The sequence below is a fragment of the Rhizobacter sp. Root1238 genome (genome assembly GCF_001425825.1).
Lineage (GTDB): Bacteria > Pseudomonadota > Gammaproteobacteria > Burkholderiales > Burkholderiaceae_C > Rhizobacter.
The window spans coordinates 1-54,245 of record NZ_LMDM01000010.1; the positions used below are offsets into that span (position 1 = coordinate 1).

The window sequence follows — 54,245 nt, forward strand, 5'->3', positions numbered from 1 at the left end:
CAATCGTTCAAAACCCGCGGAAACTCGCGCTCGCCGCGGTGCACCGGTGTTCGCAGAGAAGCTGTCGGCTCCAGAAATTGAATTGATCAGCACATCCCTAGTCTGGAGTGCAACACCCGCCCCGCATCAATGCGTGGTTGAGAGTTGACGTTGAGAGTCGGCGGCGAGTATGGCTGCCGATGGGCCAAGGCGGAAAGGGACGTTGATGACGATTGATATCGGAGTAACTGGTTCGTCTACGCTGCGGCTGCTGGTGTATCAGGCCCTGAAGCACTACACCGAAGAGGCATTGCTACCCATGCTCGAAGATGGCAGCAGCATCGTGAGGACCGCGGTGGCTCGCGAGTTGCAATTGCGCGGAGGTGAGTCCACGTTTGCACGCGCGAGCATGCTGCTGCAATCGCCAAAGGTCGCGGATCGAGAGATCGCCGTATTTCTTCTCGGCCAACTGGGCTCGCCGCACTTTCCTTTCCGACAGCAGTCCCTTCCGCTCGTGGAAGCTCGCTTGGTTGAAGACCAAGAGGAAGCCGTTCGCGAAGCTGCTGCCGCTGCGCTTGGACATCAAGCCAGTGCTGCTTCCGTTCCCATATTGTTGCGGGCGGCGACAGACCCGAGCGCGGCGGTTCGTGCCGCGGTCGCCGCGAGTCTTGGGCAGTTCCGTGCGGAAACTCGGGTCGCCAGGATGTTGGATGGGCTTGCCCAAGACTCCGATGAGGCAGTTCGTGACTGGGCGCTCCACAGTTTGTCCGAATAGGGGCTACCGATCGATTCGAAACGTCTGCGACGCGAGGCAGTGCCTGCCAAGCAGCACCGCGAATGGCCTGGCCACCACAACCTACACCTGGGACGCTGTCGAACAGCTCACGCAGGTGAGCGAGCAAGACGGCTCCTGGGTCGGCTTCGCGATCTCCCTGCTGGCGGCTCGGAATTTATATTGCTCACAATCTAATTGCCTGATCGACGATACAGTCTCGCCCATGGTCACCACCCACCGCCCTCGTCGAACCGGTTCCGCCAAGGCGCCGGCACCGGCCCTGCCGGCCCACGTCGACTGGCTGCAGCTCGACAACCAGGTCTGCTTCGCGCTGTATTCCACCTCGCTCGCGATGACCAAGCTGTACAAGCCGCTGCTGGCGCCGCTCGGCCTCACCTACCCGCAGTACCTGGCGTTCCTGGTGCTGTGGGAGCGCGACGGTCTGACGGTGGGCGAGCTCGGCGAGCGGCTGTTCCTCGACTCCGGCACGTTGACGCCGCTGCTCAAGCGCATGGAAGCCGCCGGCTGGCTGCAGCGCCAGCGCGCCGCCGACGACGAGCGCCGCGTGATCGTCAGCCTGACGCCAGAAGGCCGCGCGCTGCGCCAGAAGGCGCGCAGCGTGCCGTCGCAGCTGGCCCAGGCCAGCGGCTGCAGCGTCGGCGAACTGACCGACCTGACCCAACGCCTGCAGCAGCTGCGCCAGCAGCTGCTCGATGACGCGCCCGATGCGGCGCATGCGTGAACGCTGTATCCCGATCCACTTTCCCCCCCCCACCCAACCCTGAAGAGGAAGACACCATGAAGCTCGAAAAGACCCTGTACACCGCCCATGCCACCTCCACCGGCGGCCGCGAAGGCACGTCGAAGTCGTCCGACGGCGTGCTCGACCTGCGCCTGACCACGCCGAAGGAACTGGGCGGCAACGGCGCCGTCGGCACCAACCCGGAACAGCTGTTCGCAGCCGGCTACTCGGCCTGCTTCATCGGCGCGATGAAGGTCGCCGCCGGCCAGCACAAGGTGGCGCTGCCGGCCGACACGTCGATCGCCGCGAGCGTCGGCATTGGCCCGATCCCGCAAGGCTTCGGCATCGAGGTCGCGATGACCATCACGGTGCCGGGCGTCGAGCGCGCGGTCGCGCAGAAGATCGTCGACACGGCGCACCAGATCTGCCCGTATTCGAACGCGACGCGCGGCAACGTGGAAGTGACGCTGACGCTGGCCTGAGCCTCGTCGCCACAGCGCGCCCCACGCCTTCGTAAAGAACGGCCCCTCGCGGGCCGTTTTTTTATTGGGCGCTTCAGGCGTAGGGCGTGCCGGCCATCGCGGCGTTCAGGCCGAGGGTTCCCTTGTCGACGAGGGCGAGGAAGAGCGCCGTTGCCTGCGCCGCATCCCGTGTCTCGCGGAAGCTCCGGTGCGCCTGCACCAGCGCCGCGGTCCAGACTGCCAGCAGCAGGCCGCCGGCCAGGTGCGCGGCGGGGTCGGCGGCGTCCCGCCCCGCGGAGTCGGCCAGCGCTTCGGTGACGACCTGCGCGATCTCGTCGCGGATCGCCCGTGCCCGGGCCTTCAGCGTGTCGCTGCCCTCGATGGTCGCGACGAAGCCCCGGCTGTCCACCGAAAACTCGACGTACGGGCTGCGCGCGTCGACCAGCCGATGCGCCAGCCGGCGCAGCGCCTCGACCGGCGTGACGCCCGGATCGCGCTGCCGCAACGCATCGCGCAGCGCCTCGCGGACCTCTTCGTCGCGGTCGAAGAACATGTCTTCCTTGCGCGGGAAGTGGTTGAACACCGTCATCCGCCCGACGTCGGCGGCGGCGGCAATCTCGTCCACCGTCACCCGGTCGAAGCCGCGCTCCAGGAACAGGCGCGTCGCGGCGTTGGAGATGAGCTGCCGCGTGGCCAGGCGCTTGCGGGATCGCAGGTCGGTCGGGATTGACATGGCTTCATTGTACTGAGTACATTTACTGTACTCAGTACATTTTTGGATGAAGTACATGGACAAGTCGGTGGATGTGGTGGTGGTCGGCGCCGGGCCCGTCGGGCTGCTGACGGCGATTGAGCTGCGCCTGGGTGGCGCGCGCGTGCTGGTGCTGGAGCGGCTGGCCGCCCCGAGCTCGGCGATCAAGGCGATGACGGTCGGGCCGCTCGGCAGCGAGGCGCTGGCGCGTCGCGGCATGGCCGTGGCCCTCGACGCGGCCGAGGCGCGCAGCGTTGCGGCGATGCAGGCATTCGCCGCACTGCCCGGCGTGGCGGCGCGCGGGCCGGGGTCGAAGTTCAGCGGTCATTTCGCCGGCCTGGCGCTGATCCGCAAGGACGCGCAAAAGGAGCCGCAACGCCGTGCCCGGCCGGTCGACCAGCAGCGTGTCGAGGCGATGCTCGCCGACCGTGCCGATGCGCTCGGCATCGACGTGCGCCGCGGCTGCGAGGTCATCGGCGTCGAGCAGCAACCCGACGGCGTCGACGTGCGCTGGGTTTGTGCAACCGGCACAGGCGCGCTGCGCTGCGGCTGGCTCGTCGGTTGCGATGGCGGGCGCAGCCGCATCCGCAAGATGGCCGGCTTCGCATTCCCCGGCACGGCGCCGACCTCGACGCTCTACCAGGCGGTCGTCGAGATCGACCACCCCGACCGCCTGCTGCCCGTCGGCTGGCATCGCACCCCGGGCGGCGTGTTCTCGTACGGGCCGGCGCCAGGCCGCCTGTTCATGCTCGACTTCAGCGGCCCGCCCGAAGACCGCGAGGCCCCCGTCACGCGCGACGAAATCGAAGCGGTGTTGCGCCGCATCAGCGGCCAGGACGTGCGCGTCAACGCGCTCGGCAGCGGCAGCCGCTGGGCCGACAACACGCGGCTTGCCGACTCCTACCGCCGCGGCCGGGTGCTGCTGGCCGGCGATGCGGCGCACGTCCATTCGCCGTTCGGCGGTCAGGGGCTGAGCCTCGGGCTCGTCGATGCGGCGAACCTCGGCTGGAAGCTCGCGGCCGTGGTTCGCGGCGAGATGCCCGACAGCCTGCTCGACACCTACACCGCCGAGCGCCGGCCCGCGGCCGAAGCGGTGCTGGCGAACACGCTGGCGCAGGTCGCGATCCTGCGGCCCGATCCGCAGGCGGGTGCGATGCGGGACCTGGTCGCGAAGCTGATGGACTTCGACAACGTCAACCGCGTCATCGGCGAGATGATGAGCGGCCTGTCGACCCGCTACGAGCTCGGATCCGCGCGCGACGAGGTCGGCCGCTTGATCGGCGATGCGTCGCTGGTCGCACCGATGCAGGAGGGCCACGGCGTGCTGCTCGACGCGTCGCCCGAGCGCGAGGCGTCTCGACTCGTCGAGGCGCTGACGCAGCGGGTGCGCTGCGTTGCGGTCGACACCGGACCGTCGATGCTGGTCCGCCCCGATGCCTGCGTGGCCTGGGCCGGCGACGGGCGCGGCACCGACGGCCTGGACGACGCGCTGCATCGCTGGTTCAGCCTGTCGCCAGAACGCGCGCTCTAGTCGGCGAGCAGCTGCAGCAGCAGCTCGATGCGCGCCTGGTACGGCGAGCGCTCGCCGCCAGCCGGCAGCACATCGTCCGGCTGCGCGAACACCGGGCCGCCGGCCACGCGGCTGCAACGCAGCACCCGCACGCCGGCCGACCGGGCGCGCAGCAGCGCCGCTTCCAGCACATGGTGCACGGTGCCGTGGCCGGTGCCGGCGACCACGATGCCGCGCGTGCCCCGCTCGACCAAGGCATCGACCAGCGTGCCGTCGACACCCGCATGGCTCAGCACGATGTCGACGCGCGGCCACGCCGGCCCGTCGACCAGCCGGCCCACCAACGCGGCGGCCAGCGGCTCGCCGGCCGGCCACGGGCGGAACAGCCGCAGCCGCCCTTCCTCGATGCGGCCGACCGGGCCGGCATCGCCCGAATCGAAGGCTTCGACCCGGTAGGTGTGGACCTTGCGCACATCGGCCGCGCCGTGCACCACGCCGCCGAGCACCGCGAGCACGCCGCGCGCGCCGGGATGCTGCGCGACCGTCACCGCATCGAGCAGGTTCTGCGGCCCGTCGGGCTGCAGCGAGGTGGCCGGCCGCATCGCCGCGGTCAGCACCACCGGCTTGCCCGGCGCGAGCACGCGCTGCAGCAGCCACGCGGTCTCCTCCAGCGTGTCGGTGCCGTGCGTGATGACGACGCCAGCCACCTCCGGCCGCGCCAAGTGGTGGGCGAGCCGTCGCAGCAGTGAGCGCCACACGTCGGCGTCCATGTCCTTGCTGTCGACCTGGGCCACCTGCTCGGGCTCGAGCGGCACCGCGGCCAGCGCCGGCACCGCCTTCACCAGCTGCACGACGCCGAGCTGCGCCGCGGTGTAGCCGATGTTGTCGCCGGGCGCGGCCGAGGTGCCGGCGATGGTGCCGCCGGTGCCAAGCACGACGATGGTCTGGTCAGTTCTTTGCATTTTTCACGAAGCTGGATAAAAATACAGTCACTGGATGGATGTTCAGTCCGCGGCCGCCGTGCCGCGCGAATCCGCAACCCGAGGCCCCGCGATGAACGAAACCCCGAAGCTCACCGACCGCCAGCAGCAGATCCTCGACCTGGTGCAGAGCGCGATCGAGCGCACCGGCGCACCGCCGACCCGCGCCGAGATCGCGAACGAGCTGGGCTTCAAGTCGGCCAACGCCGCCGAGGAACACCTGCAGGCGCTGGCCCGCAAGGGCGTCATCGAGCTGGTGGGGGGCACCTCGCGAGGCATCCGTCTGCAGTCTGACACATTGCGTGCGCTGAACCAGAGCCGCGGCAAGCAGTTCAGCCTGCCGCTGCCCAGCCTGTCGCAGCTCACGCTGCCGCTGGTCGGGCGCGTCGCGGCCGGCAGCCCGATCCTCGCGCAGGAGCACATCGACCAGACCTACCTGATGGAAGCCAGCCTGTTCGCCCGCCGGCCCGACTTCCTGCTGAAGGTGCGCGGCATGAGCATGCGCGACGCCGGCATCATGGACGGCGACCTGCTCGCGGTGCAGAAGGCCAAGGACGCGAAGAACGGCCAGATCGTCGTCGCGCGGCTCGGCGACGAGGTCACCGTGAAGCGCTTCAAGCGCACCCGCACCAGCATCGAGCTGCTGCCGGAGAACCCCGATTTCGAGCCGATCGTCGTGCCGTTCGGCGACGTCGATTTCGAACTCGAAGGGCTGGCGGTCGGGTTGATCCGCAACAACATGCTGGTGTGATGGAGGCTGCCGTGGTGATCAAGGCTCCCAAGGCGGCCAGTGCCGCCGAATGCAAGTCGCTCGAACAACTGCCCAACATCGGCCCGGCGCTGGCCGCCGATTTGCGGCTGATCGGCATCGAGGCGCCGCAAGACCTGCGCGGCAAGGATGCCTTCGTGCTGTACCAGCGGCTGTGCGCGATCACCGGCGAGCGCCACGACCCCTGCGTGCTCGACACCTTCATGGCCGCCACCGATTTCATGGGCGGCGCACCGGCCGCGCCGTGGTGGGCCTACACGGCACAACGCAAGGCCCTGTTCGGCCAGGTGTGACCTGACGCCGTGGGAGAAGACCTGATGGACGTCCACAAGGCACAAGCCAACCCACAAGCACTGCTGGTGATCGACCTGCAGGCCGGCGCGTTCGACGGCGTAAAGTGCGACCCGATCGACTCCGGCGATCGCCTGCTCGGCCGCGCCGCCGAGTTGCTGGACGCGGCACGCGCGGCCGGCCTGCCGGTGCTGCATGTGCAGCACGGTGAACCGCAGGGCGTGCTGGTGAAGGGCACGCCGCAATGGCAGCTGCATCCCGCCGTCGCACCGCTGCCCGGTGAGGCTTGCGTCGAGAAGCAGGCCTGGAGCGCGTTCGAGAACACCGCGCTCGATGCGCTGCTGCGCGGATCCGGCGTCCGCCACCTGCTGGTGTGCGGGCTGCAGAGCGAGGTCTGCGTCACGCACACCTCGCAGGCCGCGCTCGCGCTCGGCTACGAGGTCACGCTGGCCAGCGACGCCCACGGTACCTGGCCCGACGCCACATCGAGCGCCGACGAGATCATCGCGCGCCAGAACGCCGCACTGGCAGCGCAGGGCGCGCAGTTGCAGGGCACGCGCGAGATCGTGGCGCTGCTGTCGCGCTGATCCTTGCGACGCTCCGGCCGGCCCACCCGGCCCACCCGACTCGGCGCCCCGGACCTCAGGGCTGCGGCTGCAGCACCAGCGTGTGCTCCGCCACGCCGCCCCACACCGGCACATCCTCGACGCGGGCCCAGCGGTCGACCCAGTTCCGGTACAGCGGCGAGAACACGATGCCCGATTGCCCGCTCGACTGCATGAAGCGCGAGCGGCCCTTGTCGCCGAGGTCGTACAGCGCACGCAGCGACGGGCCGTGATCGTCCAGGTACAGCTCGCCGGTCGTCGCATCGGGCCGCAACCCGACCCGCGAGACGTTGACCGTGTAGGTGTCGCCGCCGACCGGCGCACGCAGCTCGAACCAGCGGGCGAGCGCCTTCACCTTGCTGAACGGCCGGTGCTCGGCCCGCGCCTGGTGCGCCCGGCCCCATTGCCAGGCCGAGACCTCGGCGCCTTGCGACTGCTGCAACTCGTCGAGCGTCCGCGTGAACGCCGCGTCCACCTGCTGCGCGCAGGTCTCGACCGCCGGCGTCGTCTTGTCGTCGCACCACCAGCCGTCCTGGCGCTCCAGCACGCCCTCCAGCGCCTCGCGGAAGCTGCGGCTGCCGAGCTGCCGCTCGTACAGCGCGGCGCCGAGTTCGTCGCTGAACACCGCCTGCGTCAGCTGCCGGATCCAGGCCGACAGGATCAGCGGCGCGGCACGGTCGGCCGCCATCGTGCCGTCGAACGACGCCAGCTCGCGCTGCGCGGCCGTCGCCAGCGGGTGGGTCGACACCGCGCGTTTCAGCACCGGCAGCAGCTTCAGCGCCGCCAGCGACAGCTGGTCGCGCTGGATCGTCCGCAGGCTGGCGATCGAATGCTTCGGCGTCGCGGCCAGCAGCTGTTCGATGCGCTGGTGGCGGTACGGCACCGCCCATTCGCTGGTCAGGAAATGCGGGTAGTCCGGCCCGACGATGCGCTGGTTCGCCGTCGCGATCCAGCCGCGGGCCGGATCGACCTCGCGCGGCGTTTCGCCGGCCGGCACGCTGCCGATCCAGTCGTAGCGCGCATCCCAGCCCGGCGCCGGCACCAGGCCCTTCAGGTCATGGGCCGGTCCGCGCACCGGCACGCGCCCGGCGGCCACCATCGCGATGCGGCCCTGCACGTCGGCCACCACCATGCTCTGCATCGGCGCGACGTACCCAGCCGATGCCGCGATGAACTCGTCGACCGAGCGGGCTGCATTGAAACCGATGCCCGCATCGACCGAATCGGCATCCGGGTCGAGCGCCGTCCAGCGCATCGCGAGTGCATAGGTGGGCGCGTTCGGTGCGCCGGTGAGGCCCTCGGTCGGGCCGCCGGCATCGGAGATCACCGGCCCGTGGCGGGTGCTGCGCACCGTCATCGTCACGTCGGCGTGCCCCTTGACCTTGATCACCTCGGTGCTGCGCTCGAACGCCGCCCAGCCGTCGGGCGTCTGGTACTGGGTGTCGTCGTCGGGGCGGATGCGTTCCAGGTAGAGGTCCTGCACATCGGGCGCGGTGTTGGTGAAGCCCCACGCGATGCGGTCGCTCTGGCCAAGCACAACGATCGGCAGCCCCGGCATCGTCGCGCCGGCCACCTGGAAGCCGGGCGCGTCGAGCCGCGCCAGGTACCACAGCGACGGCGCGCTGAGCTTCAGGTGCGGATCGTTCGCGAGCAGCGGCAGCCCGCTGTCGGTGTGCGAGCCGGCAACCACCCAGTTGTTGGAGCCGACGCCTTCGACGCCGGACTCGGGCGCCGTCAGCAGTGCCTGGCGGCCGAGCGTGCCGTCCACCTTCAGCCCGCGGAACAGCGCCGCATAGTCGGCCGTCGACAGCGGCTTCTCGCCGGGGTACGGCGGCAGCAGCTCATTGATGCGCTCGACCGGCATCTTCAGCGACAAGCGCATCCGCAGCAGCTCGGTCGACCAGTTGCCGCCGAGGTCCCAGGCCATCATCGTCGCCCAGGCCAGGCTGTCGACCGGCGTCCAGCGCTGCGGCTGCAGCCCGAGCAGCACGAACTCCGGCGGCCGCGCCTTCAGCGAACCGGCCAGGTAGGCATTGATGCCGGCGCTGTAGGCCTCCAGCGCATACCGCGTGGCCGGGCTGGCCCGCTGCCACTGCGCCTGCGCGGCCCGGCGCACGCCGAGCGCGCGCAGGAAGCGGTCCGTGTCGAGGGCCGGCTCGCCGAAGGCCTCGGCCAGCTGGCCGGCCCCGATGCGGCGGTGCGTCTCGATCTGCCACAGCCGGTCCTGCGCATGGGCGAAGCCGAGACCGAACATCGCATCCTCGCGCGACGCCGCGTGGATGGTCGGCACGCCTTGCGCGTCGCGCTCGATGCGCACCTCCGCCCGCAGGCCTTCGACGCGCTGCTCCCCGTCGACCTGCGGCAGCGTGCTGCGGGCATAGGCCCACAACAGCGCCGCCGCCAGACCCAGGGCGATCGCCAGGCCCAGGGCGCCACGTTTCAGCCATGTCATCGCTCGTTCCCCTCGTCAGTTCCCGCTCAGCGTAGCCCGGCCCGATGAACGGCGGGCAGAAGCACCTCATTTCGTGCGATCTGCGTCAGCCGCCGCTGTACAGAATGCCCGTGCACCTACACCTGCGCGTGCGCCGGCCGAAAGCCATGCACGTGAAGCCCCAGGCCATCGACATGAAAACCGCACGCTCCTCGTTCGACCTCGACATCGCCACCCTCCAGAGCATCCCCGGGATGCCGCAGGAGCGCCTGGCCCGCGTTGCGGCGCGGCGTGTCTTCGTCGAGATGAAGCAGTGCTTCATGCAATCGGCCGCCGGATTGCAAGGGGCGTCGGCGGCACTGCTGAAGCGCCAGCTGCGCATCGCCGGCGACATCGGCGAGCTGCTCGAACTGAGCGAGACGCTGCTCGCCGTGCTGCCGCCCGAGGACCGCAAGGCGGTGCGCCGCCAGCTCGACGCCGCGTTCCCGATGGCCGGCCGCGACACCGAATTCGTCCCGCTGTAGCCGAAGCGCGGGGCCGAGCGCGGGCTGCCTCAACGCGGCCCGCATTCCCTTGGAAGATCGGAGGGTGTATTCACCCGCCGAGGGGTCCCAGATAGTCGCTCTTGCCCAGCTCGACCCCGTTGTGGCGCAGCAGCGCGTAGATCATGTTGGTGTGGAAGTAGAAGTTGGGCAGCACGAAGGTGCGCAGATAGACCTCGCCCTTCAGCGTCAGCGGACCGTCGCGGCGCGGAACCGTCACATCCCTGTCGTCGCTGCCGACGATCTTCTCGGCGGGGATCGACTCGAGGAAGGCCACCGTCTTCGCGATGCGTTCGCGCAGCTCGGGCAGCGTCGTCTCCACGTCGTCGAACTTCGGTGACTCGATGCCGGCCAGCCGGGCCGCGCCGAACTTCGCCGCGTCGCTGGTCATCTGCACCTGCCGCGTGAACGGCAGCATGTCGGGCGACAGGCGCGTGCCGAGCAGCACGCCGATGTCGAACTTCTTCGCCTGCGCATGGGCTTCCGCCTTGTCCAGCCACTTGCCGATGTGGCCGAGGGTGCGCAGGAAGATCGGCACGCTGGCCGAGTACATGGTGAGGGGCATGGCGGTCTCCGGATCGTCGGGTAGGGAAAGGGGTGTGGGGGCGGATGCTAGCCTTCCTGGCCACATCCTGCCGGCGTGGGGTGGCGACTTCCCGCCGAGCATGCACAATCAAAGCCGTGAACATCATCATCCTCGACGACTACCAAGATGCGGTCCGCAAGCTCAAGTGCGCCCAGCGCCTGGAGCAACTGAATGCCAAGGTGTTCACCAACACCGTCAAGGGCATCGGCCAGCTGGCGGTGCGCCTGCGCGACGCCGAAGTGCTGGTGCTGATCCGCGAACGCACCCAGTTCCCGCGCCAGCTGCTCGAAAAGCTGCCGAAGCTGAAGCTGATCTCGCAGACCGGCCGCGTCGGCTCGCACATCGACCTCGAGACCTGCACGCGGCTGGGCATCGCGGTGGCCGAAGGCGTCGGCTCGCCGGTCGCGCCGGCCGAGCTGACCTGGGCGCTGATCATGGCGGCGATGCGCCGGCTGCCGCAGTACATCGGCAACCTGAAGCACGGCGCGTGGCAGCAGTCGGGCCTCAAATCGGCGTCGATGCCGCCGAACTTCGGGCTCGGCATGGTGCTGAAAGGCAAGACGCTCGGCCTGTGGGGCTACGGCAAGATCGGGCAGATGGTGGCCGGCTACGGCCGGGCCTTCGGCATGAACGTCGTCGTCTGGGGCAGCGAAGGCTCGCGCGAGCGGGCGCGGGCCGACGGGCACCAGGCCGCCGATTCGCGCGAGGCCTTCTTCGAGAGCTGCGACGTGCTGTCGCTGCACCTGCGGCTGGTCGACGAGACCCGCGGCATCGTCAGCACCGACGACCTGGCCCGCATGAAGCCGACCGCGCTGCTGGTCAACACCTCGCGCGCCGAGCTGGTCGAGGAAGGCGCGCTGGTGTCGGCGCTGAACCGCGGCCGCCCCGGCATGGCGGCGGTCGACGTGTTCGAGAGCGAGCCGATCCTGCAGGGCCACCCGCTGCTGCGGCTCGAGAACGCGGTCTGCACGCCGCACATCGGCTACGTGGAGCAGGACAGCTACGAGCTCTACTTCAGCGCGGCCTTCGACAACGTCGTGAACTTCATCAACGGCACGCCGACGAAACTGGTGAACCCCGAAGCGATGCGGGTCATCCGTTGAGCGAAGCGTCGCCCACGCTGCGCCAGCCGGGCTCGCTCGGCGAGCTGTTCCGCGTCTTCAATCGCCTCGCGCTGCAAGGTTTCGGCGGCGTGCTGGCGGTTGCGCAGCACGAACTGGTGGAGCGCGAGCGCTGGCTCGGCCGCGACGAGTTCGTCGAGATCCTGTCGGTCGCCCAGGTGCTGCCCGGGCCCAACATCGTGAACCTGTCGCTGATGATCGGCGACCGCTTCTTCGGGCTGCGCGGCGCGTTCACCGCGCTGGCCGGCATGTTGCTCGCGCCGCTCGTCATCGTGCTGCTGCTGGCCGCGCTGTATGCAAGGGCCGCGCAGCACCCGATGGTCAGCGGCGCGTTGCGCGGCATGGGCGCGGTGTCGGCCGGGCTGATCATCGCGACCGGGCTGAAGCTCGCGACCAGCCTGAAGCGCAACGAGATGGGCCTGCCGCTCAGCCTGGCGATCGGTGCCTGCACCTTCGTGATGGTCGCGCTGATGCGCTGGCCGCTGCTCTGGGTGCTGGCGGGGCTGGGCTCGCTGGGGATCGCGGCCGCCTGGTGGAGGCTGCGCCGATGAGCACCGCACGGCCGTTCCGAAGGTGCTCGCTCCCCCTCGGGGGGACTGCCCGCAGGGCAAAGGGGGCGAGTTGAACGAGCTCGGGCTGCACGGGCTGGGCGCCGGCGATCTGTTCGCGTTGTTCGGCCATTTCCTGATGCTGAGCCTGCTGGCCGTCGGCGGCGCGATCACGACCGCGCCCGACATGCACCGTTACGTGGTCGGCGAGCGGCACTGGCTGAGCGACGACCTGTTCACCGCGTCGGTCGCGCTGGCGCAGGCGGCGCCGGGACCGAACGTGCTGTTCGTCGCGGTGCTCGGCTTCAACGCGGCCGGCCTCGCGGGCGCTGCGGCCACGCTGCTGGGCATCATGCTGCCGTCGACCACGCTCGCGCTGTGGGCCACGCGCTGGAGCCATTCGCGTCGCGACACGCTGGGCGTGCGGGCGTTCAAGACCGGCCTCGCGCCGCTGACGCTCGGCCTGCTGCTGGCCACCGGCTGGATCCTGGCCGATCCGGTGCGCGACCGGCCGGCGGCGATCGTGCTGATCGGCGTGACGGTCGCGGTGATGCTGAAGACGCGCCTGAGCCCGCTGTGGCTGGTGGCACTCGGCGCCATCGTCGGCGCCCTCGGCTGGGTCTGAGGCTCCGGCGGGATCAGGTCAGCGCTTCGGCCACCAGGGCCGGCAGGTCGGCCAGGTCGTGCAGCAGTTCCGGCGACAGCCCGTCGGGCAGTTCGTCGAGCGCCGCGCCGCGCCACATCACCTCGGTGCTGCCGTTCGCGCCGCGCTGCACCACCACCCGCAACAGCAGGTCGGGCGACGCGTCGGAGCTGGTCATCAGCACCGGCGTGCCGCCTTGCGTCGACTCGAACACGATCACCAGGCGCTGGCGCTCGTTGTCTTCGCCGACGCTCTGCTGCAGCCGCACCAGCACCGGCATGCCATGCCGCTCGGCGCAGGCTTCGATGCGCTGCACCGTCTCGGTCACGCCGAACCGGCTGACGCTCGCACGCGTGAGACGCTCTTCGGCACCGAAGGCGCGGGTACCACCCAGGGCCGCGACGATCATCGCAATGCCACCGGTCATCCAGAAACGAAATGGGCTCTTCATCGGGGGTCTCCCTCGGGTCACCGACAGACGATAGGGTTCGAACAGCGGTCCTTCAAGGGTCTGAATGTCACTCAACGTCGCTCCACAGTTAACGACGGTGTCGCGACCGTCACACCGTGCTCAGCACGAACGCAGAGTGTGATCCGAAGCGGTGACGCTTTGGTGAACGGCCCGGGGCCAATAGGGGTATCCAACGAACATTCATGCGGCACTGCAGCACGCTGCAGGCCGCGAATTCACTTGGTTCCGAAGATCTTGTCGCCGGCGTCGCCGAGGCCGGGAATGATGTAGCCCAGCTCGTTCAGGTGGCTGTCGATCGACGCTGTCCAGCAGCGCACGTCGGGGTGGGCTTGCTGCAGTGCGGCAACGCCTTCCGGCGCGGCCACCAGCACCAGCGCGCGGATGTCGGTGCAGCCGCGGCGCTTCAGCAGGTCGATGGTCGCGATCATCGAGCCGGCGGTGGCGAGCATCGGGTCGACGATCAGCGCGGTGCGCTCGTCGAGGTGGCCGACGAACTTCTCGAAGTAGTGCTCCGGCTGCAGCGTCTCGTGGTTGCGCGACAGCCCGACCACGCTGACCTTCGCGCTCGGGATCATGTCGAGCACGCCATCGAGCATGCCGAGGCCGGCCCGCAGGATCGGCACCACCGTGACCTTGCGGCCGCTGATCTGGTCGATCTCGACCGGGCCGCTCCAGCATTCGATGGTCGTCCGGGTCAAAGGCCAGTCGGCCGTGGCCTCGTAGGCGAGCAGCCGCGCGAGCTCGTGGGTCAGCTCGCGGAACTTCTTGGTCGAGATGTCGGCCTCGCGCAGCAGCCCGATCTTGTGGCGGACGAGCGGGTGGTTGACGGCAATGGTCGGCATGGCGTGCTCCGGTGGGCGATGTCAGTCGGGCTGCTTCATCCGCTGGCGCAGCGCCTCGTACAGGCAGATGCCGCTGGCCACCGAGACGTTCAGGCTCTCGACCGCGCCGCGCATCGGCAGCCGCACCAGCACGTCGCAGGTCTTGCCGGTCAGCTGGCGCATGCCGCTGCCTTCGGCGCCGAGCACCAGCGCAACCGGCCGGGCCAGGTCGATGTCGTACAGCGACTGCTGCGCGTCGTCCGAGGTGCCGACGATCAGGATGTCGCGCTCCTTCAGTTCATTCAAGGTCCGCGCCAGGTTGGTGACCATGAAGTACGGCACCGTGTCGGCCGCGCCGCTGGCCACCTTGGACACGGTGGCGTTGATGCCCACCGCATGGTCCTTCGGCGCGATCACCGCATGCGCACCGGCGCCGTCGGCCACGCGCAGGCAGGCACCGAGGTTGTGCGGGTCGGTGATGCCGTCGAGCACCAGCAGCAGCGGCTGCTCTTCGACGGCGTCGAGCGTGTCGTCCAGCGAATGGCTCATCGCCATCGCCTCGACCCGCGCGACCACGCCCTGGTGGCGGTGCGTGCCGCACATCTTCTGCAGGCGGTCGTCGTCGCTGTCGACCAGCTTGGCGCCGGCCTCGTTCGCCCGCTCGACGAACTGCCGCATGCGCTGGTCGCGGCGGCTCGCGTCGACGTGGATCTCGAGGATGGATTTCGGCGCGGTCTTCAGCCGCACGGTGACGGCATGGAAGCCGAACAGGATCTTGTTGCTCATAGCCGGCGATGGTACGTCGTCGCCGGCCGGCCGATCCGGGCTACGTCAGGTGGCGCTGCACCAGGCCGACCAGTTCGGCGTAGTCGAAAGGCTTGGCCAGGTAGGCGTCGAAACCGGACTGCAGGATGCGCTCCTCGTCGCCCTTCATCGCCAACGCCGTCAGCGCGATGATCTTCAGCCCCGCCGTCGCCGGGCTGGCGCGCAGCAGCCGCGTCGCCTCGATGCCGTCCATCCCGGGCATCTGGATGTCCATCAGCACCAGCTCGGGCAGGTGTTCACGGGCCAGCCGCACGCCCTCCTCGCCGCCTTCGGCGCAGATCACCTCGTGCCCGCCCTTCTGCAGCACCAGCTGCGCGAGCTTGCGGTTCTGTGCGTTGTCTTCGACGACCAGGATGCGTGCCATGGAGTGTCCTCGCCTTGTTCGTTGCCAGGCCGTTCATGCCTGTCGCGGCCGGCCCTTGGCCAGCGCCCGCCTCACCTCGGCCAGCAGGCTGGCCGGCTGGAAATCGGATTTTTCCATCACCTGCTGCACGCGCCCGCTCAGCAGCGCCCGGTCCTGCACCGTCAGCAGCTTGGCAGTCAGCACGATGATCGGGATGTCGGCGGTGTCGCTGCGCCCGCGCAGCGCCTCGATCACGTCGAAGCCCGACAGCTGCGGCATCATCAGGTCGAGCACGATCAGCGCCGGCCGCTGCTGGTGCACCACCTCCAGCGCCTCGCGGCCGCTGTAGGCCAGCATCGGCACGAGGCCGGCCGACTGCAGGTGCTTGCCGACCAGCGTGACGGCCTTCGGGTCGTCGTCGACCACCAGCACCCGCGCCGCCGGCAACTTCCCGTCCAGCCCGACCGCCGCCAGCGCGGCCAGCAGGTCGTCCTTCGACACCGGCTTGGTCAGCACCTGCGACGCGCCGAGCGCGAAGCCGCGCCGCGCCTCGGCGGTGATCGACACGATGACGACCGGGATGTGCCCGGTCTGCGGCTGCTCCTTCAGCTGGGACAGCAGGTCCCAGCCGTCGCGGCCGGGCAGGATGATGTCGAGCACCAGCGCGGCCGGCATCAGCGCCGCGGCCCGCGTCAGTCCTTCTTCGGCGCTGCGCGCGACCTCGACGCGGTAGCCGTCGGATTCGAGCTGCGCGCGCATCAGGGTCGCGGTGCGCGGGTCGTCCTCGACCACCAGGATCAGCGGCGCATCGGGACCGGCCTCGCGCAGCCTGCCGTGCGCCGCCGGCAGCCCCACCGGCTCGGGCAGCGGCGGCTCGCGCTGCGTCTCGTCGCCGGCCGGCCGCCACGGCAGCCAGACCACGAAGGTGGTGCCGACATGCGGCGTGCTGCGCAGCATCAGGCCGCCGCCGTGCAGCTCGACCAGCCGCTTGACCATCGTCAGCCCGAGGCCGGTGCCCTCGTACTCGCGCGACAGCGACGAGTCAATCTGCACGAACGGCTGGAACAGCCGCCCGATGCCGTCGGGCGCGATGCCGATGCCGGAATCCTCGACGCGGATCTCAAGGAACGACGGCAGCGTGCGCTCGGATGGCCGGAAGACCCGCGTGTCCTGCGCCTCGAGCACGCCGTCGACGTCGGCGCGCGCCACCCGCTTCATCGCGAGCGTGACCACGCCGCCTTCGGGCGTGAACTTGATCGCGTTGGACAGCAGGTTGAAGACGATCTGCTTGGACTTGCGCAGGTCCAGCTGCAGGCTGCCGAGGTCCGGCGCGCACACCGCATTCAGCCGCAGGCGACGCGTGGCCGCCTTCTCGCGCATCAGCGAGGCCGCGCTGGTCATGATGTGCGACGGCTCGGCCGCGCCCAGCTCCAGCGGCATGTGCCCCGACTCGACCTTCGACAGGTCGAGGATGTCGTTGATCAGGCTCAGCAGGTGCTTGCCGCTGACGTGGATGTCGTTCGCGTACTCCCGCTGTTCGGCGTTCAGGTCGCCGGCGAGGCCATCCTTCATCAGGCCCGAGAAGCCGATCACCGCGTTCAGCGGCGTGCGCAACTCGTGCGACATGTTGGCGAGGAACTCGCTCTTCATGCGGTCGGCCTTCTCGAGCTCGGCGTTCTTGACCTGGATGTCTTCGCCGCGCACGCGCAGCTGCTCGGCCAGCAGGTTCAGTTCCTGCAGCTGGCCGAGGTTGTGCAACGCGACCGCGAACTGCGCGCACAGCCGCTCGATGAAGCCGCGGTCGCGGGTCGACAGCGGCGCCGCGGCCGCCAGCGCAAGCACGCCGATCAGCCGGCCCTGGTAGCTGACCGGGCAGATCAGCAGCGCCGCCGGGCGCAGCGATGCGAGGCCGGTCTCGATGCGCAGCCCGCTGGCCGCATCGAAGTGCTCCAGGTAGGCCGGCTTGCCGCTGCGCGCCACCGCGCCGACCAGGCCGTCGTCGATGCGCAGCACGCCTTTCAGGTCGGCCGGCGCGTTGTGCCGCGCCACCGTGCGCAGCACGCCGCCCCATTCCTCGTGCTCGTAGAACACCGCCACCGGGAACAGCGGGTTCTCGCCGATCAGCGCCAGCGTCTCGGCCAGCACCACCTCGCGCGTGGCCTGCGCGTTGTAGAGCGTCAGCGCGCGGGCGTGCAGCGCGTCGTAGCGGCGCTCTTCGCCGACCGCCTGCTCGGCGCGCTGGCGTGCGGCCCAGTCGAGCCGCAGCCGCCATGCGATCGCGCCCAGCAGCAGCACCAGCGCGACCAGGAACACGATGAAGGTGGTGACGGTGGATTGCGAGCGCTGGTCTTCGACGCGCTCGCGCTCGGCGAGCAGCCGGCGCTCCTCGGTGTTGATCTGGTCGAGCAGCGCGCGCACGCGCTCGAGGCGCCGCACGCCGCGCGAGAGGCGCTCGTCGAGTGCCTGCGGCGTCTCGTTCGGCTGCAGCGATTCGTTCTCGTGGAAGACCTGCACGCGCGCCGCGATCTCGCCGCGCAGCTCCGCGGCCCTCGCCTGCTGCTGCGGGTTGTCGGCGGTCAGCCACGAGAACTGGCGCAATCCGGTGTCGATGACGGCCAGCGTGGCGTCGCGCTCGTCGAGGTACACCGGGTTGCGGCTCGCGATGTACGCGCGCTGGGCCGCCTCGCTGCGGTAGATGTCCGACTGGATGTCGGAGGTCACGCTGATCACCTGGTGGGTGCGGCTCACGAAGCCCGAGGCCTCGAGCGTCTGGCGCGCGAAGTTCCATCCGATGCCGGCGAGGCTGAGGATGGCGGCCACTGCCACCAGGAAGCCCGCGGTCGCGAGCTGCTGAACCGACAAACGCGTCATCCGTTCTCCGTGTGCGCGCCGACGGAGGCGGCGAAGAGCGAGCGCCCTGTGTATCACAGGTCATGCGCTTTCGCCTCCGGGCGCGTCCGGGGCGGCGTGTAGGTTAGCGGCGCAAAGTCGTCACGAGCAGCAGCAGGCCGATCAGCACCGGCTGGTGGACCATGTAGAAGCTCAGCGACCAGCGCCCGAGCACCGCGAACGGATGCAAGGCCTTCGGCAGCGCGCCGGTGACCCACTCGCGCCGGTTCGCGAGCACCCATTGGCCGGCGGCCAGGCCCCACCACATCACGCCGATCCACGGCAGCACCGGCACGTAGTCCTCGGTCACCGGCTTGTGCGTGATCAGGCCGACCCAGTTGGTCAGGCGGGTGTCGAAGAACGGCAGCTGCACCAGCCGGGGCAAGGCGATGGCGACGGCACCCATCAACCACAGCCAGCGCCGGGCGTTCGCGGTCAGGCGCGTGACGATCAGCATCAGCGCGATGCCGTGCAGCACGCCGAAGTAGATGAAGCTGCGCGGGAACATCAGGTAGGAGCCGGCGCTGACCAGCAGCGCGCAACCCGCCACCTGCGCCCAGCGGCGCCAGAAACGCGGCCAGCGCTGGCCCTGCTCCCAGGCGACCGCCTGGCCGAAGCCGGCGCAGAACAGGAACAGCGTGACGATGCAGGTGCGCTGCACCAGCCAGAACGGGTCCGACGTGAAGCTCTGCCGGATGAAGTGGTAGTAGTTCAGGTCGAAGCAGAAGTGGAACGCCGCCATCCACAGGATGGCGACCGCGCGCAGCGCATCGAGCCGATCGAAACGGGAGGGTGGGGAAGACGGGGAAAGCGGGCTCATAGGGCTCGGGATTGTGCAAGAGCCGGGTGCACGCCCGGATGTCCGACCCCGGGAAAGTCCCAGGTTCATGTTCTATTGTTAGAACATTAATGAAACATTAACATCGCGCTCGCTTGCCGATCGGCTTGATTCGTCAGGCTTCATAAATCTGATCCCCCAGGAGACATGCATGTCGATTTCCCAACGTACCGTGCGCGGCTTGAGCCTCGCGATGATGGCCGCCGGCCTGATGACTGCCACGCTGGCGCAAGCCGGTGAGGTCGAAGTCCTGCACTGGTGGACCTCGGGCGGCGAAGCCAAGGCGGCTGCCGAACTGAAGGCCACGATGCAGGCCAAGGGCCACACCTGGAAGGACTTCGCGGTTGCCGGCGGTGGTGGCGATTCGGCGATGACGGTGCTGAAGTCGCGTGTCGTGTCGGGCAATGCCCCGGCCGCGGCCCAGATCAAGGGCCCGTCGATCCAGGAGTGGGCCAAGGAAGGCGTGCTCGCCAACATGGACGACGTCGCCAAGGCCAACAAGTGGGACGACCTGCTGCCCAAGGCCATCGCCGACGGCCTCAAGTACCAGGGCCACTACGTCGCCGCACCGGTCAACGTGCACCGCGTGAACTGGCTGTGGGTCAACCCGGAAGCCTTCAAGAAGGCCGGCGCCAAGGTGCCGACCACCTGGGACGAGTTCTTCGTCGCCGCTGAAGCGCTGAAGAAGGCCAACATCGTCCCGATCGCCCACGGCGGCCAGAACTGGCAGGACTTCACCACCTTCGAAGCCGTCGCGCTGGGCGTCGGCGGCACCGAGTTCTACAAGAAGGCCCTGGTGCAGCTCGACGCCGGCTCGCTGAAGAGCGCGACGATGGACAAGGTGCTGACGACCTTCCGCAAGGTCAAGGGCTATACCGACAAGAACGCCCCGGGCCGCGACTGGAACCTGGCGACCGCCATGGTCATCAAGGGCGAAGCCGGCATGCAGATCATGGGCGACTGGGCCAAGGGCGAATTCCTGGCCGCCGGCAAGGTCCCGGGCAAGGACTTCACCTGCGTCGCCGCCCCCGGCACGTCGAAGGCCTACACCTACAACGTGGACAGCTTCGCGCTGTTCAAGCTGAAGGACCCGGCGAACCAGAAGGCCCAGCAGGACCTGGCCGCCGCGATCATGTCGCCGGAATTCCAGGAAGTGTTCAACCTGAACAAGGGTTCGATCCCGGTTCGCCTGAACATGGACCTGAAGAAGTTCGACGACTGCGCGAAGACCTCGGCGGCCGACTTCGTGTCGACCTCGAAGTCGGGCTCGCTGGTGCCGTCGATCGCCCACGGCATGGCCGTTCCTTCGGCCGCCGAAGGCGCGATCAAGGACGTGGTGTCGCAGTTCTGGAACGACGACAAGATCACGTCGGCCCAGGCTCAGGACCGCCTGGTCGCTGCTGCGAAGACCAAGTAATCCTGCGGTCATAGACCTGCCTTGGACGGCGCCCTTCGGGGCGCCGTCTTCCTGTTGCACGGGGATGGCGCACCATTCGCGTCTCACCCGGTTTGCCTGCCCATGAAATCCTCCGCCTCTGTCCGCCTCAGCCAGTGGATGCCCAAGCTGGTCGTCGCTCCGTCGTTCCTGCTGGCCTTCTTCTTCATCTACGGCCTGATCGCGTGGAACGGCTACCTGTCGGTGTCGGCCTCGCGCCTGCTGCCCAACTACGAATTCGTCGGGCTCGCGCAGTACGCCAACCTGTTCGAGAGCGAACGCTGGTGGGTCGCGCTGAAGAACCTCGGCATCTTCGGCAGCCTGTTCATCTTCTTCGGCATGGCCATCGGCCTGCTGCTGGCCATCCTGCTCGACCAGAAGATCCGCGTCGAAGGGGTGCTGCGCACCGTCTACCTCTACCCGATGGCGCTGAGCTTCATCGTCACCGGCACCGCCTGGAAGTGGATCCTGAACCCCGGCCTCGGCCTCGAGAAGGTCCTGCAGGGCTGGGGCTTCGAGAACTTCCATTTCAGCTGGCTGATCGACCCCGACATGGCGATCTACACCGTGGTGATCGCGGGCGTCTGGCAGAGCGCCGGCTTCGTGATGGCGCTGTTCCTCGCCGGGCTGCGCGGCATCGACGACTCGATCCTGAAGGCCGCGCAGATCGACGGCGCGAGCCTGCCGCGCATCTACTGGCGCATCATCATCCCGAGCCTGCGGCCGGTCTTCTTCAGCACGCTGATGGTGCTGAGCCACCTGGCGATCAAGAGCTTCGACCTGGTGATGGCGCTGACCGCCGGCGGCCCCGGCTACGCGACCGACATGCCTGCCACCTTCATGTACACGATGGCGTTCTCGCGCGGCCAGATCGGCCTGGGCGCGGCATCGGCCACGGTCATGCTGGCCACCGTGGCGGCGCTGGTCGTGCCCTACCTGTATTCGGAACTGCGCGCCAAGCGCTGAGCGGTCGCTGAGAGAACAAGACATGGGAAACAAATTCAACTGGCACCGCGCGGCGCTGTGGTCCGTGCTGCTGCTGTTCGCGCTGGTCTTCCTGATGCCGATGTACGTGATGCTCACGACCTCGCTGAAGGACATGAACGAGGTGCGCGAGGGCAACCTGCTGTCGCTGCCCTCCGCGCCCAGCTTCGCGTCGTGGGCCAAGGCCTGGTCGAGCGCCTGCACCGGCATCGACTGCGGCGGCCTGAAGCCGTTCTTCTTCAACTCGGTGCTGATGGTGCTGCCGGCAGTGGCGGTGTCGACCTCGCTCGGCGCGATCAACGGCTACGTGCTGAGCAAGTGGCGCTTCCGCGGCAGCGAGTTCATGTTCGCGATGATGCTGTTCGGCATGTTCATGCCGCTGCAGGTGGTGCTGCTGCCGATGTCGCAGGTGCTGGGCTGGTTCGGCATCGCGAGCTCGATCTGGGGGCTGGTGGCGGTGCACATCATCGCCGGCCTGCCGTCGACCACCCTCTTCTTCCGCAACTACTACGTCGGCCTGCCCGACGAGCTGATCAAGGCGGCGATGCTGGACGGCGCGGGCTTCTGGCGCATCTTCTGGCGCATCGTGCTGCCGCTGTCGACGCCGATCGTGGTGGTCACGCTGATCTGGCAGTTCACGAACATCTGGAACGACTTCCTGTTCGGCGTGGTGTTCTCGGGCGGCGCGTCCAAGCCGATCACGGTCGGCCTGAACAACCTGGCCAACACCTCGAGCGCGGTGAAGGAATACAACGTCGACATGGCGGCCGCGATGATCGCCGCGCTGCCGACGCTGTTCGTCTACATCGTCGCAGGCAAATACTTCGTGCGCGGCCTCACGGCCGGCGCCGTCAAGGGCTGAACGGCCCGGGCTTCACAGAGAAAACGTCATGGGTGCACTTTCAATTCGCAACGTCCGCAAGAGCTACGGCCCGGTGGAGATCCTCAAGGGCATCGACATCGAGGTCGAGAACGGCGAGTTCCTGATCCTGGTCGGCCCGTCCGGCTGCGGCAAGAGCACGCTGCTGTCGATGATCGCCGGGCTGGACACCCCCACCACCGGCACCATCCACATCGCCGACCGCGACGTGACCTACGCGCTGCCGAAGGACCGCGACATCGCGATGGTGTTCCAGAGCTACGCGCTGTACCCGAACATGAACGTCGGGCAGAACATCGCGTTCGGGCTGGAGATGCGCAACGTGCCGAAGGCGCAGCGCCAGGAGGCGATCCAGCGCGTCTCGAAGATGCTGCAGATCGAGCACCTGCTGGACCGCAAGCCGGGCCAGCTGTCGGGCGGCCAGCGCCAGCGCGTGGCGATGGGCCGCGCGCTCGCCCGCAACCCGAAGCTGTTCCTGTTCGACGAGCCGCTGTCGAACCTGGACGCGAAGCTGCGTGTCGAGATGCGCGCCGAGATCAAGCTGCTGCACCAGCGCACCAAGACCACGACCGTCTACGTGACGCACGACCAGGTCGAGGCGATGACGCTGGGCGACCGCATCGCGGTGATGCGCGACGGCCTGGTGCAGCAGTTCGGCACGCCGGACGACATCTACTCGCGCCCGGCGACCCGTTTCGTGGCCGAGTTCATCGGCTCGCCGGCGATGAACATCATCGACAGCCAGCGCGCGTCCGACGGCCTGGCGGCGCAGGGCGTGACGCTGCTGCTCAACGATGCGCAGCGCGGCGCGCTGCAGGCGGCGAATGCCGCCGGCATCAGCTACGGGCTGCGGCCGGAGAGCCTGTCGTTCGCCGAACAAGGCCTGCCGGGCACCATCAGCATGCTGGAGCCGACCGGGCCGGAAACCTATGCGATGGTCGACACCGCGGTCGGCAAGCTGACGGCGCGCGTGGCCGGCAAGGTGCACCAGCATGTGGGCGACAACGTGCACCTGCGCTGGCAACCGGAAGATGCGCACCTGTTCGACGCGAAGAGCGAGCAGCGCGTGGTGGGATGAAGCGCGTGGTGTGACAGCGTGACCGTCCGCAAGGGCGCGGCGAGGAGGCAGGACATGACACCGATCATCGACTTCCGCTCACCCGACTTCCTGCGGCGGCACATCCTGCACACGATGTCGTTCTACGAGGGCCGCAGCCGCGACCCGAGCGGCGGCTTCTACCATTTCTTCAACGACGACGGCACGGTCTGCGACCGCGAGACGCGCCACCTCGTCGGCAGCGCGCGCTTCGCGATCAACCATGCGATGGCGGCACGGCACTTCGGCCGGCCGGAATGGCGCGAGGCCACGCGCCACGGGCTGCGCTTCCTTCGCGATGCGCACCGCGACGCCGACACTGGCGGCTACGCCTGGCGGATTCGCTGGCACGGCGCCGGCGGCAACTACGGCGAGCGCGACGTGCTCGACGCGAGCAACCACTGCCACGGCCTGGCGCTCGTGCTGCTGGCGCATGCGCATGCGTTGATGGCCGGCATCGACGATGCGCGGCTCGGGCTGCACGAGACCTTCGGGCTGATGGAGCAGCACTTCTGGGAGCCGGCGCATGGGCTGTATGCCGATGAAGCGAGCGCCGACTGGAAGCTCGCGCCGTACCGCGGGCAAAGCGCGAACCTGCACGCCTGCGAGGCGATGCTGGCGGCCTTCGAGGCAACCGGCGAGGCGCGCTTCCTCGACCGGGCGCAGACGCTGGCCCGCTCGGTGACGCAGCGGCTTGCCGGGCTGGCGCAGGGGCTGGTCTGGGAGCACTACCGGCTCGACTGGTCGATCGACCGGGACGATCATGGCGACGGTACGCGTCCGCGCTGCTTCCAGACCGGGCACCATGCGACGTGGGCGAAGCTGTTGCTGGTGCTGGACCGGCATCGGGCGAGCGACTGGCTGCTGCCGAGGGCGCGCGAGCTGTTCGCCGCCGCGACGCAGCACGGCTGGGACGCGAAGCACGGCGGCTTGTTCCGCGGCTTCGGACCGGACCCTGCGGTCGTCGACCACGACAAGCATGCCTCGGTGCAGGCGGAGGCACTGGGCGCCGCCGCCTGCCTGGCGGTGCGCACCGGCGAGGGCGGCTACTGGGATTGGTACGACCGCGTCTGGGAGCACAGCTGGACGCACTTCGTCGACCACGAGCATGGGGCGTGGTACCGGATCCTGTCGCACGACAACCGCCGGCCCGGCGACGAGAAGCGCGCGGCCGGGAAGACGGATGCCGACACGATGGGGGCTTGCTACGAGGTGCTGCGCGCGTTGGAGGGCTGATCCTGCTGTCAGCGGATCAGTTCGAAGAGGCGAACGAAGCCGAGCAGCACGGCACCCCGTGGGGGTCAACCGCTCCAGATGAACCGCTTGCAGGTGCCCGAACTCAGCGATTCAACGCTCGCCGCGCGGCGAACGACAGCGCATCGACGAGCGCCACCAGCGCGATCATCGCGAGCAGCACGGTGCAGGTCTCGTGCATCTGGAACAGGCCGAGGTGGAAGTACAGCATCTGCCCCAGGCCGCCGGCGCCGACCACGCCCAGCACGGCGGCGGCGCGGATGTTGTTCTCCCAGCGGTACAGGCTGTACGACAGCAGCTGCGGCAGCACCTGCGGCAAGGTCGCCCACAGGAAGACGCGCAGGCGGTCGGTGCCGGGCACCCGCAACGCCAGGGCCGGGCCGGGCGCGGCGTTCTCGATGCTCTCGGCAAACAGGCGGCCCAGCACGCCGGTCGTGTGCAGGGCCAGCGCCAACGTGCCGGGGAACGGGCCCAGGCCGGCGGCGATCAGCAACAGCGAGGCCCACACCAGCTCGGGGATCGAACGCAGCGCGTTCAGCAGCAGGCGCGCGCTGCCATGCACCGCGCGCGCCGCGGCGCCGCCGCGCGCACTCGCCGGCAAGGCCAGGCACAGGCCGGCCCCCGCCGCGAGCACGGTGCCGAGCAAGGACATCGCCAGCGTCTCGCCCGCCGCGACCAGCGTGCGGCGCAGGAACGCAGGGGCGGTCTCCGGCGGGAAGAAGCTCGCGCCGAACGCCGCCAGCTTCGCCAGTTCGGCCGGCGCGAGGAACTCGCGCCAATGCAGGTCGAGCGTCGCGAAACTGGCCACCACCAGCGCCAGCACGCCGGCCAGCACCAGCAGCCCGCGGCGGCGCGATGCGCTCGGGGGTGGCAACACGCCGGGCTCGCGCATCGCCGTCATCCCATCACCCGCCGCAGCACCGCGCTCACGCGGTCGCTCAGCCACACCAGCGCGACGAACACCAGCAGGATGGCGCTCACTTCACTGCCGGCGAACACCTTCGTGGCGCTGTCGAGCAGCTGGCCCAGGCCGCCCGCACCGACGAACCCGAGCACGACCGACGAACGGATCGCGCACTCCCAGCGGTACACCGTGTAGCTGACCAGCTCGCCGGCGCATTCCGGCAGCGCGCCGAACAGCAAGGCCTGCAACCGCCCGCTGCCGTTGCGCAGCAGCGCCTGCGTGGCCGCCGGGTCGCTGCTTTCGAGGATGTCGGCATACACCTTGCCGAGCATGCCGCCGTAGGTGATCGCGATCGCCAGCACGCCCGAGGTCGGCCCCAGGCCCACGGCCCGCACGAACAACAGCGCCCACACCAGCTCGGGGATCGAGCGCAGCACCACCAGCACCCAGCGCACCACCTGCCGCAACGCCGCGGGCAGCGGCCGCATCGGCGCGGCCAGGCCGCTGAGCGACAGGCGTGCCGTCGACAGCAGCGCCAGCGGCACCGCCAGCAGCCACGCGAGCGCCAGGCCGGCGGTCGCGATCGCGACGGTGCGCCAGGTCTCGCGCAACAGCTCGGCCAGGAAATCGGCATCGTGCTTCGGCGGCACGAAATCGGAGACGAACTTCCAGGTCGCGCCGAGGCTGCGGGCGTCCAGCAAGGTCGCCGGGTTGAACTCGGTCCACACCAGCACCGGCCACGCCAGCACGGCCACCACCAGCAGCCACGACACCCTGCGCAGCAGCGCCGGGTCGTGCAGCGCGGCACCGGTCGGACGCACGGCCTGCTGCATCACCGGCACATGCTCTCGGGCAACGCGTCGGCCGCCGGCAGCGGATCGGCCGGCGCGGCCCCCGGCAGCTCGCCGGCGTACAGCTCGCGCAAGCCCGCGTCGTCAAGCCCGGCGGCCGGGCCGTCGTACACGCAGACGCCGGCACGCAGCGCGACGATGCGCTCGAAGCGTTCGCGCGCCACGTCCACCTGGTGCAGGCTGCAGACCAGCGTGCGGCCGTCGCGCCGCGCGGCGCCGAGCAGCGCATCGATCACGCCGCGCGCGCGGGTCGGGTCCAGCGCCGACAGGGGCTCGTCGACCAGCCACAGGCCGGCCTGCGAGACGAGCGCGCGCGCCAGCCCGACGCGCTGCCGCTCGCCGCCCGACAGGCGATCGACGCGCAGCCACAGCTTGTCGGCCAGGCCGACCTCGGCGAGCGCCGCCTGCGCAAGCCCGGTGTCGCGCGGGCTCCACAGCGTGCGCAGGCTCTGCAGCAGCCCCATCGCCGGCAGCCGACCGGCCAGCACCGCGGTCACGACGCGCTGGCGCGGTGGCAGCGGCGGCACCTGCGGCGCGAGGAACAGGCGGCCGCGCAGGCGGCGCAGTTCACCGGTCGACATCGACCACGGATCGCGGCCGAACAGCGACACGCTGCCGCCCGCCGGCCGCACCGCGCAGGCGAGCGCCATCAGCAGGCTGGTCTTGCCCGCGCCCGATGCGCCGATCACCGCGACCTGCTCGCCTTGCGCGATGCGCAGGTCGAGCCCGCGCAACGCGAGCCCGGGCACGCCCGGCGCGGCCGGGGCCGACAGCGCGCGCAGCTCGACGGCCGCTGCAGCGTCGTTCACTTCAGCAGGCCGGCGTTCTCTGCCGCGGCCTTGATGCCGACGTAGTTCTCGGGCTTGGTCGCGACGAAGCGGGTTGCGCGCTGCAGGCCCAGGATCTCCTTGCCTTCCGGCGTGGCCGGGTCGAGCGCGAGGAAGGCCTGCTGGATCTTGTTGCGCAGGTCGGCCGGCATGTCGGCATGCACCGTCCAGTTGTAGTCGTAGTACGCCGGCGTCGTGAAGAACACCTTCACCTGGCTGGTGTCGACCTTCTTGTCGGCGACGAACTTCTCCCACACCGAGATGTTCAGCGCGCCGGCGTCGACCTTGCCGCTCACCACCGCGGCGATCGTCGCGTCGTGCGCGCCCGAGAAGCTGACCCGCTTCAGGTCGGCGTCGGGGTTGATCTTCGCGGCCAGCAGGAAGCTGCGCGGCATCAGGTGCCCCGAGGTGCTCGATGCCGAGCCGAAGCTCAGCGTCCTGCCCTTCAGGTCTTCCAGCTTCGCGATGCCGCTCTTCGCATCGGTGATGAAGACCGAGCGGAAGCGCTCGTCTTCCTCGCGCTGCACCAGCGGGATCACCTTGCCGTTCGAGCGCACGCTCGCCTGCACGAACGTGAAGCCGCCGAACCAGGCCAGGTCGATCTTGCGGTTGACCACCGTCTCGACGGCCGCCGCGTAGTCGGTCACCGGCGTCCACTCGACCTTCATGCCGAGCTTCGCTTCGAGGTACTTGCCGAGCGGCGCGAACTTGCGCGCCAGCTCGGTCGGCGATTCGTCGGGAATGGCGGTGACGCGCAGCACGCCGGGCGTCGCGGTCTGTGCCATCGCGGTGCCGGCGGCCAGCGCCAGCGGCACGGTCAGCGAGAGGGCGGCGAGCAGGCGTTGGATCGAAGAGGTCATGTCGGGTCCTGGAGGTTCGGAGACAGAGGAAAAAAATCGGGCTGGAGCGCTCAGGGCAGCGACGCGACTCGCCGTGCGAGCGCCGCGATGCCGTCGGGCGAGAGGTCGTCGGTCTCGACGCGCTGCGCCTGGCCGAGGCGTTCGAGCTGGCGCCCCTGCGAGCGCGCATACAGCGGATCGTAATGCTGGGCCATCAGCGCTTCGAACAAGGGCGGCAGCTCGCGCTGCAGCGCCCAGGCCTGCCAGGTCGCCAGCGTCTCCTTCGGCAGCAGCTCGCGCAGGCCGCCGAGCTTGTCGGCCAGGCGCCGGGGGTCGTCGCCCAACCAGGCGTAGTCGCGCAGCAGGTAGGCGAGCCGTGCCTCGCGGGTGGCCGCGATCTCGACGATGGGACTGGCCCGCAGCCGCCGCAGCAGCGGCTCGGGCACGGTGAGCCGGCCGATGCGGCGGCTCTCGGCCTCGACCCAGATGCGGCGCGACGGATCGAGGCCGTCGAGCGCATGCAACAGCTGCGTCTCGAAGGCCTTCTGCGACGGCTGCTCGGTGCCGGGCAGGTCGCCGAGCACCGAGCCGCGGTGCGCGGCCAGCGCCTCGAGGTCGAGCACCTGTTCGCCCTGCTGCGCCAGCGCATGCAGCACGCGCGTCTTCGCGCTGCCGGTCGGGCCGCACAGCACGCGCAGCGGCAGCGCCGGAGCGCGGCTGGCCAGCTCGCTGATGACATGCGCGCGCCATGCCTTGTAGCCGCCCTTCAGCTGCTGCGCGTCCCAGCCGACCAGCCGCAGCCAGTTGACGAAGCTGCCGCTGCGCATGCCGCCGCGCCAGCAGTACAGCAGCGGACGCCAGTCGCGCGGTTTGTCGCGCATCAGCTGGTCGAGGTGGTCGGCGATGTTGCGGGCCACCATCGCGCCGCCGATCTTGCGGGCCTCGAAGGCGGACACCTGCACGTAGGTCGTGCCGACGATGCGGCGCTCGTCGTCGCTGAGCACCGGGCAGTTGATCGCGCCGGGGATGTGGTCGAGCGCGTACTCGGCCGGCGTGCGCACGTCGATCAGCACGCTGAAGGCGGACAGGTCCTCGACCGTGGTGGGCTTGTGGCTCAAGGGCGTGCCCCGGGGTGCTTTTTGATCGACACTTCAACGATGACCGAACCCATTCGACTCACTTCCTTCTCGCATGGCGGTGGCTGCGGCTGCAAGATCGCACCCGGCGTGCTGGCCGACATCCTGGCGCGCGCGCCGCAAGGCCTGGTGCCGCCCGAACTGATGGTGGGCACCGAGACCGCGGACGACGCGGCCGTGTACCGGCTGAACGACCGGCAGGCGCTGGTGGCCACCACCGACTTCTTCACGCCGATTGTCGACGACCCGCGCGACTTCGGCCGCATCGCGGCGACGAATGCGATTTCCGACATCTACGCGATGGGCGGCACGCCGATCATGGCGCTCGCGCTGGTCGGCATGCCGCTCGACAAGCTGCCGCCGGCGGTCATCGGCGCGATCCTCGAAGGCGGCGCGAGCATCTGCCGCGAGGCGGGCATCCCGATCGCTGGCGGGCATTCGATCGACGTGCTGGAGCCGATCTACGGGCTGGTCGCGCTCGGGCTGGTGCACCCGGACCGGGTGCGCCGCAATGCCGATGCGCGCGACGGCGACGTGCTGGTGCTGGGCAAACCGCTCGGCGTCGGCATCCTGTCGGCCGCGCTGAAGAGGGGCCTGCTCGATGCCGACGGCTACGCCGAGATGCTGCGCCACACGACGCAGCTGAACCGCGTCGGCAGCGAGCTGGGCGCGCTCGACGGCGTGCACGCGATGACCGACGTGACCGGCTTCGGGCTGGCCGGCCACCTGCTGGAGGTGTGCCGCGGCTCGCGGCTCGCGGCCGAGCTGGACTTCTCCGCGCTGCCGTTGATCGAATCGGCCGCCATCCATGCCCGCAACGGCATCGCGACCGGCGCGTCGGCGCGCAACTGGGCCGGCTATGGCGCCGACGTGACGCTCGCGCCCGAGCTGCAGCCGTGGCAGCAGGCGCTGCTCACCGATCCGCAGACGAGTGGCGGGCTGCTGGTGAGCTGCGCGCCGGAGGCGGCGGCAACGGTGCTGGAGCGCTTTCATGCCGCGGGGTTCGGGCAGGCGGCGGTGATCGGTCGCATGCGGGCGGGCGCATCGCACCTGGAAGTCATGTAGCCCGGATGCCAATCCGGGTTCTTTGCGTATCGCCGCATTCCCGGATCGGCATCCGCGCTACGAGAGGGCCTCGAACTTCTTCGCCAGGAATTCCACCAGCGCCCTCACCCGCCCCGGCACGAAGCGGCCGCTCGGCAGCAGCGCGTGCAGCGGATAGGGCTCGGTCTCCCACTCGGGCAACAGCGGCACCAGCGCACCGCTGAGCAAGTCGCCGCGGATGTCGATTTGCGACTTCAGCAGCACGCCCACGCCGGCCACCGCCCATTCGCGCGCCAGCGAGGCATCGTCGACGCTGCGGTCGCCCTTGACCCGCACGTCGACCCACTGGCCGTCGCGACCGAAGCGCCATGCTCGGAAGTTGCGCCCGCCGCGGTCGAAGGTCAGGCAGTTGTGCTGCAGCAGATCCTGCGGCGTCTGCGGCGCGGGGTGCCGGCGCAGGTAGGCGGGCGACGCGCACAGCACCGGCCGCGCCGCCACCAGCAGCCGCGCGACCATCCCTGAATCGGCCGGCGTGCCGTAGCGCAGCGCGACATCCACGTCATCGCGCACCACGTCCTTCGGCCGGTCGCCGACGCTGAGCGCCAGTTGCAGCCCAGGGTGCAGGGCCATGAATTCGCTGAACCACGGCAGCAGCGTCGTGCGCGTCAGGTCCGACGGCGCCGCGACGCGCAAGGTGCCGACGAGTGCACCGCGCTCTTCCGTCACCTGCGATTCGCCCTCGGCCAGAAGCTCGAAGGCCCGCGTCGCATAACCGAGCAACGTCTGCCCCTGTGCCGTCAGCCGCATCGCGCGCGTCGAGCGCTCGAACAGCCGCGTGCCGAGCTGCGTTTCCAGCCGCTTCAGCATCGCGCTGGCGGCCGCCGGCGTGATACCGAGTGCCGCGGCGGCGGCCGTCAGCGAGCCGCCTCGCGCGGTCTGGATCAGCACGTCGAAGTCCGCGATATTGCCAACTTTCATTTAAAATTGATACTTTCACGGCAGGCTTATCAATCGATGGTTGCGATTTTAGAGTTCAGGCCTCACCCACTGGAAGCCCCCATGAACCGCTCGCAGACCCCCCTCACCATTGCGTTCACGTCGATCGCCCGCGACGCAGCGGCGCGCCTGATCGACGCCGCCCGCGCCGCCTGCCGTGACATCGGCATCGAAGCCACCATTGCCATCACCGATGCCGGCGGTCACCTGAAGGCGCTCGACCGCACCGACGGCGCCCCGTTCCTGACCGTCGACGTCGCGGTCGACAAGGCCTGGACGGCCGCATCGTTCGGCCTCGGCACCCATGTGTGGAACGGCATCGTCAAGGACCCGGTCGTCGCGCCACTCGCGCACCGGCCGCGGCTCGTCGCGGTCGGCGGCGGCTGCCCGATCGTCCACGAAGGCCGCGTGGTCGGCGGCATCGGCATCTCGGGCGGCAACGCGCTGCAGGACCGGCAGGCCGCCGAGATCGCGTTGAAGACGCTGGGTTTCGAGATCGCGACCGCCTGAGCGCCGCCACCCGATGAAGCCCGTCCACCCCCTCGCCTCCATCGCTCTTGCCATGACCTTGCTGAACGCCCCGCTCGCCGGCGCCGCGGCCGACGCGGCCACCGACCCGGTCGCCGCCACCGCCGACTTCTTCGCGAAGATCACCGCGAAGGACCTCGATGCCGTCGTGCATTACCTGCCCGCCGAGGGCTTCACCGAGACCGTGCCGGAGTCGAAGGAGCTGCTGCACCTCGACGCGAAGGCCTTCGACGGCCTGTTCAAGTCCGGCCGGCAGATCGACCTGCGTGTCGCCGACCTGGCGCTGCAGCGTTTCGGCGACACCGCGCTCGTGACCGGCACGCGGCTGGGCGGCATCGGTGCGCCGAATGCCGCACCGGCATCGGGCCGGCTCGCGTTCACGGCGCTGTGGACGCGTGGGCCGGCGGGCTGGCAGCTGCGCCACCTGCACCTGTCGGCGCAGCCCTGAAGCGGCTCATGCCAACGGCGCGCAAGCCACGCGGAAATCGACGTGGTAGTGCTCGTCGTGCCGCACCCACGCGCGGCCCTTCATGAAGTTGACGTGCTCGCGCAGCCAGTCACCACGCGGCGTGGCCAGCAGCATCGGCAGGTACGGCGGATCGAAGATCACCATCGCGAGGCCGGACCCGTGGCGCCGTGCCGACTCCGCGAGCTGGAACAGGTGCTCGGCGATCGCCGCGAAGTCGATGCGCAGGTCATCGAAGCGCGCTGCCGCATCGAACTCGATCGAGTAGCCGAGCTTGTTCGTGAGCCCCGTCGGCAGCGGCACCGACACGCCGGCCGCATTGCGCACCGGCACGAAGAAATCGACCGACAGGCCGTTCTGGTGGCTGCGGTGCGGGCGGATGCGGCCGCCACTCGCCCAGCCGGTCTCGCCGTAGACGAAGACCGTGCCCGGCAGCGCCGTCGCGAGCTGCGCATACGCATCGACGACGATGTCGCGCACCGTCGAGTGCACGTGGGTGCGGCCGGCCGTCACGCCGAGCCGGCTGTAGGCGGCGAAGTTGGCCCCGTCCGCCGGCAGCGCAACACCCTCCTCCAGCCGCCCCTGGGCCACCGTGCCGAAGCAGCGGCTCGCGCCCCAGGACGGCAGCGCGGCTGTCGCAGCACAGCCCGCGAGCAAGGCACGGCGATGGATGCGGCTCACGCCGAAACGGCCGCGCTCTCGCCGCGCTGCCAGATCTCGTGCCGGTGGATGCCCCCCTGCGCATCGACGGCCAGGTAGCCGACGTTCTGCGACTGCAGGAACGCCAGCGCGTCGCCCTGCAACAGCATCGCGATCGTCGTCAGCGCGCCGGCGGCCAGGCAGGCGGGTGCGACCACGCTGACCGATTGCCAGTGCGACACCGGCATGCCGCTCCGCGGGTCGAGGACGTGGCAGTAGCGCACGCCTTCGTGCTCGAAGAATCGCTCGTAGTCGCCGCTGGTCGCGAGCGCGCCGTCAGCCAGATCGATGCGGGCGATCAGCGCGCGCTCGTGCCGCGGGTGCTGCACGCCGAGCACCCACGGCCGGCCGTCGGGGCGCGGGCCGATCAGGCGGATGTCGCCGCCCAGGTTGACCATGCCGTGGCGCACGCCGCGCGACTGCAGCAGCGTCGCGGCGCGGTCGGCCGCGTACTCCTTGCCGAAGCCGCCGAAGTCGAGCTCCATGCCGGCCATCGGCAGCTCGATGCGGCCCACCTGCCCCGGGCCGCGGCGCTGCCAGTGCAGCCTGGTCCAGCCGACCCGCGGCAGCAGCTGCGCAAGCTGCCCGTCGGCGGGCTGGCGGCCGGCCTTGAAATCCCAGGCCTGGCGGAGCATGCCCGAGGTGATGTCGAACAGCCCGCCGCTGCTCGCATGCAACTGCGCCGCGAAGTCGAGCAGGTCCGCCGTCTCGACATCGACCTCGACCGGCGTGCCGCTGCCGGCGGCCGCGTTGATGCGCGACACCACGCTCGCGTCGCGGTAGCGCGAGAACTTCGATTCGATGCGCCGCACCTCGTCGATCGCCTCGCGCGCCAGCGGCTCGGCCTTCTTGCGGCCGAGGCCGGCGATGCGAATCTCGCACTCGCAGGCCATCGCGCCGAAGCCGAAGCCGAGGTCGTCGGCCTGCGCCTCGGCGCGCGCCGACATCGGATGCATCGACATGGTCAGAACTTTCGGCTGATGCCGACCTGCAGCATGCGCGCCTTGAACGGCTCGAGCCCCTTCGAGCCTTCGCCGCCGGCGCGCCATTCGCCGCGCTGCTGGTAGGCCTCGCCCTTCAGGTCGACCGTCCACAGCGCGTCGACCGCCCATTGCAGCTTCAGCCCGAGCGTGAACGCACCGAAGGCCGACAGCCGCTGGTCGAGCGAGTGGGTGGCGTTGGCATCCCACCCCACCGGGAAAGGCTCGCCGAGCGTCGTGTCGTACACCGGGTCGGCATAGAACGATGCGGCGCTTTGGGTGTAGTAGCGCAGCAGCGGCGTCAGGCTGACGCCGCCGCCGACCGGCTTGACCCATTCCAGCTGCAGCGTGCTCGCCTTGACCTGCCAGCTGTCGTTGTAGGCGCGGTAGCTGCTGCGCAGCGTGGAGCCGTCGCCGGCGAAGTGGTGGTTCCAGCGCAGCAGCAGCGCGGTCTGGCGGCGCTCGCTGGGCCGCCGGTCGAGCGCCTTGTAGGGATCGTCCAGGTAGCCGGTGCTGCGGCTGTGCGTCAGGTTGGCCTGCACCAGGTCGTCGCCGGTGACGGCCTGCGTGACGCCGACGATGAAGTCGTTGGTGCGCTTGCGCTCGTCGGCGACGTTGCCGTCGTAGCCGCCGTCGGTCGGGTCGATCTTGTCGCCGGCATGGCCGAAGCCGGCGTTCCAGGTGGTGTTGTTGTCGTCGCTCGACCACGTACCGGCCAGCGAGAACGCACGCGACAGGTAGTCGTGCTCGGTCGAGTACGCGCCGCCGAGCGACAGCGACGCGCGCTGGAAGTAGCGCGTCACCTTGACGTCGCCGGCCTTGCGTTCGTCGTCCATCGTCGACGCGCCCGACACGTTGCTGTGGTAGCGCGGCGTCGCGCCCGACACGTGGTCCACCGTGGCCGTCGCCTCCAGGCCCCAGCCGGTGCCGAGCGGCGTGACGAGCAGGAAGGACGGCGAGTTCACCGTGATGCGTTTCCAGCCGGGCTGCGAGTCCTGGTAGTTCAGGAAGCGCAGGCCGACCAGGCCTTGCTCTGGAGCGCTTTCGGCGTGCGCGACGCCGGGCAGGGCCAACGCGGCGAGCACGAGGCTGCCGAGGGGGGCGTTCAATTGCATCCGCAGCCTCCGCCACCGACGCCATAGCCGCCGGACGCGTTTTCCTTGCTGGTGTAGATGTGCTGCTCGAAGCGCTGCTCCAGCGCATCGCCACCCATCGTCATCTCGGGCTTGGCCAGGTTGCCCTTCTCCCAGGCCTTGGGCACTTCGTAGTTGGCGCAGCCGGCCATGCAGCCCAGCACCAGCAGCCCGATCGCTGATTTCGTCATGGTGTTCCCCTGTCGTCGCGCGAGACTTTAACTCCCGGCGTGGAACGCTTCATGCATGCCGCAGCCCACCGTTCTGAACGCTGGAGGTTCGCGATGCTGGACAGCACCACCACGAAGTTCTCGCACGTGAAGCCGGGCGACACCGCCTGGCGCAGCGACGGGCTGCGGGATTTCTTCCTGTACCGCGACCTCGGCGTCGAGCAGGCCACCCACGGCCGGGTGCTCGCTCAGCTCGTCAAGGCCAACCTGGCACCCGAAAAGGGCACCGGCTGGCACCGTCATGAGGCGGAGTTCCACATCGTCATCATGACGAAGGGCTGGGCGAAGTTCATGTACGAGGATCGCGAGACGCTGGTCTCGGCCGGCGACTGCGTGCACCAGCGCCCCGGCATCGTGCATTACCTGTTCGACTACTCGCCCGACATGGAATACATCGAGATCGTCGGGCCGTCGGACTTCACGTCGATCGACATGCCGGCACCATGCGAGGTGCCGCCGGTGACACCCTGGACTGGCCTCTAGAACTCCATGTCCAGCTCTTCGATGTCGTCGGGCTCGGCCTTCGCGGCGGCGATCCACTCCTGCATCTCCGGCATCGCCATGATGGTCTGGCAGTAGAGGATGCACGGCTTGTTCAGCTTGACGCCATAGGTCAGGAAGCGCGTTGCGACCGGCGCGTACATCGCGTCGGCCATCGTGCGCTGCGCACCGAACAGGTACGGCCCGCCGTACAGCGCCAGGCACTCGGTCCAGATCTCGGTGATGCGGTCGATGTCCGGCTGCGCGCCGGCCCAGATCTTGTGCCCCGGATGGTGCGCCTTCAGGTTCATCGGCAGCGAGCTGCGCAGGTTCGCGAAGCCCGAGTTCATCTCGCCGCTGACCGAGCGGCAATGCGCCCGCGCGATGCGGTCCTTCGGCATCAGGCCGGCACCGGGCTTGATCTCGTCGAGGTACTGCGCGATCGCGAGCGTGTTCCACACCTTCGCGCCCTCGTGCGTCAGGCAGGGCACGCGGATCGACGGCGCGAGCAGCAGCAGCTCCTTGCGCGCGTCGGCATCGTCCGGCGACACCATCACCTCGTCGAAGTCCAGCCCGGCGAAGCGCGCCAGCAGCCAGCCGCGCAGCGACCACGACGAGTAGTTGCGGCTGCTGAGCGTCAGCGTCGCCTTCGCGGCGGTCGGCTCCGCCTTCTTCGGTGCGGGCCTGGCGGCGGGCTTCTTCGCGGCGACGGTGGACATGCGGGGCCTCCGGACCACGCGGCGGGGCGGCGTGTCGCAGCAGCATTGCAAGCGCTGTGCCACGGGCTGGCGCGCAAGTTGCTGGCTCTGCGGTGCGCGCCACCGCGCGCAGGAGAACCCATGATGTACCAGGCTTACCAGGCCCATGCCGACATGATGTGGCCGCTGCAGACGCTGGCGCGCACCGCGCTGCCGATGCTGCAGGACCCGAGCTTCGGCTGGGCGGCCTGGGCCCCCAACCGCAAGCTCGCGGCCGCCTGCGAGCTGATGGGCCTGGCACAGGTGACGCACCACCGGCCGGCGTTCGGCATCGACAGCGTGCTCGTCGCCGGCGAGCCGGTGGCCGTCACCGAGGTGGCCGCGCAGGTCACGCCGTTCGCGACGCTGCTGCACTTCCGCAAGGACACCGCCGCAACACAGCCACGGGTGCTCATCGTCGCGCCGATGTCGGGCCATTTCGCGACGCTGCTGCGCGACACCGTGCGCACGATGCTCGCCGACCACGACGTCTACATCACCGACTGGCACAACGGCCGCGAGATGCCGCTGGCGGCCGGCCCGTTCGGGCTCGACGAGTACACGCAGCACCTGATCGACTTCCTCGCGACCATCGGCGAGGGCGCGCACCTGATGGCGATCTGCCAGCCTTGCGTGAGCGCGCTGAGCGCCGTCGCGGTGATGTCGGAAGACCGTCACCCGGCCACGCCGCTGAGCCTGACGCTGATGGCCGGGCCGATCGACTGCCGCATCAGCCCGACCGAGGTCAACAAGCTCGCGACGACGCAGGACATCGCCTGGTTCGAGAAGAACCTGATCGGCACCGTGCCGTGGCGCTACCCCGGCGCCGGCCGCCGTGTCTACCCGGGCTTCGTGCAGCTGACCGCGTTCATGAGCATGAACAAGGAGCGGCACATCAACGCCTTCAAGACCTACTACGAGAACCTGGCGCACCCGGAGCCGGACGAAGACCAGCGCAAGCAGGCCGCCGCGACGCGCCACTTCTACGAGGAGTACTTCGCGGTCGCCGACCTGCCGGCCGAGTTCTACCTCGAGACGGTGCGGCTGGTGTTCCAGGAGTACGCGCTGCCGCTCGGGCAGCTGACGTTCCGCGGGCGGCCGGTGAATCCGGCCGCGATCCGCCGCACCGCGCTGCTGACGGTCGAAGGCGAGCGCGACGACATCTGCGCGCCCGGCCAGACGCTCGCCGCGCAGGACCTGTGCAGCGGGCTGCGACCGTACATGCGCACGCACTACGTGCAGGCCGGCGTCGGCCACTACGGCGTCTTCAGCGGCCGGCGCTGGCAGAACCACATCTACCCGATCGTGCGCGACGTGATCCAGGTCTCGCGCTAGCCGGCCTTCGAGAGAGTGGGCACGGCTAGAATGCCGCCTTCACCCGTCATTGGGGAGTAGCCGCCCTGCAGCACCTGCAGGGGCTTGCGTCAACACACTTGGCCCACCGGCCATGGCGCAGGCAGCAGCGACCACGTCGCCCGCCTGGCAAGACCGATGACCGTGCTGCCTCCGGAAGGGCCGGGGTCGCGGCGCGGTCATTGCGTCCACCGGCCCCGGAAAACTCTCCCCTCATGGAAGCCTTCCTCGTCTCGACCGGTGCCGTCGCGCTCGGTGAAATCGGCGACAAGACCCAACTGCTCGCGCTGCTGCTGGCCGCGAAGTTCCGGCGCCCGGTGCCGATCATCCTCGGCATCCTGGTCGCGACGCTGGTGAACCACGCGCTGGCCGGTGCGGTCGGCACCGCGATCGCGGGGTGGCTCGGGCCGGGCCCGCTGCGCTGGCTCATCGGCGGGTCGTTCATCGCGATGGCGGCGTGGATGCTGATCCCGGACAAGATCGATGACGACGAGGCCACGCCGCAGCGCTTCGGCGTGTTCGGCACCACGGCGATCGCGTTCTTCATCGCCGAGATGGGCGACAAGACGCAGATCGCGACCGTGGCACTGGCCGCGCGCTATGCCGACCTGACCGCGGTGGTGGCCGGCACGACGCTCGGGATGATGCTGGCCAACGTGCCGGCCGTGTTGCTGGGGCACCAGGCCGCGACGAAGCTGCCGATCGGGCTGGTGCACGGCATCGCGGCGGCGATCTTCGCGGTGCTGGGGCTGCTGACCTTGTTCAACGTCGGTCGGCTGTTCTGATCACTTCGCCACGAGATCGCCGAGCGCCACCTCGTCACGCACCTCCGCCGGCTTGCGCTCGCGCACCAGGTACGAGTAGACGACCGGCACGACGATCAGCGTCAGCAGCGTCGACGTGATCACCCCGCCGATGATCGCCCGCCCCATCGAGGCCTGGATCTCGCCGCCCTCGTCGAGCGCAAGCGCCAGCGGCAGCATGCCGAACACCATCGCCGCCGTCGTCATGATGATCGGGCGCATCCGCACCAGCCCGGCCTGCAGCAGCGCGTCGGCCATGCCGAGCCCCGCCTTGCGGCCGTGGTTCGCGAAGTCGACCAGCAGGATCGCGTTCTTCGTCACCAGCCCCATCAGCATCACCAGCCCGATCATCGAGAACAGGTTCAGCGTCGAGCGGGTCACCCACAGCGCGATCATCACGCCCAGCAACGCCAGCGGCAGCGACACCATGATCGCCACCGGCTGCAGGAAGCTGCCGAACTGCGAGGCCAGCACGATGTAGATGAAGATCACCGCGGCCACCAGCGCCATCAGGATGCCCGACAGCGCCTCGGCCTGGTCCTTGGTCTGCCCGCCGACGTCGAAGCGGTAGCCCGGCGGCAGCTGCGTCTCCTTGACGATCTTCTGCACGTCGGCGCCCACGTCGCCGCTCGGGCGGCCCTGCGTGCCGGCGTAGATGGCCTGGCGGCGCTGCAGGTCCTGCCGCTTGATCACCAGCGGGTTCACCACCGGCACGATGTCGGCCACGCGCGACAGCGCGATCGGCGTGCCGTCCTTCGCATACGCCACCGGCAGGTTGTCGAGCTGCGCGATGTTCTCGCGCGAGGCCTGCGGCAGCCGCAGCTCCACGTCGACCTGCTCGCCGTCGGGCGAGGTCCACCAGGTCGCGACATCGCCGTTCACATAGCTGCGCAGGCTGGCCGCCAGCTGGCTGGTGGTCAGGCCCAGCTCGCGCACCGCATCGGGCTTCAGCCGCACCGCATAGGCCGGCAGGCCGGGCTTCACCGAGGTCGTCAGGTCGGCGATGCCCTTCACCTTGGCGACCTTGTCGGCCAGGCGCTGCACCTCGGTCTCCAGCACCTGCGGATCGGGTCCGAGCAGCGCGACGTAGATCGGCTGCTGGCCAACCGTGATCTCGATGCCGGGGATCGGCTTCAGCGCCTCGCGCATCGCCGCCTCGACCTCGTTCTGCTTGCGCTTGCGCTCGTGCGGCTTCACCAGCTGGATGCTCAGCGTGGCCGAGTTGCGGCTGCCGTTGCCGGTGTCGCCGATCGTCGTCGACGTCAGGCGCACCTCGCTCATGCCGCCGATCACCTGCTCGACCTGCGCCAGCTTCGCGCTCGCGCGCTGCAGGCTGGTGCCCACCGGCAGCGTCACGTTCAGCTGGATGTAGCTGTTGTCTGCGTCGGGAATGAACTCGCTGCCGATCTGCGTCGACAGCGCGATCGCCAGCACGAAGCTGCCGACCGCGCCCCAGCCGACCACGCCGCGCGGCGTCAGCGTCGCCAGGCGCAGGCGGCGCGGCTGCGATCGGTCGCGCCGGCCCGACGCATCGAACGGGCGCCCGTACGCCGGGATCGGCGGCACGAACACGCGGTAGCGCCGGCCCGAGAACACCCAGCGGATCGTGCGCTCGTAGACGACGTGCAGCACGTCCATGCCGCGGTCGGTCCAGCGCATCAGGTGGCCGAGCACCGGCAGCTTCGCGAGGCGGTGGGTCGGCGGGTCGCGCCAGATGCTGGACAGCATCGGGTCGAGCGTGAAGCTGACGAACAGCGACACCAGCACGGCGACCGCCACCGTGACGCCGAACGGGAAGAAGAACTTGCCGATGATCCCCTTCATGAAGGCCACCGGCACGAACACCGCGCAGATCGCGAAGGTGGTGGCCATCACCGCCAGGCCGATCTCCTCGGTGCCGTCGCGCGCGGCCTGCACGTGGCTCTTGCCCATGTGCACGTGGCGCACGATGTTCTCGCGCACCACGATCGCATCGTCGATCAGCAGCCCGATGCACAGGCTCAACGCCATCATCGTCATGAAGTTCAGCGTGAAGCCGAACGCGTACACCGCGATGAACGACGAGATCACCGCGATCGGCAGCGTGAGCCCGGTGATCACCGTGCTGCGCCAGCTGTGCAGGAACAGGAAGACGATCGCGATCGTCAGCAGCGCGCCTTCGACCAGCGTGTGCTTGACGCCGCTCAGGCTGCGCTCGACCCAGTCGCTGTCGGCATACACCAGCCGCAGCTCGACACCCGGCGGCAGGCTCTTGCGCAGCTCCTCGGCGGCCTCCTTGATGGAGGCGCCGGTCTCGACGATGTTGGCGTCCTGCTGCTTGTAGACCTGGAACGAGATCGCCGGCACGCCGTCGACGCGCGACAGCGAATCGGGCTCGCGCTCGCGCTCGACCAGCTCGCCGAGGTCGGCCAGCCGCACCACCATGTTGTTGCGCGACGCGATGACCACCTCGGCAAACGCCTTGGCGTCGCGCACCTTGCCTTCGACGCGCACGATCGCGTCCTCCTTCGAGCTGCTCAGCAGTCCGACCGGCATGTCGGCGTTGGCGCGCTGCAGCGCGGCCGACACATCGGCCGGCGTCAGCTGGTAGGCGCGCAGGCGCTGCGGGTCGAGGTCGATGCGCACCTGGCGCACCGTCATGCCGCCGACGTCGACGCGCGCGACACCGGCCGAGCGCTCCAGCCGCTTGCGCACGACCTTGTCGGCCAGCAGCGAGAGTTCGCGCGCGCTGCGGTCAGGCGCCAGCAGCGACAGGTAGACGGTGGGCTGCGCGTTGTCGCCGTCGAAGCGCGAGACGAACGGCGTCTTCGCGTCGCGCGGAAACGCCGGCTGCACCGCCGCGACCTTGTCGCGCACGTCCTGCACCGCGCGCGTCATGTCGGCGCTGAGCTGGAACTCGACGACCGTCTCGCTGCGGCCCTCGAAGCTGTTCGAGCGGATCATCTTCACGCCGGCGATGCCGTTCAGCGCCAGCTCGATCGGGCGCGTCAGCTCGGTCTCGATCGCATCGGGCGAGGCGCCCGGGTAGGCGACGCTGACGAACACGATCGGCGGCGAGATGTCGGGCAGGCGCTCGACGCGCAGCTGGCTGTACGAGAACAGGCCGAGCACGCACAGCGCGGCCATGATCATCGTCGCGAAGACGGGGTTGTTGATGGAGACGCGGGTGAACCACATGGCGGTCTCCGGGGTTCAGGAACGGACGGCGGAGGCCGCGGCGCTGGCGGCCTTCGGCGCCGTGCGCTGCGTGACGATCTTCGCCGGCTGGCCTTCGCGCAGGTTGTCGAAGCGCGCGCCGAGCACCTGGGCATCGGCCGCGAGGCCCTTGCTGACCTCGATGCGGTCGCTCGCGGCGTCCTTGCGGCCGGTGATCACGATGCGGCGCACCAGCGCGTCCTTCTCGAGCGTCCAGACGAAATCCTGCCCCGAGGCCTGGCCGACCGCGCTGATGGGCAGCGTCAGGCGCGTCGTGTCGTCCGGCAGCACCACATGGGCCTGCGCATACTGGCCGGCGCGGAACAGCTCCTGGCGGTTGTCCATCACCACCACCACGCCGATCGCACGCGTGCCGGCCTCGGCGGCCGGGGCGATGCGATCGATGCGGCCCGGCACCGGCTTGCCCTGGCCTTCGACCTGCACCTGCACCGGCTGGCCGGGCTTCAGCAGCGACACCTCGTGCGTGCCGACGGTGCCGGCCAGCTCGAGCGTCGACAGGTCGACCACCGTCAGCAGCTGCTGCTCGGCACTGACCTTCTCGCCGGGCACCACATGGCGCTTGCCGACGATGCCGGAGATCGGCGCGACCAGCGCGGCTTCCTTGACGCCGACGCGCGAGGTCGCGAGCTGCGCCTGCGCCGACTTGAGCTGCGCGCGTGCCGCGTCGAGCCGGGCCTGCGACGACTGCAGCGCGGTCGACGAGATGAAGTTCTGCGCCGACAGGCCGACGTTGGCGGCATGCGTGCGTTCGGCCTCGATCAGCGCGGCCTGTGCGGATTCGACCGCGGCGGAGCGGTCGGCGACGCGGCTCTGCAGGTCGGCCAGGTCGATGTCGCCGAGCAGCTGGCCGGCCTTCACGCGGCTGCCTTCGGCCACCTTCAGCTCCAGCAGCGTGCCGGTCGCCTTGGCACGGATCACCGCGGTGCGCGGCGCGACCAGCGGGCCGGAGAACTCCACCACCAGCGGCATCGCGAGCTGCTTCGGCTGCACGATCTCGGCGGCGACGAACTCGAGCGCGACCGGCGCCGCGTCCTTCTTCGCGGCAGCCGCCTTCGAGCCGTTGCTGAGCCCGGGCACCACCGCGAGCGCGAGGCCGACGACGGCCACCGCGCCGATCGCGCCGCCCACCCAGAGTCTGCGCCGGGAGGTCCGCGATGATGATCCTCCGTCCACCGGCTGCAGCCCGTGTGGGGCGGCGCCGTGATCGTTGTGTGCTGTGTTCATGGGCGGGAGTGTAGGTTCGGCCCCCACCCGTCTGACACGGCGTGCGACAGACTGCAGATTGAGGGGCCTGAGCAGTGAACCCGTACGACGAACCGGCGGAACTTCGTGGCCGCCGGCGACGCCTCAGATCTTCGGCGTGTCGACCCGCACGTCGCCGCACTGCGCGCGGTGCCGCAGCGCGTGGTCCATCAGCACCAGCGCCAGCATCGCCTCGGCGATCGGCGTGGCGCGGATGCCGACGCACGGGTCGTGGCGCCCATGGGTCTGCACGACGGTCGGCTGCCCCTGCAGGTCGATCGAATCGCGCGGGCTGTGGATCGAGCTGGTCGGCTTGATCGCGATGCTGACCGTGATGTCCTGGCCGGTGCTGATGCCGCCCAGCACGCCGCCGGCGTTGTTGCTGCGGAAGCCCTGCGGCGTCAGTTCGTCGCCATGCTGCGTGCCGCGCTGCGCGACGCTGGCGAAGCCGGCGCCGATCTCGACGCCCTTGACCGCGTTGATGCCCATCATCGCGTAGGCGATGTCGGCATCGAGCTTGTCGAACAGCGGCTCGCCGAGGCCGACCGGCACCTGCGTCGCTTCGACGCGGATGCGTGCGCCGACCGAATCGCCGGACTTGCGCAGCGCGTCCATGTAGGCCTCGAGTTCGGCGATCTTCGACGCATTGGCCGCGAAGAACGGGTTGTCGGGAATGTGCTGGTGGCCTTCGAACGGAATCTCCAGCTCGCCGAGCTGCGTCATCCAGCCGCGGAACGTGGTGCCGTACTGCGCCTTCAGCCATTTGCGCGCCACCGCGCCGGCGCCGACCATCGGCGCGGTCAGGCGGGCCGACGAACGCCCGCCGCCGCGCGGGTCGCGGATGCCGTACTTGTGCCAGTAGGTGTAGTCGGCGTGGCCGGGGCGGAAGGTCTGCAGGATGTTGCCGTAGTCCTTGCTGCGCTGGTCGGTGTTGCGGATCAGCAGGCAGATCGGCGTGCCGGTGGTCTTGCCCTCGTAGACGCCGGAGAGGATCTCGACCGCGTCCGGCTCGTTGCGCTGCGTCACGTGGCGCGAGGTGCCCGGGCGGCGGCGGTCGAGCTCGGGCTGGATGTCGGCCTCGCTGAGCTCCATCCCCGGCGGGCAGCCGTCGATCACGCACCCGATGGCCGGGCCGTGCGACTCGCCGAAGTTGGTAACGCGGAACAGGGTGCCGAGGGTGCTGCCGGACATGGAGGCCTTCTGGACGAGAAACGGGAGACGGGCCGCCGACACATCGTGATGCGAGGACGGCCTTGAAGTTTAAGGGTTCGTCCCCTTTGGAACGCACGGCGAGGCTTCAAGGGGAGAATCGTTGCTCATTCAGCAATGCCGACTTGCCGTATCGGAGGTTTTTCCCGATCAGGGACAACCCTAGCATTCGACCCCAAGACGCAGCACCGGTCGGTGCCTGCCACGCGGTCGGTGTGTGACGTGTGCCTGTGGGACAAGGGGTCTGTCTACTGATCGGAGAAGATTCGAATGAAGTTCACCACCTTTGCCGTCACCGCGGTCGCACTGGCCGCTTCGGCAGCCGCCAACGCGCAAGACGCACAACAATCCACCACCAACGTGACGCTGTACGGCGTCGCCGACGCCTACGTGCAGATCGCCAACGGCGCGGCCAACCTGAGCCGCGTGCAGTCGGGCGGCCTGCAGGGCTCGCGCTTCGGCCTGCGTGTCACTGAAGACCTCGGCGGCGGGCTGCGCGCCCTCGCCGTGCTCGAAAGCGGCATCAACATCGACGACGGCACCAACGGGCAGAACGCCTTCTGGGGTCGCCAGTCGTACGTGGGCATCGGCTCCGCCTCGCTCGGCACGCTGACCCTGGGCCGTCAGTACGGCAGCATCTACAACCTGTCGAGCGACTTCAGCGAGTTCTCGAACGTCTCCACCGGCGCGAGCACGGCGGTGATCGGTGGCTTCGGCGGCTATGAGCCGGTGCGCGGCGGCACCACCTACAGCGCCACCGGCAACGGCGGCCCGGCCCGCGTCAACAACTCGGTCAAGTACGAGTCGCCGACCTTCGCCGGCTTCAAGGCCGGTGCCCTGTGGGGCTTCGGTGAGACCACCGGCTCGACCAACGAGCAGCGCGTCGCCGACGTCTATGCCCGCTACAACGGCTACGGCTTCGATGCGATGGTCTCGTTCGTCGACGACAAGCAGGACCTGACTTCGCAGGACGTGCGCACCACCTCGGGCGCGGTCGGCTACACCTACGGCGACTGGCACGGCACCGCCGGCGTGATCGCGGTCAACGACCGCAGCGCGGTCGATGCCGACGGCCAGGGCTTCTGGGTAGGCGGCGACTACCGCTTCGGCCAGAACCTGGTGCGCGCGCAGTACGTGCAGAACAAGGCCAAGAACGTCAACGAAGGCAAGACGCAAGCCTTCGGCGTCCTCGGTCAAGTACGAGTCGCCGACCTTCGCCGGCTTCAAGGCCGGTGCCCTGTGGGGCTTCGGTGAGACCACCGGCTCGACCAACGAGCAGCGCGTCGCCGACGTCTACGCCCGCTACAGCGGCTACGGCTTCGACGCGATGGTCTCGTTCGTCGACGACAAGCAGGACCTGACTTCGCAGGACGTGCGCACCACCTCGGGCGCGGTCGGCTACACSTAYGGCGACTGGCACGGCACCGCCGGCGTGATCGCGGTCAACGACCGCAGCGCGGTGGACGCTGACGGCCAGGGCTTCTGGGTCGGCGGCGACTACCGCTTCGGCCAGAACCTGGTGCGCGCGCAGTACGTGCAGAACAAGGCCAAGAACGTCAACGAAGGCAAGACGCAAGCCTTCGGCGTCGGCTACCWGTACGACCTGTCSAAGCGCACGGCGCTGTACAGCGCGGTGACNCGCAGTACGTGCAGAACAAGGCCAAGAACGTCAACGAAGGCAAGACGCAAGCCTTCGGCGTCGGCTACCWGTACGACCTGTCSAAGCGCACGGCGCTGTACAGCGCGGTGACCCGCTTCAAGAACGAAGGCGACGGCTACGCCGACCGCTGGGCCAGCGCCGTCCCGGCCGGCCTGACGACTGCCRACGACCGCAACATCACCGAGTTCACCGCCGGCATCCGCCACAGCTTCTGATCTCGCAGTTGACCAGCAAAAAGCCGCTCGAAAGAGCGGCTTTTTTTCGTTCGGCGTTCAGTTCTAGTTCTGCGCTGGCACCTGGTCTTCGACCGGCCAGTCGCGGATGTAGGCCTTCAGCATCCGGTTCTCGAAGTCCTGGCTGTCGACCACCGCCTTCGCGACGTCGTAGAACGAGATCACGCCCATCAGCGTGCGCTGCGTCATCACCGGCATGTAGCGGGCGTGGCGCTCGAGCATCATGCGGCGAACTTCGTCGATCTCGGTCTCGGGCGTGCAGGTGAGCGGATGGTCGTCCATCACGGTGCGCACGATGGTCGTGCCGACCGTGCCGCCGTTGCCGACGATGGCCAGGATGACCTCGCGGAAGGTCAGCATGCCGGCCAGGTCGCCGTGCTCCATCACCACCAGGGACCCGATGTCGCGCTCGGCCATGGTCCGCACGGCATGCGCCAGCGGCTGATCCGGCGACACAGTGAACAGCGTGCCGCCCTTGACACGCAGGATGTCTGCGACTTTCATGGGGTCCTCCTTGGGAATGTGTCGAGGCAATATAGCCCACAATGCCCCGCAACAACATCCCCGGCGACACCCATCAGGTGCCGCCCGGCCCCGAGGAGACTGCATGCCCGGCCCATCCGACCCCGGCTTCGACACGCTCGCGCTGCATGCGGGCGCCGGCCCCGACCCCGCCACCGGTGCCCGCGCGGTGCCGATCCACCTGAGCACCAGCTTCGTCTTCGAGAGCAGCGACCATGCCGCGGCGCTGTTCAACATGGAGCGCTCCGGCCACGTCTACAGCCGCATCTCGAACCCGACCACCGCGGTGCTCGAGGAACGCGTCGCGGCGCTGGAAGGCGGCGCCGGCGCGATCGCGACCGCCAGCGGCCAGGCGGCCCTGCACCTGGCGATCTGCACGCTGGCCGGGGCGGGTTCGCACATCGTCGCGAGCAGCGCGCTGTACGGCGGCTCGCACAACCTGCTGCACTACACGCTGGCGCGCTTCGGCATAGCGACCACGTTCGTGCGCCCCGGCGACATCGACGGCTGGCGCGCCGCGATCCGGCCGACGACCCGGCTGCTGTTCGGCGAGACCGTCGGCAACCCCGGGCTGGACGTGCTCGACATCCCCACCGTCAGCGCGATCGCGCACGGGCACGGGCTGCCGCTGCTGGTCGACTCGACGCTGACCTCGCCGTGGCTGATCCGCCCGTTCGACCATGGGGCCGACCTCGTCTACCACTCGGCCACCAAGTTCCTCAGCGGCCACGGCACGGTGATCGGCGGCGTGCTGGTCGACGGCGGGCAGTTCGACTGGGAAGCCTCCGGTCGGTTTCCGGAACTGACCCGCCCCTACGACGGCTTCCACGGCATGGTGTTCAGCGAGGAAAGCACCGTCGGCGCCTTCCTGCTGCGCGCCCGCCGCGAGGGGCTGCGCGACTTCGGCGCCTGCATGAGCCCGCACACCGCCTGGCTGATCCTGCAGGGCGTCGAGACCTTGTCGCTGCGGATGGAGCGGCACATCGCGAACGCCCGCAAGGTGGTGGCGTTCCTGGCCGCTCACCCGATGGTCGCGCGCGTCGGCCACCCCGACCTGCCGACCCACCCGGACCATGAACTCGCGCAGCGCCTGCTGCCGCGCGGCAGCAGCTCGGTGTTCAGCTTCGACCTGAAGGGCCAGCGCGCGCAGGGCCGCGCCTTCATCGAGGCGCTGAAGGTGTTCTCGCACCTGGCCAACGTCGGCGACTGCCGCTCGCTGGTGATCCACCCGGCGACCACCACGCACTTCCGGATGGACGATGCCGCGCTCGCGCAGGCCGGCATCACGCAGGGCACGATCCGGCTGTCGATCGGGCTGGAAGACGCCGACGACCTGATCGACGACCTGTCGCGTGCGCTGCGGGCCGCGCAGAAGGCGGGGGGCGGCGCATGAAGCTCGACGTGCAGGGCCGCGCGGCCTTCGTCTACACCGGCGGCAAGCCGCTGGATGCCACGCTGCCGGCGCTGGTGTTCGTGCACGGCGCGATGCACGACCACAGCGTCTGGGGGCTGCAGACGCGCTACCTGGCGCACCACCGGCGTGCGGTGCTGGCGCCCGACCTGCCGGGCCACGGCCGCAGCGACGGCCCGGCACCGGCCAGCGTCGAGGCCTGTGCCGACTGGCTGCTCGCGCTACTGGTCGCGGCCGGCATCGAGCGCGCGGCGTTCGTCGGCCACAGCATGGGCTCGCTGATCGCGCTGGAGGCCGCGGCCCGGCTCGGCGAGCACGCGACCGGGCTGGTGCTGCTCGGCCCGGCCTACCCGATGAAGGTGTCCGACACGCTGTTGTCCACCTCGCTGAACGAGCCGCTGAAGGCGATCGACATGGTGAATTCGTTTTCACATGCCGGCCATGCCGCGAAGCCGTCGGCCCCGGCGCCTGGCTTCTCGCTGCATGGCGTGAACCGTGCGCTGATGCGCCGGTTGCAGGCGCAGCACACCGCTGCGGGGCACGGCAACCTGTTCCACCAGGACTTCCGGGTGTGCAACCAGTACGCCGGTGGGCTGGAAGCGGCCGCCCGCGTGCGTTGCGCCAGCCTGATGATCGTCGGCGCGCACGACCAGATGACGCCACCGAAGGCGAGCGCCACGCTGGCCCAGGCGTTGCATGCGAAGGTTCTGCAGTTGCCGGCCGGGCATTCCCTGATGGGAGAGGTGCCCGACGCCGTGTTGAATGCGATCCAGGCCTTCATTCCGGAGGAAGCCCCATGAACAGCAGTACCGTTCATCCCGATCCCGCGTCGATCAAGTCGCTGAAGAGCTTCGCCGAGTTCTATCCGTATTACCTCGGCGAGCATTCGAACCGCACCTGCCGCCGGCTGCATTTCATCGGCTCCAGCCTGTCGCTGCTGTGCCTCGTGACCGGATTGGTGCGCGGCCAGCCGCTGTACTTCCTGTATGCGCTGCTGTGCGGCTACGGCTTCGCGTGGGTCGGGCACTTCGTGTTCGAGAAGAACCGGCCGGCCTCGTTCAAGCGCCCGCTGTACAGCTTCATGGGCGACTGGGTCATGTACAAGGACATCTGGGTCGGCAAGATCCCCTTCTGAGGAAGTCGTCAACAGGACTTCGCCGATGGACGCCAAAGACCTGCCGGTCCTCGAACAGCTCGCGCACATCGAACGGCTGATCGATGCGATCGACCTGCCGATCGGCCGCTGGGACCTGGAACACCGGCTGGTGTTCTGCAACCAGCCCTACCTCAGCTGGGCGCAGCGCAGCCGCGAAGACCTGCTGGGCCACACGCTGGCCGAGCTGTACGGCGATGACGCCTGGGAACGTGCGAGCCCGGCGTTCGCCGAGGCGGCGCAGGGCCGCACCGTCAACTACGAGCGACGGCTGAAGCACGGCTGCCACGCCGGCCGCTGGGCGCGCATCCAGGTGCTGCCGCACCTCGACCCGACCGGCCGCGTCGACGGCATCTTCACGATCGCGATCGACATCCACCAGGACGTGCTGGAACGCGAGGCGCTGGTCGCCGCGCGCCAGCGGCTGGACCGCTTCACCGAGAACATCCCGTTCCCGCTGACGTATGTCGACCGCGACTTCGTGCTGCGCTTCGTCAACAAGGCCTATGTGGAAGCGACCGGCCAGCAGCCGAAGCAGCTGCTGGGCCGGCCGATCGGCGACGTGCGCGGCTCCAAGCGCTGGGCCGAGCACGAGCCGTACTTCGTGCAGGCGCTGGCCGGGCACACGGTGCAGTACGCCCGCATGGTCGACCTGGCGACGCTCGGCCAGCGCTGGATGCGCACCAGCTACGTGCCCGACTTCGACGCCTGCGGCGAGGTGATCGGCGTCTACACCGTGACGGTCGACGTGCACGAGCTGACGATCACGCAGCAGCAGCTGAAACGCAGCGTCGAGCGCGACGCGCTGACCGACGTGCTGAGCCGGCGCACGATGATGGATCGCATCGAGGCAGCGCTGCTCGACGCGGCGCAGCTGCCGGTGGCGCTGTTCTTCGTCGACCTCGACGGCTTCAAGGCGGTCAACGACCGGCTCGGGCACCGCGTCGGCGACGAGCTGCTGGTGGCGGTGGCGCGCGCGCTGCAGGCCTCGGTGCGTGCCGAGGACGCGGTGGGCCGCTTCGGCGGCGACGAGTTCCTGGTGCTGGCGCCGGTGCGCGACGCCGCCGGCGCGCATGCACTCGCGCTGCACATGCTGTCGGCGGTGGCCGGGGTCGACCGGCACGGCATCAGCGCGAGCATCGGCTATGCGCTGGCGCCCGGCGATGCGCAGAACCCGCAGCGGCTGCTGCAGCTGGCGGACGATGCGATGTACTGCGCGAAGCGCCGCGGCAAGCACTGCGTGCTGCACTGCACCTCGTAATCCGGATGCCCATCGGGGCTACGGGTCGCCCGCGATCACGTCCTTCAACACCATGTTGCCGAAATGCGCCCGGTGCCAGAAGCCGCGCAGCGTCGGTGTCGGGTCGAGCAGCACCTGCGCGATCAGCGGCTGCGCCGACGTGGTCGCCGGATCGCACAGCAGCACGTAGCGCGCGTTGCCGTCTTCATCGAGCCGGCCGACCCAGTCGATCGCGACCAGCGTGTCGAGCAGCGGCTCGATCTGCAGCGGGTCGGTGCGCAGCGTCTCCGACAGCTGGGCCGCGCTGATGCCGTGCGTGCTGAGCGCGCGCGCCTGCGCCAGCTCGCGCAGCATGCCGACCGCCAGCTGGAACAGGTAGCCCGGCGTCGACGGCCGGCGGATCACGCGCATCTGCAGGCTTGGCGCATAGGCCGCGACCACCGCGCCCAGCAGCACGATGACCCAGCCGAGGTAGATCCAGATCAGCAGGATCGGCACCGTCGCGAACGCGCCATACAGCGTGGTGTAGGTCGGCACCGAGCTCAGGTACCAGGCCAGCCCCTTCTTCGCGACCTCGAAGCCGGCCGCGACGAACACTCCGCCGGCCGCCGCATGCCGCCAGCGCACCAGCGTGTTCGGCACGTAGTGGAACAGCCCGGCCATCGCCGCCGACAGCAGCGCGAACTCGAGCACGTTCAGCAGGAAGCTGACGCCGCCCGGCATCACGCCGACGACCCCGCGCGAGGCCGAGATCGCATACGACGTGAGCGACAGGCTGACCCCCAGCAGCAGCGGCCCGAGCGTGACGGCGGCCCAGTACACCAGCACGCGCTGCGCGATCGGCCGCGGCTTCGGCACGCGCCAGATCGCGTTCAGCGTGCGGTCGATCGTCAGCATCAGCGCGAGCGCGGTGAACACCAGCACCACCAGGCCGAACGTGCCGAGCCGGTTCGCCTTGCTCGCGAACTGCGTCAGCGCGCCCAGCACCGGCTTCGCGATCGCATCGGGCACCAGGCTCTGCAGGAAGTATTTCTGCAGCGCATCCTGGAAGCTCGAGAACATCGGGAATGCGGTGAACACCGCCAGCATCACGGTGACCAGCGGTACCAGCGAAATCAGCGTCGTGAAGGTCAGGCTGCTGGCCGTCAGCCCGAGGCGGTCTTCGCGGAAGCGCTGGCGCAGCGTGATCAGCGTCTCGAGCCACGGCCAGGTCTGCAGCGTCTGCACCAGGCGCGACAACTGCTCCCGCCATGTCTGCTTCAAGGCATGGGCTTCGGCGGAGGTCGGAAGATTCATCGATGGCATCATAGCCAGCGATGACTGCGCCCCCTGCCCCTTCCGACTCTTCTGCCGCCCCTTCCGTGGCGGCCGCCCCACCCCCCGTCGTGCTGTGGACCCGCGCGCTCGCTGTCGGCAGCGTCGCCGGCCTGATCGTGCTCGGCGTGGCCTGGGAACTGTGGCTCGCGCCGCTGCGGCCGGGGGGCACCTGGCTTGCGCTGAAGGTGCTGCCGCTGGTCTTTGCGCTGGCCGGCCTGCTGCGCCACCGCCTGTACACCTACCGCTGGGTCAGCCTGCTGGTGTGGCTGTATTTCACCGAAGGCGTGGTGCGCGCCGGCAGCGACCGCGGGCTCGGCGCGAGCCTCGGGCTCATCGAGGTGCTGCTGTGCGTGCTGCTGTTCGCCGCCTGCGGGCTGCAGGTGCGCTGGCGGCTCGGGCATGCGAGCCGCCCCGGGGGGGCCGCATGAAGCCGCTGCTGCTCGAAGCGCTGCGCGCGATCGTCGGCCCGGCCAACGTGCTGACCGACGGCGACCTGGCCGGCTACGAACAGGACTGGCGCAAGCGCTACCGCGGCAAGGCCCTGGCCGTCGTGCGACCAGGCTCGACCGACGAGGTCGCCCGGGTGGTGGCCGCGTGCGCGCGGCACGGCACTGCGGTCGTGCCGCAGGGCGGCAACACCGGGCTGGTCGGCGGCGGCGTGCCGGACGACAGCGGCAGCCAGGTGCTGCTGACGCTGTCGCGCATGGACCGCGTGCGCGGCATCGATGCGGCCAACCTGACGATGACGGTCGAAGCCGGCTGCGTGCTGCAGTCGGTGCAGGAAGCGGCCGCGGCCGACGGGCTGCTGTTCCCGCTGAGCCTCGCGGCCGAAGGCAGCTGCACGATCGGCGGCAACCTGGCGACCAATGCCGGCGGCACGCAGGTGCTGCGCTACGGCAATGCGCGCGAGCTGTGCCTGGGGCTGGAAGTCGTCACCGCGCAGGGCGAGGTGTGGCACGGGCTGTCGGGCCTGCGCAAGGACAACACCGGCTACGACCTGCGCGATCTGTTCATCGGCAGCGAGGGCACGCTCGGCATCATCACCGCGGCCACGCTGAAGCTGTACCCGCAGCCCGCCGCCACGCTGACGGCGCTGGCCGCGCTGCCTTCGCTGCCGGCCGCCGTCGCGCTGCTGCAGCTGGCGCAGGCGCGGCTCGGCGCGGGTCTGACCGGTTTCGAGGTGATGGGCGAGTTCGCGCTCGGCCTGGTGCGGCGCCACTACCCGCAGCTGCGCCAGCCGCTGCCGCCGTCGCCGTGGACGGTGCTGCTGGAGCAGTCCGACACCGAGGGCGAGGAACATGCGCGGGCGCTGTTCGAAGGCCTGCTGGAAAGCGCGCTGGAGCAAGGCCTGATCACCGACGCCGCGGTGGCCGAGAGCATCGAGCAGTCGAACGGCTTGTGGCATCTGCGCGAGTCGATTCCGCTGGCGCAGTCGGAGGAAGGACTGAACATCAAGCACGACATCTCGCTGCCGGTGTCGCGCATCGTCGACTTCGTTGCCGCCACCGATGCGGCGCTGCGCGCGGCGCTGCCGGGCGTGCGGCTGGTCAACTTCGGCCACCTGGGCGACGGCAACCTGCACTACAACGTGCAGGCGCCCGAAGGGGGCGATGCGAAGCAGTTCCTGCAGCAGCACGAGGCCGAGGTCAACACGATCGTGTACGACGCGGTGGGGGCGTGCGGTGGGTCGATCTCGGCCGAGCACGGGATCGGGGCCTTGAAGCGCGACGAGCTTGCCGTGCGCAAGTCGCCGGTGGCGCTCGCGTTGATGCGCAGCATCAAGCAGGCGCTGGATCCGGACGGCCTGATGAATCCCGGCAGGGTCGTGTAGGGCCGGCATTGCTGGTGCGGAAGGCGCGTGGGGGGAGGCTGTGGCGCGCCGTCGGGGGCGGTCCTCGGCCCCCTTGGGGGCCGAAGACTGCCCTCCCTATTGGCGCGCCACAGCCTCCCCCCACGCGCCTTCTGCCACCGCCCTGCCTTGGGAAGGTGACAAGCGAACAAGTGAAGGTTGATCCCCGGGTTGCACCCGRGSGCGCCATGCGTGTTTTGTGCGCATCAAGCCACCGCTTCGGCAAAGGCGCGGGCGGGGGGTGTGGGGAGCGCCAATCAGGACGGGGCGCCGGAGCTGCGCAGTTTGATGGCCCCGCGCGCAGCGCGATCGTGGACTGACTGTCGCCGACTGTTTGACCACAACGAACGAAGTGAGTGGAGGGAGTTTCGGCGACGGGCCATCAAACTGCGCAGCGGAGGGGAGTCAGCATCCCGCCAGGGATGATGACCGCCTCGTCCGGCGCGCCCCACACCCCCCGCCCGCGCCTTTGCGCGCGCAGAACCATGCAAGCTCTACTGGAGCCGCCCCTTCGCGGCGGCCGGCAACGGCAGCGGCATCACCTCGATGCCCTCATCGGCCAGTGCCTGGGCATCTTCGCGGCTCGCGCGCCCCCGGATGGCGCGCTCCTCGGCTT

At 69.6% G+C, this 54,245-nt stretch carries 57 protein-coding genes, 2 pseudogenes and 1 riboswitch (1 of these 60 running past the window's edge); of the genes and pseudogenes, 32 read left to right on the forward strand and 27 right to left on the reverse strand.

From position 1 onward, the window contains the following. The first annotated feature begins 205 nt into the window (after positions 1–205). From ASC98_RS09940 to ASC98_RS09950, 3 genes are all read left to right on the forward strand, one after another. A complete protein-coding gene (locus ASC98_RS09940) occupies positions 206–754 on the forward strand; it encodes a HEAT repeat domain-containing protein (RefSeq protein WP_056819917.1) in 549 nt (182 codons plus the stop codon). A gap of 223 nt (positions 755–977) precedes the next feature. Then, on the forward strand, positions 978–1,496 hold the full coding sequence (locus ASC98_RS09945; protein WP_082542327.1) for a MarR family winged helix-turn-helix transcriptional regulator: 519 nt from the start codon (positions 978–980) through the stop codon (positions 1,494–1,496). Between the two features lie 56 nt (positions 1,497–1,552). Continuing rightward, complete coding sequence (locus tag ASC98_RS09950) at positions 1,553–1,978, forward strand: organic hydroperoxide resistance protein (protein WP_056807826.1); 426 nt, start codon at positions 1,553–1,555, stop codon at positions 1,976–1,978. Positions 1,979–2,051: 73 nt separating this feature from the next. Here the strand turns inward: ASC98_RS09950 and ASC98_RS09955 are convergent, their stop codons facing one another. Then, positions 2,052–2,747 (reverse strand): TetR/AcrR family transcriptional regulator, encoded by a 696-nt coding sequence (locus tag ASC98_RS09955; protein WP_235581221.1) that lies wholly within the window; start codon positions 2,745–2,747, stop codon positions 2,052–2,054. Between ASC98_RS09955 and ASC98_RS09960 the strand changes: the two genes are divergently transcribed. Further along, a complete protein-coding gene (locus ASC98_RS09960; protein ID WP_056808091.1) occupies positions 2,746–4,239 on the forward strand; it encodes an FAD-dependent monooxygenase in 1,494 nt (497 codons plus the stop codon). The genes ASC98_RS09955 and ASC98_RS09960 overlap by 2 nt on opposite strands. On the opposite strand, the gene ASC98_RS09965 is transcribed toward ASC98_RS09960, so the two are convergent. After that, positions 4,236–5,180 carry an asparaginase gene (locus tag ASC98_RS09965; RefSeq protein ID WP_056807830.1) on the reverse strand — a complete coding sequence of 315 codons (945 nt, stop codon included), beginning with the start codon at positions 5,178–5,180 and terminating at the stop codon, positions 4,236–4,238. The genes ASC98_RS09960 and ASC98_RS09965 overlap by 4 nt on opposite strands. Before the next feature lie 91 nt (positions 5,181–5,271). On the opposite strand from ASC98_RS09965, the gene lexA reads away from it, so the two are divergent. Genes lexA through ASC98_RS09980 form a run of 3 tightly spaced genes read left to right on the forward strand, consistent with a single transcriptional unit; the run spans position 5,272 to position 6,845 of the window. Next, positions 5,272–5,949, forward strand: a complete 678-nt coding sequence (gene lexA / locus ASC98_RS09970) for a transcriptional repressor LexA (protein ID WP_056807832.1) — start codon at positions 5,272–5,274, stop codon at positions 5,947–5,949. Then, positions 5,949–6,260, forward strand: a complete 312-nt coding sequence (locus ASC98_RS09975) for a helix-hairpin-helix domain-containing protein (RefSeq protein WP_056807834.1) — start codon at positions 5,949–5,951, stop codon at positions 6,258–6,260. Before lexA ends, ASC98_RS09975 begins: the two co-directional genes overlap by 1 nt. A gap of 24 nt (positions 6,261–6,284) precedes the next feature. After that, positions 6,285–6,845, forward strand: coding sequence for a cysteine hydrolase family protein (locus ASC98_RS09980; RefSeq protein WP_056807836.1), 561 nt, complete (start codon positions 6,285–6,287; stop codon positions 6,843–6,845). 55 nt (positions 6,846–6,900) lie between these two features. On the opposite strand, the gene ASC98_RS09985 is transcribed toward ASC98_RS09980, so the two are convergent. Continuing rightward, a complete protein-coding gene (locus tag ASC98_RS09985) occupies positions 6,901–9,315 on the reverse strand; it encodes a penicillin acylase family protein (RefSeq protein ID WP_056807837.1) in 2,415 nt (804 codons plus the stop codon). 44 nt (positions 9,316–9,359) lie between these two features. Between ASC98_RS09985 and ASC98_RS09990 the strand changes: the two genes are divergently transcribed. Then, positions 9,360–9,818, forward strand: coding sequence for a hypothetical protein (locus ASC98_RS09990; protein ID WP_056807839.1), 459 nt, complete (start codon positions 9,360–9,362; stop codon positions 9,816–9,818). 70 nt (positions 9,819–9,888) lie between these two features. On the opposite strand, the gene ASC98_RS09995 is transcribed toward ASC98_RS09990, so the two are convergent. After that, positions 9,889–10,401, reverse strand: coding sequence for a DUF1993 family protein (locus ASC98_RS09995; protein ID WP_056807841.1), 513 nt, complete (start codon positions 10,399–10,401; stop codon positions 9,889–9,891). A 116-nt stretch (positions 10,402–10,517) separates the two neighbouring features. Here ASC98_RS09995 and ASC98_RS10000 point away from each other — a divergent pair, with 116 nt between their 5' ends. The 3 genes from ASC98_RS10000 (at position 10,518) to ASC98_RS10010 (ending at position 12,716) form a co-directional block, all read left to right on the forward strand. After that, positions 10,518–11,525: a D-2-hydroxyacid dehydrogenase family protein gene (locus ASC98_RS10000; protein ID WP_056807843.1), complete on the forward strand. Its 1,008-nt coding sequence runs from the start codon at positions 10,518–10,520 to the stop codon at positions 11,523–11,525. Continuing rightward, positions 11,522–12,094, forward strand: coding sequence for a chromate transporter (locus ASC98_RS10005; RefSeq protein WP_056807845.1), 573 nt, complete (start codon positions 11,522–11,524; stop codon positions 12,092–12,094). Before ASC98_RS10000 ends, ASC98_RS10005 begins: the two co-directional genes overlap by 4 nt. 70 nt (positions 12,095–12,164) lie before the next feature. Continuing rightward, positions 12,165–12,716 carry a chromate transporter gene (locus ASC98_RS10010; protein WP_255358695.1) on the forward strand — a complete coding sequence of 184 codons (552 nt, stop codon included), beginning with the start codon at positions 12,165–12,167 and terminating at the stop codon, positions 12,714–12,716. Positions 12,717–12,729: 13 nt separating this feature from the next. Here ASC98_RS10010 and ASC98_RS10015 read toward each other — a convergent pair whose 3' ends face one another. From ASC98_RS10015 to ASC98_RS10040, 6 genes are all read right to left on the reverse strand, one after another. Next, complete coding sequence (locus tag ASC98_RS10015; protein WP_157598294.1) at positions 12,730–13,185, reverse strand: hypothetical protein; 456 nt, start codon at positions 13,183–13,185, stop codon at positions 12,730–12,732. A gap of 236 nt (positions 13,186–13,421) precedes the next feature. Further along, on the reverse strand, positions 13,422–14,048 hold the full coding sequence (gene upp, locus ASC98_RS10020) for a uracil phosphoribosyltransferase (RefSeq protein ID WP_056807849.1): 627 nt from the start codon (positions 14,046–14,048) through the stop codon (positions 13,422–13,424). A gap of 21 nt (positions 14,049–14,069) precedes the next feature. After that, positions 14,070–14,813, reverse strand: coding sequence for a 23S rRNA (guanosine(2251)-2'-O)-methyltransferase RlmB (gene rlmB, locus ASC98_RS10025; RefSeq protein ID WP_056807851.1), 744 nt, complete (start codon positions 14,811–14,813; stop codon positions 14,070–14,072). A 40-nt stretch (positions 14,814–14,853) separates the two neighbouring features. After that, positions 14,854–15,216, reverse strand: a complete 363-nt coding sequence (locus ASC98_RS10030; RefSeq protein ID WP_056807853.1) for a response regulator — start codon at positions 15,214–15,216, stop codon at positions 14,854–14,856. Positions 15,217–15,249: 33 nt separating this feature from the next. Then, positions 15,250–18,066 carry a response regulator gene (locus ASC98_RS10035; protein WP_056807855.1) on the reverse strand — a complete coding sequence of 939 codons (2,817 nt, stop codon included), beginning with the start codon at positions 18,064–18,066 and terminating at the stop codon, positions 15,250–15,252. Between the two features lie 103 nt (positions 18,067–18,169). Further along, a complete protein-coding gene (locus ASC98_RS10040; RefSeq protein WP_056807856.1) occupies positions 18,170–18,904 on the reverse strand; it encodes a heparan-alpha-glucosaminide N-acetyltransferase in 735 nt (244 codons plus the stop codon). Between the two features lie 211 nt (positions 18,905–19,115). On the opposite strand from ASC98_RS10040, the gene ASC98_RS10045 reads away from it, so the two are divergent. The 5 genes from ASC98_RS10045 to ASC98_RS10065 all read left to right on the forward strand — a co-directional run bounded on the left by ASC98_RS10045 (position 19,116) and on the right by ASC98_RS10065 (position 24,553). Further along, positions 19,116–20,339, forward strand: a complete 1,224-nt coding sequence (locus ASC98_RS10045; protein ID WP_157598308.1) for an ABC transporter substrate-binding protein — start codon at positions 19,116–19,118, stop codon at positions 20,337–20,339. A gap of 102 nt (positions 20,340–20,441) precedes the next feature. Further along, the gene (locus tag ASC98_RS10050; protein ID WP_056807859.1) at positions 20,442–21,323 is read left to right on the forward strand and encodes a carbohydrate ABC transporter permease; all 882 of its coding nucleotides are present in this window, start codon (positions 20,442–20,444) and stop codon (positions 21,321–21,323) included. Positions 21,324–21,345: 22 nt separating this feature from the next. Continuing rightward, positions 21,346–22,203 carry a carbohydrate ABC transporter permease gene (locus ASC98_RS10055; RefSeq protein ID WP_056807861.1) on the forward strand — a complete coding sequence of 286 codons (858 nt, stop codon included), beginning with the start codon at positions 21,346–21,348 and terminating at the stop codon, positions 22,201–22,203. Positions 22,204–22,231: 28 nt separating this feature from the next. Next, positions 22,232–23,299 carry an ABC transporter ATP-binding protein gene (locus ASC98_RS10060; RefSeq protein ID WP_056807863.1) on the forward strand — a complete coding sequence of 356 codons (1,068 nt, stop codon included), beginning with the start codon at positions 22,232–22,234 and terminating at the stop codon, positions 23,297–23,299. Between the two features lie 54 nt (positions 23,300–23,353). Beyond that, positions 23,354–24,553 carry an AGE family epimerase/isomerase gene (locus tag ASC98_RS10065; protein ID WP_056807865.1) on the forward strand — a complete coding sequence of 400 codons (1,200 nt, stop codon included), beginning with the start codon at positions 23,354–23,356 and terminating at the stop codon, positions 24,551–24,553. 103 nt (positions 24,554–24,656) lie between these two features. Here the strand turns inward: ASC98_RS10065 and phnE are convergent, their stop codons facing one another. From phnE to mnmH, 5 genes are read right to left on the reverse strand one after another with little or no spacing between them, the layout of a single operon-like run. Then, positions 24,657–25,472 carry a phosphonate ABC transporter, permease protein PhnE gene (gene phnE, locus ASC98_RS10070; RefSeq protein ID WP_082542328.1) on the reverse strand — a complete coding sequence of 272 codons (816 nt, stop codon included), beginning with the start codon at positions 25,470–25,472 and terminating at the stop codon, positions 24,657–24,659. Beyond that, complete coding sequence (locus ASC98_RS10075) at positions 25,469–26,308, reverse strand: ABC transporter permease (RefSeq protein ID WP_056808095.1); 840 nt, start codon at positions 26,306–26,308, stop codon at positions 25,469–25,471. Before ASC98_RS10075 ends, phnE begins: the two co-directional genes overlap by 4 nt. Further along, a complete protein-coding gene (locus ASC98_RS10080; protein WP_157598295.1) occupies positions 26,308–27,135 on the reverse strand; it encodes an ATP-binding cassette domain-containing protein in 828 nt (275 codons plus the stop codon). Before ASC98_RS10080 ends, ASC98_RS10075 begins: the two co-directional genes overlap by 1 nt. Continuing rightward, entirely contained in the window at positions 27,132–28,013 is an 882-nt protein-coding gene (locus ASC98_RS10085; RefSeq protein WP_056807869.1) for a putative selenate ABC transporter substrate-binding protein, read from the reverse strand. Before ASC98_RS10085 ends, ASC98_RS10080 begins: the two co-directional genes overlap by 4 nt. A gap of 50 nt (positions 28,014–28,063) precedes the next feature. Next, on the reverse strand, positions 28,064–29,110 hold the full coding sequence (gene mnmH, locus ASC98_RS10090) for a tRNA 2-selenouridine(34) synthase MnmH (RefSeq protein WP_056807871.1): 1,047 nt from the start codon (positions 29,108–29,110) through the stop codon (positions 28,064–28,066). A 39-nt stretch (positions 29,111–29,149) separates the two neighbouring features. On the opposite strand from mnmH, the gene selD reads away from it, so the two are divergent. Beyond that, positions 29,150–30,193 carry a selenide, water dikinase SelD gene (gene selD, locus ASC98_RS10095; protein ID WP_056807873.1) on the forward strand — a complete coding sequence of 348 codons (1,044 nt, stop codon included), beginning with the start codon at positions 29,150–29,152 and terminating at the stop codon, positions 30,191–30,193. A 57-nt stretch (positions 30,194–30,250) separates the two neighbouring features. Here selD and ASC98_RS10100 read toward each other — a convergent pair whose 3' ends face one another. Further along, positions 30,251–31,150, reverse strand: coding sequence for a LysR family transcriptional regulator (locus ASC98_RS10100; protein ID WP_056807874.1), 900 nt, complete (start codon positions 31,148–31,150; stop codon positions 30,251–30,253). Positions 31,151–31,231: 81 nt separating this feature from the next. Between ASC98_RS10100 and ASC98_RS10105 the strand changes: the two genes are divergently transcribed. Continuing rightward, positions 31,232–31,678 carry a heme-binding protein gene (locus ASC98_RS10105; protein ID WP_056807876.1) on the forward strand — a complete coding sequence of 149 codons (447 nt, stop codon included), beginning with the start codon at positions 31,232–31,234 and terminating at the stop codon, positions 31,676–31,678. 52 nt (positions 31,679–31,730) lie between these two features. Then, a complete protein-coding gene (locus ASC98_RS10110; RefSeq protein ID WP_056807878.1) occupies positions 31,731–32,144 on the forward strand; it encodes a nuclear transport factor 2 family protein in 414 nt (137 codons plus the stop codon). 6 nt (positions 32,145–32,150) lie between these two features. Here the strand turns inward: ASC98_RS10110 and ASC98_RS10115 are convergent, their stop codons facing one another. The 4 genes from ASC98_RS10115 to ASC98_RS10130 are packed head-to-tail and all read right to left on the reverse strand — an operon-like array spanning position 32,151 to position 35,165. Next, entirely contained in the window at positions 32,151–32,843 is a 693-nt protein-coding gene (locus ASC98_RS10115) for a penicillin-insensitive murein endopeptidase (protein WP_082542330.1), read from the reverse strand. After that, positions 32,840–33,823 (reverse strand): FAD:protein FMN transferase, encoded by a 984-nt coding sequence (locus ASC98_RS10120; protein ID WP_235581219.1) that lies wholly within the window; start codon positions 33,821–33,823, stop codon positions 32,840–32,842. The genes ASC98_RS10115 and ASC98_RS10120 overlap by 4 nt, the downstream gene beginning before the upstream one ends. Positions 33,824–33,825: 2 nt before the next feature. Next, positions 33,826–34,956, reverse strand: coding sequence for a DUF3570 domain-containing protein (locus ASC98_RS10125; protein WP_056807882.1), 1,131 nt, complete (start codon positions 34,954–34,956; stop codon positions 33,826–33,828). Next, complete coding sequence (locus ASC98_RS10130; RefSeq protein ID WP_056807884.1) at positions 34,947–35,165, reverse strand: DUF4266 domain-containing protein; 219 nt, start codon at positions 35,163–35,165, stop codon at positions 34,947–34,949. Before ASC98_RS10130 ends, ASC98_RS10125 begins: the two co-directional genes overlap by 10 nt. Positions 35,166–35,258: 93 nt before the next feature. On the opposite strand from ASC98_RS10130, the gene ASC98_RS10135 reads away from it, so the two are divergent. Beyond that, the gene (locus tag ASC98_RS10135; protein WP_056807886.1) at positions 35,259–35,687 is read left to right on the forward strand and encodes a cupin domain-containing protein; all 429 of its coding nucleotides are present in this window, start codon (positions 35,259–35,261) and stop codon (positions 35,685–35,687) included. On the opposite strand, the gene ASC98_RS10140 is transcribed toward ASC98_RS10135, so the two are convergent. Next, positions 35,684–36,403: a glutathione S-transferase family protein gene (locus tag ASC98_RS10140; protein ID WP_082542331.1), complete on the reverse strand. Its 720-nt coding sequence runs from the start codon at positions 36,401–36,403 to the stop codon at positions 35,684–35,686. The genes ASC98_RS10135 and ASC98_RS10140 overlap by 4 nt on opposite strands. A gap of 120 nt (positions 36,404–36,523) precedes the next feature. On the opposite strand from ASC98_RS10140, the gene ASC98_RS10145 reads away from it, so the two are divergent. Together ASC98_RS10145 and ASC98_RS10150 are read left to right on the forward strand one after the other, a co-directional pair. Beyond that, the gene (locus tag ASC98_RS10145; protein ID WP_056807888.1) at positions 36,524–37,756 is read left to right on the forward strand and encodes a polyhydroxyalkanoate depolymerase; all 1,233 of its coding nucleotides are present in this window, start codon (positions 36,524–36,526) and stop codon (positions 37,754–37,756) included. A 39-nt stretch (positions 37,757–37,795) separates the two neighbouring features. Then, a riboswitch (yybP-ykoY riboswitch) is annotated at positions 37,796–37,926 on the forward strand. Between the two features lie 63 nt (positions 37,927–37,989). Continuing rightward, positions 37,990–38,559 carry a TMEM165/GDT1 family protein gene (locus ASC98_RS10150; protein WP_056807890.1) on the forward strand — a complete coding sequence of 190 codons (570 nt, stop codon included), beginning with the start codon at positions 37,990–37,992 and terminating at the stop codon, positions 38,557–38,559. On the opposite strand, the gene ASC98_RS10155 is transcribed toward ASC98_RS10150, so the two are convergent. The 3 genes from ASC98_RS10155 to aroC all read right to left on the reverse strand — a co-directional run bounded on the left by ASC98_RS10155 (position 38,560) and on the right by aroC (position 44,226). Then, on the reverse strand, positions 38,560–41,754 hold the full coding sequence (locus ASC98_RS10155; protein WP_056807892.1) for an efflux RND transporter permease subunit: 3,195 nt from the start codon (positions 41,752–41,754) through the stop codon (positions 38,560–38,562). Between the two features lie 15 nt (positions 41,755–41,769). Further along, positions 41,770–42,921, reverse strand: coding sequence for an efflux RND transporter periplasmic adaptor subunit (locus ASC98_RS10160; RefSeq protein WP_056807894.1), 1,152 nt, complete (start codon positions 42,919–42,921; stop codon positions 41,770–41,772). 219 nt (positions 42,922–43,140) lie between these two features. Continuing rightward, entirely contained in the window at positions 43,141–44,226 is a 1,086-nt protein-coding gene (aroC, locus tag ASC98_RS10165; protein ID WP_056807896.1) for a chorismate synthase, read from the reverse strand. A gap of 288 nt (positions 44,227–44,514) precedes the next feature. Between aroC and ASC98_RS10170 the strand changes: the two genes are divergently transcribed. The 4 genes and pseudogenes from ASC98_RS10170 to ASC98_RS32335 all read left to right on the forward strand — a co-directional run. Then, positions 44,515–45,498: a porin gene (locus tag ASC98_RS10170; protein ID WP_056819920.1), complete on the forward strand. Its 984-nt coding sequence runs from the start codon at positions 44,515–44,517 to the stop codon at positions 45,496–45,498. Further along, positions 45,479–45,667: pseudogene (locus ASC98_RS32325) on the forward strand (hypothetical protein); the annotation flags it as partial. The gene ASC98_RS10170 and the pseudogene ASC98_RS32325, both read left to right, overlap by 20 nt. Before the next feature lie 59 nt (positions 45,668–45,726). Then, a partial coding sequence (locus ASC98_RS32330; protein WP_369821161.1) for a hypothetical protein occupies positions 45,727–45,882 on the forward strand: 156 nt, incomplete at its 3' end. Position 45,883: 1 nt separating this feature from the next. Continuing rightward, positions 45,884–46,119, forward strand: a pseudogene (locus tag ASC98_RS32335) (porin); the annotation flags it as partial. A gap of 63 nt (positions 46,120–46,182) precedes the next feature. Here the strand turns inward: ASC98_RS32335 and ASC98_RS10180 are convergent. After that, positions 46,183–46,641: a CBS domain-containing protein gene (locus ASC98_RS10180; protein WP_056807901.1), complete on the reverse strand. Its 459-nt coding sequence runs from the start codon at positions 46,639–46,641 to the stop codon at positions 46,183–46,185. 103 nt (positions 46,642–46,744) lie between these two features. Between ASC98_RS10180 and ASC98_RS10185 the strand changes: the two genes are divergently transcribed. From ASC98_RS10185 to ASC98_RS10200, 4 genes are read left to right on the forward strand one after another with little or no spacing between them, the layout of a single operon-like run. Beyond that, positions 46,745–48,052, forward strand: coding sequence for an O-acetylhomoserine aminocarboxypropyltransferase (locus tag ASC98_RS10185; RefSeq protein ID WP_056819925.1), 1,308 nt, complete (start codon positions 46,745–46,747; stop codon positions 48,050–48,052). Beyond that, on the forward strand, positions 48,049–48,870 hold the full coding sequence (locus tag ASC98_RS10190) for an alpha/beta fold hydrolase (RefSeq protein ID WP_056807904.1): 822 nt from the start codon (positions 48,049–48,051) through the stop codon (positions 48,868–48,870). Before ASC98_RS10185 ends, ASC98_RS10190 begins: the two co-directional genes overlap by 4 nt. After that, complete coding sequence (locus ASC98_RS10195) at positions 48,867–49,205, forward strand: Mpo1-like protein (protein ID WP_056807906.1); 339 nt, start codon at positions 48,867–48,869, stop codon at positions 49,203–49,205. Before ASC98_RS10190 ends, ASC98_RS10195 begins: the two co-directional genes overlap by 4 nt. 25 nt (positions 49,206–49,230) lie before the next feature. Then, the gene (locus ASC98_RS10200; RefSeq protein WP_056807907.1) at positions 49,231–50,484 is read left to right on the forward strand and encodes a GGDEF domain-containing protein; all 1,254 of its coding nucleotides are present in this window, start codon (positions 49,231–49,233) and stop codon (positions 50,482–50,484) included. Positions 50,485–50,502: 18 nt separating this feature from the next. Here ASC98_RS10200 and ASC98_RS10205 read toward each other — a convergent pair whose 3' ends face one another. Continuing rightward, a complete protein-coding gene (locus tag ASC98_RS10205; RefSeq protein WP_082542355.1) occupies positions 50,503–51,759 on the reverse strand; it encodes a YihY family inner membrane protein in 1,257 nt (418 codons plus the stop codon). 20 nt (positions 51,760–51,779) lie between these two features. Between ASC98_RS10205 and ASC98_RS10210 the strand changes: the two genes are divergently transcribed. After that, the gene (locus ASC98_RS10210; RefSeq protein ID WP_082542333.1) at positions 51,780–52,208 is read left to right on the forward strand and encodes a DUF2069 domain-containing protein; all 429 of its coding nucleotides are present in this window, start codon (positions 51,780–51,782) and stop codon (positions 52,206–52,208) included. Next, on the forward strand, positions 52,205–53,611 hold the full coding sequence (locus tag ASC98_RS10215) for an FAD-binding oxidoreductase (RefSeq protein WP_056807913.1): 1,407 nt from the start codon (positions 52,205–52,207) through the stop codon (positions 53,609–53,611). Before ASC98_RS10210 ends, ASC98_RS10215 begins: the two co-directional genes overlap by 4 nt. Positions 53,612–54,123: 512 nt before the next feature. Here the strand turns inward: ASC98_RS10215 and ASC98_RS10220 are convergent. Next, positions 54,124–54,245: the end of a DUF1178 family protein gene (locus tag ASC98_RS10220; RefSeq protein ID WP_056807915.1), read on the reverse strand. Its footprint extends 340 nt past the window's final position; 122 of the gene's 462 nt are visible here — the last part of the coding sequence; the start codon falls outside the window, past its right edge; it ends in the stop codon at positions 54,124–54,126.

Bases quoted from the DNA above. Each gene is read 5' to 3' on its own strand.
- ASC98_RS09940 (WP_056819917.1), top strand. From the start codon at position 206: ATGACGATTGATATCGGAGTAACTGGTTCGTCTACGCTGCGGCTGCTG.
- ASC98_RS09945 (WP_082542327.1), top strand. From the start codon at position 978: ATGGTCACCACCCACCGCCCTCGTCGAACCGGTTCCGCCAAGGCGCCG.
- ASC98_RS09950 (WP_056807826.1), top strand. From the start codon at position 1,553: ATGAAGCTCGAAAAGACCCTGTACACCGCCCATGCCACCTCCACCGGC.
- ASC98_RS09960 (WP_056808091.1), top strand. From the start codon at position 2,746: ATGGACAAGTCGGTGGATGTGGTGGTGGTCGGCGCCGGGCCCGTCGGG.
- ASC98_RS09955 (WP_235581221.1), bottom strand. From the start codon at position 2,747: ATGTACTTCATCCAAAAATGTACTGAGTACAGTAAATGTACTCAGTAC.
- ASC98_RS09965 (WP_056807830.1), bottom strand. From the start codon at position 5,180: ATGCAAAGAACTGACCAGACCATCGTCGTGCTTGGCACCGGCGGCACC.
- lexA (WP_056807832.1), top strand. From the start codon at position 5,272: ATGAACGAAACCCCGAAGCTCACCGACCGCCAGCAGCAGATCCTCGAC.
- ASC98_RS09975 (WP_056807834.1), top strand. From the start codon at position 5,949: ATGGAGGCTGCCGTGGTGATCAAGGCTCCCAAGGCGGCCAGTGCCGCC.
- ASC98_RS09980 (WP_056807836.1), top strand. From the start codon at position 6,285: ATGGACGTCCACAAGGCACAAGCCAACCCACAAGCACTGCTGGTGATC.
- ASC98_RS09985 (WP_056807837.1), bottom strand. From the start codon at position 9,315: ATGACATGGCTGAAACGTGGCGCCCTGGGCCTGGCGATCGCCCTGGGT.
- ASC98_RS09990 (WP_056807839.1), top strand. From the start codon at position 9,360: ATGAACGGCGGGCAGAAGCACCTCATTTCGTGCGATCTGCGTCAGCCG.
- ASC98_RS09995 (WP_056807841.1), bottom strand. From the start codon at position 10,401: ATGCCCCTCACCATGTACTCGGCCAGCGTGCCGATCTTCCTGCGCACC.
- ASC98_RS10015 (WP_157598294.1), bottom strand. From the start codon at position 13,185: ATGAAGAGCCCATTTCGTTTCTGGATGACCGGTGGCATTGCGATGATC.
- upp (WP_056807849.1), bottom strand. From the start codon at position 14,048: ATGCCGACCATTGCCGTCAACCACCCGCTCGTCCGCCACAAGATCGGG.
- rlmB (WP_056807851.1), bottom strand. From the start codon at position 14,813: ATGAGCAACAAGATCCTGTTCGGCTTCCATGCCGTCACCGTGCGGCTG.
- ASC98_RS10030 (WP_056807853.1), bottom strand. From the start codon at position 15,216: ATGGCACGCATCCTGGTCGTCGAAGACAACGCACAGAACCGCAAGCTC.
- ASC98_RS10035 (WP_056807855.1), bottom strand. From the start codon at position 18,066: ATGACGCGTTTGTCGGTTCAGCAGCTCGCGACCGCGGGCTTCCTGGTG.
- ASC98_RS10040 (WP_056807856.1), bottom strand. From the start codon at position 18,904: ATGAGCCCGCTTTCCCCGTCTTCCCCACCCTCCCGTTTCGATCGGCTC.
- ASC98_RS10045 (WP_157598308.1), top strand. From the start codon at position 19,116: ATGATGGCCGCCGGCCTGATGACTGCCACGCTGGCGCAAGCCGGTGAG.
- ASC98_RS10050 (WP_056807859.1), top strand. From the start codon at position 20,442: ATGAAATCCTCCGCCTCTGTCCGCCTCAGCCAGTGGATGCCCAAGCTG.
- ASC98_RS10055 (WP_056807861.1), top strand. From the start codon at position 21,346: ATGGGAAACAAATTCAACTGGCACCGCGCGGCGCTGTGGTCCGTGCTG.
- ASC98_RS10060 (WP_056807863.1), top strand. From the start codon at position 22,232: ATGGGTGCACTTTCAATTCGCAACGTCCGCAAGAGCTACGGCCCGGTG.
- ASC98_RS10065 (WP_056807865.1), top strand. From the start codon at position 23,354: ATGACACCGATCATCGACTTCCGCTCACCCGACTTCCTGCGGCGGCAC.
- phnE (WP_082542328.1), bottom strand. From the start codon at position 25,472: ATGACGGCGATGCGCGAGCCCGGCGTGTTGCCACCCCCGAGCGCATCG.
- ASC98_RS10075 (WP_056808095.1), bottom strand. From the start codon at position 26,308: ATGCAGCAGGCCGTGCGTCCGACCGGTGCCGCGCTGCACGACCCGGCG.
- ASC98_RS10085 (WP_056807869.1), bottom strand. From the start codon at position 28,013: ATGACCTCTTCGATCCAACGCCTGCTCGCCGCCCTCTCGCTGACCGTG.
- selD (WP_056807873.1), top strand. From the start codon at position 29,150: ATGACCGAACCCATTCGACTCACTTCCTTCTCGCATGGCGGTGGCTGC.
- ASC98_RS10100 (WP_056807874.1), bottom strand. From the start codon at position 31,150: ATGAAAGTTGGCAATATCGCGGACTTCGACGTGCTGATCCAGACCGCG.
- ASC98_RS10105 (WP_056807876.1), top strand. From the start codon at position 31,232: ATGAACCGCTCGCAGACCCCCCTCACCATTGCGTTCACGTCGATCGCC.
- ASC98_RS10110 (WP_056807878.1), top strand. From the start codon at position 31,731: ATGACCTTGCTGAACGCCCCGCTCGCCGGCGCCGCGGCCGACGCGGCC.
- ASC98_RS10120 (WP_235581219.1), bottom strand. From the start codon at position 33,823: ATGTCGATGCATCCGATGTCGGCGCGCGCCGAGGCGCAGGCCGACGAC.
- ASC98_RS10125 (WP_056807882.1), bottom strand. From the start codon at position 34,956: ATGCAATTGAACGCCCCCCTCGGCAGCCTCGTGCTCGCCGCGTTGGCC.
- ASC98_RS10130 (WP_056807884.1), bottom strand. From the start codon at position 35,165: ATGACGAAATCAGCGATCGGGCTGCTGGTGCTGGGCTGCATGGCCGGC.
- ASC98_RS10135 (WP_056807886.1), top strand. From the start codon at position 35,259: ATGCTGGACAGCACCACCACGAAGTTCTCGCACGTGAAGCCGGGCGAC.
- ASC98_RS10140 (WP_082542331.1), bottom strand. From the start codon at position 36,403: ATGTCCACCGTCGCCGCGAAGAAGCCCGCCGCCAGGCCCGCACCGAAG.
- ASC98_RS10145 (WP_056807888.1), top strand. From the start codon at position 36,524: ATGATGTACCAGGCTTACCAGGCCCATGCCGACATGATGTGGCCGCTG.
- ASC98_RS10150 (WP_056807890.1), top strand. From the start codon at position 37,990: ATGGAAGCCTTCCTCGTCTCGACCGGTGCCGTCGCGCTCGGTGAAATC.
- ASC98_RS10155 (WP_056807892.1), bottom strand. From the start codon at position 41,754: ATGTGGTTCACCCGCGTCTCCATCAACAACCCCGTCTTCGCGACGATG.
- aroC (WP_056807896.1), bottom strand. From the start codon at position 44,226: ATGTCCGGCAGCACCCTCGGCACCCTGTTCCGCGTTACCAACTTCGGC.
- ASC98_RS10170 (WP_056819920.1), top strand. From the start codon at position 44,515: ATGAAGTTCACCACCTTTGCCGTCACCGCGGTCGCACTGGCCGCTTCG.
- ASC98_RS10180 (WP_056807901.1), bottom strand. From the start codon at position 46,641: ATGAAAGTCGCAGACATCCTGCGTGTCAAGGGCGGCACGCTGTTCACT.
- ASC98_RS10185 (WP_056819925.1), top strand. From the start codon at position 46,745: ATGCCCGGCCCATCCGACCCCGGCTTCGACACGCTCGCGCTGCATGCG.
- ASC98_RS10190 (WP_056807904.1), top strand. From the start codon at position 48,049: ATGAAGCTCGACGTGCAGGGCCGCGCGGCCTTCGTCTACACCGGCGGC.
- ASC98_RS10195 (WP_056807906.1), top strand. From the start codon at position 48,867: ATGAACAGCAGTACCGTTCATCCCGATCCCGCGTCGATCAAGTCGCTG.
- ASC98_RS10200 (WP_056807907.1), top strand. From the start codon at position 49,231: ATGGACGCCAAAGACCTGCCGGTCCTCGAACAGCTCGCGCACATCGAA.
- ASC98_RS10205 (WP_082542355.1), bottom strand. From the start codon at position 51,759: ATGAATCTTCCGACCTCCGCCGAAGCCCATGCCTTGAAGCAGACATGG.
- ASC98_RS10210 (WP_082542333.1), top strand. From the start codon at position 51,780: ATGACTGCGCCCCCTGCCCCTTCCGACTCTTCTGCCGCCCCTTCCGTG.
- ASC98_RS10215 (WP_056807913.1), top strand. From the start codon at position 52,205: ATGAAGCCGCTGCTGCTCGAAGCGCTGCGCGCGATCGTCGGCCCGGCC.